51 protein-coding genes (2 of these 51 only partly in view) are annotated in these 57,671 nt (G+C 44.2%); 33 read left to right on the top strand and 18 right to left on the bottom strand.

All coding sequences use genetic code 11. The features are described from left to right. The 3 genes from ACQW03_RS14865 to ACQW03_RS14875 all read left to right on the top strand — a co-directional run. On the top strand, positions 1–1,193 hold the final stretch of the coding sequence (locus ACQW03_RS14865; RefSeq protein WP_441950333.1) for a non-ribosomal peptide synthase/polyketide synthase. It extends 17,620 nt beyond the left edge of the window; only the last 1,193 of its 18,813 coding nucleotides appear in the window; the start codon falls outside the window, past its left edge; the stop codon is at positions 1,191–1,193. Between the two features lie 484 nt (positions 1,194–1,677). Further along, positions 1,678–1,998, top strand: coding sequence for a hypothetical protein (locus ACQW03_RS14870; protein WP_220030258.1), 321 nt, complete (start codon positions 1,678–1,680; stop codon positions 1,996–1,998). Between the two features lie 101 nt (positions 1,999–2,099). Beyond that, entirely contained in the window at positions 2,100–2,297 is a 198-nt protein-coding gene (locus ACQW03_RS14875) for a hypothetical protein (RefSeq protein WP_441950336.1), read from the top strand. A gap of 865 nt (positions 2,298–3,162) precedes the next feature. Here the strand turns inward: ACQW03_RS14875 and ACQW03_RS14880 are convergent. Both ACQW03_RS14880 and ACQW03_RS14885 read right to left on the bottom strand, forming a co-directional pair. After that, positions 3,163–3,735: a DinB family protein gene (locus tag ACQW03_RS14880; protein ID WP_071643157.1), complete on the bottom strand. Its 573-nt coding sequence runs from the start codon at positions 3,733–3,735 to the stop codon at positions 3,163–3,165. A gap of 771 nt (positions 3,736–4,506) precedes the next feature. After that, positions 4,507–5,061: a GNAT family N-acetyltransferase gene (locus ACQW03_RS14885; protein ID WP_076294792.1), complete on the bottom strand. Its 555-nt coding sequence runs from the start codon at positions 5,059–5,061 to the stop codon at positions 4,507–4,509. 691 nt (positions 5,062–5,752) lie between these two features. Here ACQW03_RS14885 and ACQW03_RS14890 point away from each other — a divergent pair. Then, positions 5,753–5,995: a hypothetical protein gene (locus ACQW03_RS14890; RefSeq protein WP_143756843.1), complete on the top strand. Its 243-nt coding sequence runs from the start codon at positions 5,753–5,755 to the stop codon at positions 5,993–5,995. 405 nt (positions 5,996–6,400) lie between these two features. Here ACQW03_RS14890 and bglS read toward each other — a convergent pair whose 3' ends face one another. Next, positions 6,401–7,114, bottom strand: a complete 714-nt coding sequence (gene bglS, locus ACQW03_RS14895; RefSeq protein WP_071643153.1) for a beta-glucanase — start codon at positions 7,112–7,114, stop codon at positions 6,401–6,403. A 491-nt stretch (positions 7,115–7,605) separates the two neighbouring features. On the opposite strand from bglS, the gene ACQW03_RS14900 reads away from it, so the two are divergent. From ACQW03_RS14900 to ACQW03_RS14920, 5 genes are all read left to right on the top strand, one after another. Next, on the top strand, positions 7,606–8,583 hold the full coding sequence (locus ACQW03_RS14900; RefSeq protein WP_441950340.1) for a LacI family DNA-binding transcriptional regulator: 978 nt from the start codon (positions 7,606–7,608) through the stop codon (positions 8,581–8,583). 164 nt (positions 8,584–8,747) lie between these two features. Continuing rightward, on the top strand, positions 8,748–10,073 hold the full coding sequence (locus ACQW03_RS14905; RefSeq protein WP_441950342.1) for an ABC transporter substrate-binding protein: 1,326 nt from the start codon (positions 8,748–8,750) through the stop codon (positions 10,071–10,073). A 59-nt stretch (positions 10,074–10,132) separates the two neighbouring features. Further along, positions 10,133–11,017, top strand: coding sequence for a carbohydrate ABC transporter permease (locus ACQW03_RS14910; protein WP_053326151.1), 885 nt, complete (start codon positions 10,133–10,135; stop codon positions 11,015–11,017). Next, entirely contained in the window at positions 11,017–11,844 is an 828-nt protein-coding gene (locus ACQW03_RS14915; RefSeq protein ID WP_441950345.1) for a carbohydrate ABC transporter permease, read from the top strand. Before ACQW03_RS14910 ends, ACQW03_RS14915 begins: the two co-directional genes overlap by 1 nt. Before the next feature lie 84 nt (positions 11,845–11,928). Beyond that, positions 11,929–13,344 carry a glycoside hydrolase family 32 protein gene (locus ACQW03_RS14920; RefSeq protein WP_441950347.1) on the top strand — a complete coding sequence of 472 codons (1,416 nt, stop codon included), beginning with the start codon at positions 11,929–11,931 and terminating at the stop codon, positions 13,342–13,344. Between the two features lie 76 nt (positions 13,345–13,420). Here ACQW03_RS14920 and ACQW03_RS14925 read toward each other — a convergent pair whose 3' ends face one another. Next, positions 13,421–14,608, bottom strand: coding sequence for a macrolide family glycosyltransferase (locus ACQW03_RS14925; RefSeq protein WP_441950349.1), 1,188 nt, complete (start codon positions 14,606–14,608; stop codon positions 13,421–13,423). A gap of 199 nt (positions 14,609–14,807) precedes the next feature. On the opposite strand from ACQW03_RS14925, the gene ACQW03_RS14930 reads away from it, so the two are divergent. The 8 genes from ACQW03_RS14930 (at position 14,808) to ACQW03_RS14965 (ending at position 23,689) form a co-directional block, all read left to right on the top strand. Further along, on the top strand, positions 14,808–15,002 hold the full coding sequence (locus ACQW03_RS14930) for an H-type small acid-soluble spore protein (RefSeq protein WP_025723179.1): 195 nt from the start codon (positions 14,808–14,810) through the stop codon (positions 15,000–15,002). Positions 15,003–15,021: 19 nt separating this feature from the next. Then, entirely contained in the window at positions 15,022–15,192 is a 171-nt protein-coding gene (locus tag ACQW03_RS14935) for a hypothetical protein (protein WP_179085973.1), read from the top strand. A gap of 253 nt (positions 15,193–15,445) precedes the next feature. Beyond that, the gene (locus ACQW03_RS14940; protein ID WP_441950351.1) at positions 15,446–16,684 is read left to right on the top strand and encodes a sensor histidine kinase; all 1,239 of its coding nucleotides are present in this window, start codon (positions 15,446–15,448) and stop codon (positions 16,682–16,684) included. After that, complete coding sequence (locus ACQW03_RS14945) at positions 16,681–17,331, top strand: response regulator (protein WP_441950353.1); 651 nt, start codon at positions 16,681–16,683, stop codon at positions 17,329–17,331. The genes ACQW03_RS14940 and ACQW03_RS14945 overlap by 4 nt, the downstream gene beginning before the upstream one ends. Positions 17,332–17,532: 201 nt before the next feature. Continuing rightward, complete coding sequence (locus tag ACQW03_RS14950) at positions 17,533–18,924, top strand: efflux RND transporter periplasmic adaptor subunit (protein WP_071643146.1); 1,392 nt, start codon at positions 17,533–17,535, stop codon at positions 18,922–18,924. Next, a complete protein-coding gene (locus tag ACQW03_RS14955) occupies positions 18,921–22,031 on the top strand; it encodes an efflux RND transporter permease subunit (protein WP_071643145.1) in 3,111 nt (1,036 codons plus the stop codon). The genes ACQW03_RS14950 and ACQW03_RS14955 overlap by 4 nt, the downstream gene beginning before the upstream one ends. Before the next feature lie 172 nt (positions 22,032–22,203). Further along, entirely contained in the window at positions 22,204–22,665 is a 462-nt protein-coding gene (locus ACQW03_RS14960; protein ID WP_025718002.1) for a MarR family winged helix-turn-helix transcriptional regulator, read from the top strand. Continuing rightward, the gene (locus tag ACQW03_RS14965) at positions 22,652–23,689 is read left to right on the top strand and encodes a threonine aldolase family protein (RefSeq protein WP_441950356.1); all 1,038 of its coding nucleotides are present in this window, start codon (positions 22,652–22,654) and stop codon (positions 23,687–23,689) included. Before ACQW03_RS14960 ends, ACQW03_RS14965 begins: the two co-directional genes overlap by 14 nt. A 223-nt stretch (positions 23,690–23,912) precedes the next feature. On the opposite strand, the gene ACQW03_RS14970 is transcribed toward ACQW03_RS14965, so the two are convergent. After that, the gene (locus ACQW03_RS14970) at positions 23,913–24,752 is read right to left on the bottom strand and encodes a helix-turn-helix transcriptional regulator (protein ID WP_023990412.1); all 840 of its coding nucleotides are present in this window, start codon (positions 24,750–24,752) and stop codon (positions 23,913–23,915) included. Positions 24,753–24,940: 188 nt separating this feature from the next. Between ACQW03_RS14970 and ACQW03_RS14975 the strand changes: the two genes are divergently transcribed. Together ACQW03_RS14975 and ACQW03_RS14980 are read left to right on the top strand one after the other, a co-directional pair. After that, entirely contained in the window at positions 24,941–28,249 is a 3,309-nt protein-coding gene (locus ACQW03_RS14975; RefSeq protein WP_441950359.1) for a pectinesterase family protein, read from the top strand. Between the two features lie 189 nt (positions 28,250–28,438). Beyond that, a complete protein-coding gene (locus ACQW03_RS14980) occupies positions 28,439–29,656 on the top strand; it encodes a macrolide family glycosyltransferase (protein ID WP_071643133.1) in 1,218 nt (405 codons plus the stop codon). Positions 29,657–29,664: 8 nt separating this feature from the next. On the opposite strand, the gene ACQW03_RS14985 is transcribed toward ACQW03_RS14980, so the two are convergent. Then, complete coding sequence (locus ACQW03_RS14985; protein WP_071643131.1) at positions 29,665–30,891, bottom strand: sugar efflux transporter; 1,227 nt, start codon at positions 30,889–30,891, stop codon at positions 29,665–29,667. Between the two features lie 231 nt (positions 30,892–31,122). On the opposite strand from ACQW03_RS14985, the gene ACQW03_RS14990 reads away from it, so the two are divergent. Further along, positions 31,123–31,248, top strand: coding sequence for a hypothetical protein (locus ACQW03_RS14990; protein WP_257791061.1), 126 nt, complete (start codon positions 31,123–31,125; stop codon positions 31,246–31,248). Here the strand turns inward: ACQW03_RS14990 and ACQW03_RS14995 are convergent. The 3 genes from ACQW03_RS14995 to ACQW03_RS15005 form a co-directional block, all read right to left on the bottom strand. Continuing rightward, positions 31,190–31,342: a helix-turn-helix domain-containing protein gene (locus ACQW03_RS14995; RefSeq protein ID WP_441952405.1), complete on the bottom strand. Its 153-nt coding sequence runs from the start codon at positions 31,340–31,342 to the stop codon at positions 31,190–31,192. The genes ACQW03_RS14990 and ACQW03_RS14995 overlap by 59 nt on opposite strands. Before the next feature lie 105 nt (positions 31,343–31,447). After that, complete coding sequence (locus ACQW03_RS15000) at positions 31,448–32,953, bottom strand: alpha/beta hydrolase family protein (protein WP_441950362.1); 1,506 nt, start codon at positions 32,951–32,953, stop codon at positions 31,448–31,450. 430 nt (positions 32,954–33,383) lie between these two features. Further along, positions 33,384–34,157 carry an alpha/beta fold hydrolase gene (locus ACQW03_RS15005; RefSeq protein WP_076294338.1) on the bottom strand — a complete coding sequence of 258 codons (774 nt, stop codon included), beginning with the start codon at positions 34,155–34,157 and terminating at the stop codon, positions 33,384–33,386. Positions 34,158–34,341: 184 nt separating this feature from the next. Between ACQW03_RS15005 and ACQW03_RS15010 the strand changes: the two genes are divergently transcribed. The 4 genes from ACQW03_RS15010 to arsC all read left to right on the top strand — a co-directional run bounded on the left by ACQW03_RS15010 (position 34,342) and on the right by arsC (position 38,187). Next, on the top strand, positions 34,342–35,934 hold the full coding sequence (locus ACQW03_RS15010; protein WP_441950365.1) for an alkaline phosphatase family protein: 1,593 nt from the start codon (positions 34,342–34,344) through the stop codon (positions 35,932–35,934). A gap of 80 nt (positions 35,935–36,014) precedes the next feature. Next, positions 36,015–36,365, top strand: coding sequence for an ArsR/SmtB family transcription factor (locus ACQW03_RS15015; protein WP_441950367.1), 351 nt, complete (start codon positions 36,015–36,017; stop codon positions 36,363–36,365). A gap of 87 nt (positions 36,366–36,452) precedes the next feature. Further along, positions 36,453–37,742, top strand: a complete 1,290-nt coding sequence (locus ACQW03_RS15020; RefSeq protein WP_441950369.1) for an arsenic transporter — start codon at positions 36,453–36,455, stop codon at positions 37,740–37,742. A 25-nt stretch (positions 37,743–37,767) separates the two neighbouring features. Beyond that, complete coding sequence (arsC, locus tag ACQW03_RS15025; RefSeq protein ID WP_071643118.1) at positions 37,768–38,187, top strand: arsenate reductase (thioredoxin); 420 nt, start codon at positions 37,768–37,770, stop codon at positions 38,185–38,187. A gap of 41 nt (positions 38,188–38,228) precedes the next feature. On the opposite strand, the gene ACQW03_RS15030 is transcribed toward arsC, so the two are convergent. Continuing rightward, the gene (locus ACQW03_RS15030; protein WP_013373192.1) at positions 38,229–38,624 is read right to left on the bottom strand and encodes a winged helix-turn-helix transcriptional regulator; all 396 of its coding nucleotides are present in this window, start codon (positions 38,622–38,624) and stop codon (positions 38,229–38,231) included. A 161-nt stretch (positions 38,625–38,785) separates the two neighbouring features. Between ACQW03_RS15030 and ACQW03_RS15035 the strand changes: the two genes are divergently transcribed. Continuing rightward, a complete protein-coding gene (locus ACQW03_RS15035) occupies positions 38,786–39,346 on the top strand; it encodes an NAD(P)H oxidoreductase (RefSeq protein ID WP_441950371.1) in 561 nt (186 codons plus the stop codon). A gap of 120 nt (positions 39,347–39,466) precedes the next feature. Here ACQW03_RS15035 and ACQW03_RS15040 read toward each other — a convergent pair whose 3' ends face one another. The 4 genes from ACQW03_RS15040 to ACQW03_RS15055 form a co-directional block, all read right to left on the bottom strand. Then, positions 39,467–40,717, bottom strand: a complete 1,251-nt coding sequence (locus ACQW03_RS15040; RefSeq protein WP_441950373.1) for an ABC transporter permease — start codon at positions 40,715–40,717, stop codon at positions 39,467–39,469. Then, positions 40,701–42,020, bottom strand: a complete 1,320-nt coding sequence (locus tag ACQW03_RS15045; RefSeq protein ID WP_441950375.1) for an HlyD family secretion protein — start codon at positions 42,018–42,020, stop codon at positions 40,701–40,703. Before ACQW03_RS15045 ends, ACQW03_RS15040 begins: the two co-directional genes overlap by 17 nt. A 135-nt stretch (positions 42,021–42,155) precedes the next feature. Next, entirely contained in the window at positions 42,156–42,689 is a 534-nt protein-coding gene (locus tag ACQW03_RS15050) for a MarR family winged helix-turn-helix transcriptional regulator (RefSeq protein ID WP_272639157.1), read from the bottom strand. Positions 42,690–42,892: 203 nt separating this feature from the next. Then, the gene (locus ACQW03_RS15055) at positions 42,893–44,053 is read right to left on the bottom strand and encodes an MFS transporter (RefSeq protein ID WP_441950378.1); all 1,161 of its coding nucleotides are present in this window, start codon (positions 44,051–44,053) and stop codon (positions 42,893–42,895) included. Positions 44,054–44,170: 117 nt separating this feature from the next. Between ACQW03_RS15055 and ACQW03_RS15060 the strand changes: the two genes are divergently transcribed. Next, on the top strand, positions 44,171–45,058 hold the full coding sequence (locus ACQW03_RS15060; RefSeq protein ID WP_025722497.1) for a LysR substrate-binding domain-containing protein: 888 nt from the start codon (positions 44,171–44,173) through the stop codon (positions 45,056–45,058). A 10-nt stretch (positions 45,059–45,068) separates the two neighbouring features. Then, positions 45,069–46,244: an alanyl-tRNA editing protein gene (locus tag ACQW03_RS15065; protein ID WP_071643109.1), complete on the top strand. Its 1,176-nt coding sequence runs from the start codon at positions 45,069–45,071 to the stop codon at positions 46,242–46,244. Between the two features lie 12 nt (positions 46,245–46,256). On the opposite strand, the gene ACQW03_RS15070 is transcribed toward ACQW03_RS15065, so the two are convergent. Together ACQW03_RS15070 and ACQW03_RS15075 are read right to left on the bottom strand one after the other, a co-directional pair. Further along, positions 46,257–46,958, bottom strand: a complete 702-nt coding sequence (locus ACQW03_RS15070; protein ID WP_441950381.1) for a YoaK family protein — start codon at positions 46,956–46,958, stop codon at positions 46,257–46,259. A 192-nt stretch (positions 46,959–47,150) separates the two neighbouring features. Continuing rightward, positions 47,151–47,669: a DJ-1/PfpI family protein gene (locus ACQW03_RS15075; protein WP_441950383.1), complete on the bottom strand. Its 519-nt coding sequence runs from the start codon at positions 47,667–47,669 to the stop codon at positions 47,151–47,153. A 148-nt stretch (positions 47,670–47,817) separates the two neighbouring features. On the opposite strand from ACQW03_RS15075, the gene ACQW03_RS15080 reads away from it, so the two are divergent. Continuing rightward, complete coding sequence (locus tag ACQW03_RS15080; RefSeq protein ID WP_441950385.1) at positions 47,818–48,210, top strand: winged helix-turn-helix transcriptional regulator; 393 nt, start codon at positions 47,818–47,820, stop codon at positions 48,208–48,210. 170 nt (positions 48,211–48,380) lie between these two features. Here ACQW03_RS15080 and ACQW03_RS15085 read toward each other — a convergent pair whose 3' ends face one another. Continuing rightward, a complete protein-coding gene (locus ACQW03_RS15085; RefSeq protein WP_023990392.1) occupies positions 48,381–48,716 on the bottom strand; it encodes a winged helix-turn-helix transcriptional regulator in 336 nt (111 codons plus the stop codon). A 252-nt stretch (positions 48,717–48,968) separates the two neighbouring features. Here ACQW03_RS15085 and ACQW03_RS15090 point away from each other — a divergent pair, with 252 nt between their 5' ends. From ACQW03_RS15090 to ACQW03_RS15110, 5 genes are all read left to right on the top strand, one after another. Beyond that, entirely contained in the window at positions 48,969–50,066 is a 1,098-nt protein-coding gene (locus tag ACQW03_RS15090; RefSeq protein ID WP_441950388.1) for an FAD-dependent monooxygenase, read from the top strand. 83 nt (positions 50,067–50,149) lie between these two features. Beyond that, entirely contained in the window at positions 50,150–50,914 is a 765-nt protein-coding gene (locus ACQW03_RS15095; protein ID WP_025722502.1) for a GTP cyclohydrolase II, read from the top strand. Next, on the top strand, positions 50,911–52,011 hold the full coding sequence (gene ribD / locus ACQW03_RS15100) for a bifunctional diaminohydroxyphosphoribosylaminopyrimidine deaminase/5-amino-6-(5-phosphoribosylamino)uracil reductase RibD (RefSeq protein WP_441950390.1): 1,101 nt from the start codon (positions 50,911–50,913) through the stop codon (positions 52,009–52,011). Before ACQW03_RS15095 ends, ribD begins: the two co-directional genes overlap by 4 nt. A 600-nt stretch (positions 52,012–52,611) precedes the next feature. Further along, positions 52,612–55,530 (top strand): glycosyl hydrolase, encoded by a 2,919-nt coding sequence (locus tag ACQW03_RS15105; RefSeq protein ID WP_441950392.1) that lies wholly within the window; start codon positions 52,612–52,614, stop codon positions 55,528–55,530. 706 nt (positions 55,531–56,236) lie between these two features. Beyond that, positions 56,237–57,355: a slipin family protein gene (locus ACQW03_RS15110; protein WP_441950394.1), complete on the top strand. Its 1,119-nt coding sequence runs from the start codon at positions 56,237–56,239 to the stop codon at positions 57,353–57,355. A gap of 60 nt (positions 57,356–57,415) precedes the next feature. On the opposite strand, the gene ACQW03_RS15115 is transcribed toward ACQW03_RS15110, so the two are convergent. Continuing rightward, positions 57,416–57,671: the 3' portion of a chemotaxis protein CheW gene (locus ACQW03_RS15115; RefSeq protein ID WP_029519325.1), read on the bottom strand. Its footprint extends 158 nt past the window's final position; only the last 256 of its 414 coding nucleotides appear in the window; its start codon lies off the right edge, out of view; it ends in the stop codon at positions 57,416–57,418.

The raw sequence follows: 57,671 nt of genomic DNA on the forward strand, positions 1-57,671 counted from the left end.
CGCTCAAAGGATTGATAGCTCGTCACGAAATTTTGCGAACCAGCTTCGAAATGGTCGACGGCGAACCGGTACAATGGATTTATCCGGACTTGAAGTTTGCCGTCGAGTATACGAAAGCGACGGAAAGTGAAACGAAGAGCATCGTAGACGGCTTTGTGCGCGTCTTTGATTTGGAGCGGCCGCCGCTGCTGCGTGTGGGCTTAGTCGAATGGGAAGCGGAACGGCATCTGCTCATGCTGGACATTCATCATATCGTCACGGATGGCATGTCGATGGGCATCTTCGTCGAAGAGCTGCTGCGCCTGTATAACGGCGAGACTCTGGAACCGCTTCGGATTCAATACAAGGAATTCGCCGCTTGGCAGCAGTCCGAACCTGTAAAAGAGCGGCTGAAACGTCAGGAAGCCTACTGGCTGGACGTGCTGGAAGGCGAACTGCCGACGCTTGAACTACCTACGGACTTTGTCAGACCTGCCGCTCGCAGCTTTGAGGGAGATGTGCTGCCTTTCAGCATCGACAAGCAGATGACCGACAGCTTGCAGCGCATCGCCGATGAGAACGGTGCCACCCTTTATATGGTGTTATTGGCGGCCTATTCAATCCTGCTCAGCAAGTACTCGGGACAAGAAGACTTCATTGTAGGTACGCCGGTTTCGGGCCGCACACATGCCGACCTGGAGCCGCTCATCGGAATGTTTGTCAACACTTTGGCGATTCGCCATTATCCGTCCGGGGAGAAGACGTTCCTTGCTTACTTGAACGAAGTCAAAGAAACGATGCTGGGGGCCTACGACCACCAGGATTATCCGTTCGAGGAGCTTGTGAAAAAGCTGCAGGCGCCGCGAGATCAAAGCCGCAATCCTGTATTCGATGTCATGTTTGCTCTGGAAACCAAGGAAGATAACGTTCAAAGCTTCGGGGATATCAAGATCGAATCTTATCCGGAAACTCATACGGTTTCCCAATTTGATCTTACCTTGGTCATTTCGTTGCTGGATGAGGGAATGAACGGACAGTTTGAATATGCCACCAAGTTGTTTACGCGCAATCTGATCGACAATTTCGCTCAGGACCTGCTCGTGATCATCACTCAAATTTGCGAACAGCCTTCGGTGCTGTTGAAGGATATTTCCCTGAACGGGCAATCCGAACAGGAGCAAGATGTGCTAGAGGCCATTGATATTATTTTCTAATCCCTTACCCGGCTTGGGTGTATGCCGTATTTCTCTCGGTATGCATCCTGCCGGGTGTTTTTTTCCAAATGAAAGGTAAAAATCCACCACCGGAATCTGACGTCAAGTGCCGCTGAGTAACGATTTCAATTTATTGGAAAATCGACAAAACACAACAGAAATCGTAGTTTACCTTGGGTATACTAAGAATCAAACCATTTAAACAGAGATAATTCCACCATAAAATCCGAATACCCGAAAAACGAAAAGAAGTAATTCCCGATCGTTGCAGACGAGTTTAATCTTTTGACTATGACACCAGAAGAACAACAAAAGGCACATGAAGACTACAGGAAAAAATACAGATATCTAAAACGTGCGCCGCGGCTACTCGTTTACTACTACCTCATAGGGGAAAAGTTCCGAAATACAATGGCCGAAATAGGATGCAGGAAGTGCTGAGAGAGATAGCCGACGACGTTCTGAGTAAGGAATTTCAACAGGAATGCTAGGCTTGGAATCGATCTCACCGGCACAATTATGCCGCAAGCATAATCAGGTGGATCAGGACCTGCTCCAGCAGGTTTTCGAGCGGCTGGCTATGCAGATTTTGTCTAGGCATGGCTGTTCGATAGCAGACCGCAAAGCACTCCGGATTATCGACTCTACCACCGTTGCTCTTTGCTTGCGGAGGTACAAGTGGGCCGACTTTCGCAAGACCAAGGCTGGTATAAAGCTTCACCTCCGCCTTGCTTTTGCAGATGCTCATGAGGTCCTGCCAGAGAAGGCAACCATTACGACAGCCAAGAAAAATGACCGGACATAGATGGATGACCTTATCGAAGATGCCGGAATCACCTATGTGTTGACCTCGGTTACGTGGACTACAAAGCATACGATCGTTATTGCTCGGACGGGATATACTTCGTGACTCGCTTGAAGGAGAACGCGGTGATCGAACCGCTCCAATCGCTTGAAATTCCAGAGGACAGCAAGGTCACCATGGATGAATGGGTGCTGGTAGGTTCCACGCAAAAGTGGATGATGCACAAGCTTCGCATGATGGAAACAACCGATTCACAGGGCAATTTTTCAAGGGTATCAAGAGATAAAAAGGAAGCGTGAAGCTCTTGGAGAAGACTTTTGGTATTATGCCGAAACGTTTTTTTCAGTATTAGAATCAGGAGGCTGGAATAGTAATCAACCTTCCATAAGTTCACCATTTAAAGAATTAAGTAAAATCAAGCTATCATTCGAACAAAAAAAGAGAATTAATAAACTAGCTAGAGATATAATGGCTTCATTGAAAGAAGTGAATAATGAATTAGTATATTGAGGAAATGGTTATGAAAATTATATTATCGTAATAGTACAAGTTTCCAACTTTCTTTTTATGGTAATTTGTGGTTGTTTCAGACTTTTTATTTTTCGTGTTTATCATGTGCTCTGGCAAACGCAGTAAAATCAACAAAATTGGTTCACGCTTTTTTATCGCCTGACACTAATTGTTCAGAAACACATTAATGTTGGTAACTACGATTTAGTGTTGGTAACTCAAGATTATTAAAAACACGGCTGCTTTGGTTTAAATAATAGAGAGCGATATTATGGTAAAGAAATATTAGAAAAGTTAAAGACAGGAGAACATATTTATAAGGATTTAACGTACATATTTTTGAAATTTTATTAATAAAATACAAAACACAAATATTGGATTTTGGTACACAACTTTATTTTTCGAAGGAAGTGTCATAATTAGTGAGGAAATTTACAGATTGAACGAGAAAAATTATCATAATTGATGTTCGAAGAAAATAAAATTTGTAGACTGGGGTTGCTGATTTTACGCGATTGTCCATTTCAAAGGTCGTCAGCTTTTGAGAAATATGTTTTAGACTGATCCGACAAATGCAACAGCGGCAGATAAGGACGCGAAAATAAAATCCTAGACCGGCCGCTGTTGTGGCCAACATTCAACTATCGTGTCCTGTTAGCCTAGTAACTCTGCAGTTTGTAAGAAAGAGTCCAGCCGCTCCTTTTGAAGAAGATGATGACGGTAATGCATCTCCACCATCGTGAACCATTCGACCGCGTTTAACGCGCCGAAGGCTACGGCCGGATGAGTCGCCTTTCGCTGTAGCCGCTCTGGGTCTATGTTCTGCAGCGACGCCCCAATCTCATGCATGCGGCGCCTTGCTTCCTCTAGCTTGGCGACAAGCTGCTCCTTGCTCTCTGGCTGAGGAGGCGTATATTGCAAGTCGGCCGGTACCTGAATGCGAACCGGTGGGAAGCTCCCTTGCTCAAACACGGCATGGCCGGCCTCCGTCTTCCCGCCGCCCTCCTCGCTGCCGCCACCGAGCGCCATGCACTGCTCCGCAAGACGGAGCTGCAAGTTCAGCGTGGAATGAGGCAGATGTAGGTACATTTGCCCAAGCGACCATTCGTTCTCGCTTGGCTTGCGACACAGTTCCGCCAGACTATACTTGTCCAGCTCCCGAACATAATGCTTCGAAATCTCGTCGAACCTTACCAAAATATCCTTAATCCCTATGTTCTTGTTCATCAAGATCATCTCCTCGAATACTGAATTACTCTCATCATATGAGAGGATTCAAGAAAAAAGCATATTCGTAGTTTATATCTTTAATACTTTATTTTCCAGTATAAGACTATATTTTCTAATTACACCGGCCGCCGTCGCTAGCGCGCTGATCGCAAAGCTGGACTTCATTCCGGAAGAGCTGGGGAGCGCAACTGCAGCCACGCATGCGGGCCACGCGTCGCCAGTCTGTAACTTTATTATCTCAGTCTAGTTCTTTATTGTTTAGTCTAAAACATTATTATTCACTAACAATTGACAATGAAGAAGTAGTACAACTTCTTATTAATTGTATAAATACGTATTTTTAGAGTTGCGTATATTCTCATAAAATTTGAAAAATTAGGGTGGACCGAATAACTTCGAGTCAATGAGTTCTCACTAATTATGAAAATGATCGTTGAATTATCATATATTCAGCTTGTTGTTTTCTCATTAATTATGACACCTCACAATGTTTGTGTGGTGTTGTTGTCTACAGACAATAAAGTTGTGTTCTAACTTATAGCAACTTGTGAGTGACTGGTAGCTTGCGGAAACAACCTGTGAAGCCGTGTAAGGACGAAGATCGATTAAGGTCAGCAGATTGCAAAGCCGTTTTGGGGTAGCTAAACCAGACCCTATATCGAAACTTAAAACCAAACGGCGACTTTTCCCTAGAATCCACTGGAGAGAAGTCGCCGTATTTGTTAGTGACGTTTTTTAGTTTTAAAAATGAGATTAACCTATTGTTCTTTATTTCTGATTAGCACGTTGTGAGAGCCATTCTTTTTTCAGTAATGCATATTGATACGTATTCTCGTATTTCGGCGTGCCGTCTTCATATTTAACAAATGAAACGAATTCCATGAAGCAGCCTTCCTGGCGAAAGCCCAGTTTATCACACAGCTTCTGGGAACGGAAGTTATCGTCCTCGACATAGGCGTACAGTCTTCTTATTTCCTGTTGCGTAAAGAGATATTCTATGAAGGCGTTGGCGCTCTCACTTGCGTACCCTTTCCCTTCAAATCTGGCATTAAAATTCCATCCAATACCATACGTATCCGAATCTCGTTCTTCCTTCATACCAAACAGCTCACCGATCAGTTCGTTGCTGTCTTTCAGGCAGACCGCGATATGGGAGTCGTCACTGCTTCTTTTTTCGACCTCCGCTGTAGCTTCCTCCAACGTCGAAATCTGGTTATCCATAAAGCAGTTAACTCTTGGATTAGCTGTATACTCCAACAATCCGGCAGCGTCAGTTGCGGCAAAATTCCGCAGGATCAATCGGTTGGTTTCAAGTGTTTGCATGGATATACCTCCAGTTGTTATTTAAATAGATGGCTTCGTTCATTCTGTATGATCCTTTTATTCTATCAGAAACCGCTTTTCAATCGTAAACAACTGTCAGCGGACAATAAAGTTGTATACTAAATATTAATAAAACATAGTATAAGAATTACTTTTAGTAAAATCAAAAGCCTATGACACTTGTTCATCGGCTTTTGTTAAAATCAGGGGACGACTGCTTTGGTTTAAATAGATAGCGGTATTATGGTAAGGAAATATTAGGAAAGTTAAAAACAGGAGAACATATTGATAAGGATTAATTTGGAGAGACCATATATTACTTGTCACATGCTAACATCACTAGATGGCAAAATTGTTGGAGATTTTTAGAAGAGAATTTTAACGGCATATTTTACCAAAAAATACAAGGAGATTCATGATCGTTACGAATGCCAAGCATGGATTTGCGGCAGGATTACCATGGAGAAACACTTCACTTTTGGAAAAAAATAAATTTAGATCAAGACAATACTCCGACGATCCCTAGAACAGATTACGTAGCGAATCCCAATGCTAAAACCTATGCAGTTGCAGTAGATCTTTTTGGGAAATTAGATGGACAAAAAACATCATTTCTAATGATGATGATCGATTCGGTCATCATATTATAGAAGTACTTTCCGAACAAGCATCGGATGCTTATTTAGCTCATTTGAAAAAGCTGGGTATATCTTATATTTTTGAAGGAAAAGAAAGTTTGAATTTCACTGTTGAAGGTTTAATTGATGAGATTAGTTTAGTTTTAGTCCCGATAGTAGATGGTGCTTCTAACTCTTTGACGCTATTTGAAACGAGTGCTCATCTTCAAAAAACTAAGCCAGTAAATTTCTTTTTGAAGAGTGTAGAAAAACTGGACGATGGTGGGCTATGGATGAAGTATGTAATAAATCCTTAAATAGGATTTGAGGCCATCAACTGCCCTCTTATTTGCTATGCTCAAGTTGGAGTGGAAGCCCTGATAGGCTGCCATTATTTTTCGTCCTGTCGTAGGTAACTGCCCGAAGGAGCTACGTGTTGTAGCGCAAGAATAATATCGATTACGCTAACGAGAGACGTTAGCTCAATAAAATAGCGACAGTCTAGGACTTTATTTTCTCGTCCTTGGCTGTCGCTGTTATAACCCTTTGTTTTCAAAAATGCCGACTTCACGGTAACCCATTTTTCGATACAGCATCTGACCGTTTTCAAACTAAAAGGCATGAGCCCGGTACAATACCGAGCTCATGCCCAACTGATTGCATAAAAATATTTGTCTAACTTTAAGGGGGCACTTCATACAGGGCTACTTTTGTACTACGGGCTAATTGCTCGTGTATTTTACCCAATCATATTCGGCGTATAGCGGATTCGCTCCATTATACGAACCTAGCCAGTCGTCAACGCCAGTGCCATTCCATAAATTCATCATAATCTTGCCTGGCGTGCTTGGTATGTTCGTGGTTGCCGTATGCTTTAGAACCCCGTCAACATACCACTTAATGTACCCTGGCTGCCAATCGAAAGCATAGGTGTGGAAGCCTCTTGATGCATCAAAGCCCAGATCAACAATCTTCTCGTGACCACCGACCCCGTTTGTATAATAGTTGAATTGCACTTTTGTTGTGTCTTTGCCTAAAAATTCAATATCTATTTCATCCCATTGCGTGCCATCAGTAGGTCCCGTATACGTAAAAAAGGAAGATACGATCCCTGTGTTTTTAGCAGGCTTCATGCTGACCTCGTATAAGCCGTATCTGTAAGTGTTCGTCGATCGATACTCTCCGCAGTCAAATTTATTGTACGCAGAACTCGTTAAGCCAAGCTTCATTTTGCCATCGTTTGTAAAATTGACATTATTGGCACGCCAAGTGCAATTAAACATGTTCCCATTGGAATATCCATCCGCTTTTTGCCATGCACCAGAATTGAAACCATTAAGTGGTTCCCAAAAAACATTCCCCGCATAAACGCTTACCGAAACAAACAGAGAGAGAATTCCAGTTGCCAGTAGAGTAAACCAAGATTTCTTTTTCATTTTACACCTCCATAAAAGATTGACCAAACATGAAAGCAATGGCTGACAATGATACATTATTTCAAGTATTGACCAGCTTACCGGGAAAAATATAAAACGCTTCCATATTTGGTATCTTCATTGTAGTTTGAAATTGAGTCGTCCACAATAGAAAACTTAACGCTTGAGGCATAATTTTAAAAAACCTAAATTTTATCAAGTTGTGGTTTAAAAATGCTCCGCTGGATCGCTACTCACCCCGATAACTAGAGCCCCTACGTCAGGGAAGTTGAATCAAAGAAGGATGGTTAAAGAAAAGAAAGCAAGACCTTTTTAAGGGGGTCTTGCTATCATTATGGTTTAGAGCAATTGTGACCTCTAATTTGGGATTCGCAAAGTTCAGTCACCTAACATTTACGGCCATTTTGAGGCCTTCCGTTATGTAAGGTTGTTGAAATGATGAGGAGAGAGTATAGTTTGTATGTATTTATTTTGTGCGGGAAGAGGTTAATATGGCGACAATTCATGATGTAGCATTAAAAGCGGGCGTGTCAGTCACTACAGTATCCCGTGTAATGAATAACCGAGGATATATCAGCGAAACTACACGCAAAAAAGTGTTTGACGCAATGGAGGAGCTTAATTATCAACCGAATGAAATAGCACGATCTCTGCTACGTAAACAGTCCAATATTATTGGGCTTATTATTCCCAATGTCTCGCATCCTTTCTTCGGTGAGCTTGCCAATCAGGTCGAGTATTATGCCTATCAGCATGACTGCAAGGTCCTGCTGTGCAATTCACATATGGATCCCGTGAAGGAAAAAGTGTATATCGATATGTTGAAGCGGAACCGGGTGGATGGCATCATTATGGGTAGCCATACATTAGAAGTAGAAGAGTACCGACATTTGAATTCACCGATCGTGACGTTTGATAGGCAGATTGACCCGTATATTCCTTACATATCCTCGGATAATTATCGCGGAGGCGAGCTGGCTACGGAGCTGCTCATTCGCAAAGGCTGCCAGAAAATTGCGCATATATGCGGAAATCTGGAGCTGAACATGCTGTCCAATGAGCGGACCAAAGCATTCCGGGATGTCGTGGGCAGGGATGGTGTCCAGCATGTGATCGTTCAAACAGACTTGAATGTGTTCGATCAGAAGGAGTACGAGCGAATCATTTCAAAACTCGTTCATGAACATCCAGATGTGGATGGAGTGTTCGCAACAAGTGATATTATTGCTGCTTTTGCGCTGAAAGAATATATTCGCGCTGGAAGGCATGTGCCAGAGAATGTGCGCATTGTTGGCTTCGATGATGTAAGCGTTGCTTCCTGGCTGACGCCGGAACTTACATCGGTAAGACAGCCGATTGCAGACATCGGCAGACTGGCGGTCGAGCTGATCCGCAGGCAGGCGGAAGGGGAGCAGGTACAACCTGTCAATCTGCTGCCTGTTGAACTAATTGAGCGGGCAACGACCTGAATGAAAATCTGTTCCTCTAACAAGGGGAACAGATTTTTTTTAGTACATGTTAAAATTTCGACATGTCAAACGATTGACACAAGTTAAACCTTTAACATATAATCCGTTTGTAAGCGTTTTATTTAAGTGTTCAGAGCCATTATATAAATAAGGGGATGACAACAGTGAGGAAATTCAAAAGAGTTCAATGGATGGTAATGCTGCTTCTTTTGGTTATGGTGATGTCTGCATGCGGTGGCTCCGGAGGAGAAGGTAATTCGGCTTCTGGAGGGGGATCAGGGGATTCGAAAAATGTTAAAATTACGCTTTTGAACTCCAAAGGCGAAATCCTTCCACAGCTGGAGGAAGCCGCGAAGGCGTTCCAGAAAGACAATCCGGACATTACTGTTGAAATCCAGCCGGTTCCGACTGGTGGATCTCCTTTTGAGCGTGCCTCTGCATTGTATGCATCAGGAAACCCGCCGACCATGACCATGCTAGATACAGGTGATGTTGAGAAATTCAAGGACCGTATCCTCGATCTAAGTGGGGAAAAGTGGAATGCGGACACTGTTGAAAATGCTACCACTGCTACGACATTTGATGGTAAAAATTACGCGTTTCCGTTGGCTGTTGAAGGCTACGGATTCATTTACAACAAAGCCGTTGTAGATAAAGCGGTAGGCGGAAGCTTTGATCCCACCACAATTAAAACCCGAAATGACCTTGAAAAACTGTTTCAGCAAATCGAGGCATCTGGTAAGAAAGCATTGGTGATTTCACCAATGGACTGGTCTCTGGGCGCTCATTATTTGCCTCTTGCTTATGCAGGCCAGAACAAAGACATGGCTGAAGTGGACAAATTCATGGCGTCACTAAAAGCGGGCCAGGCTAGCTTGGCTAATAATCCTGTATTTAACGGACTTATGGATACATTCGACCTCATGATGAAATACAACATCGATCAGGCTTCTCCGCTAGCAGGAGCTTATGAACGCGGACCGGAGCTGCTCGGCAAAGGTGAAGTTGGCATTTGGTTCATGGGCAACTGGGCATGGCCGCAAATCAACAGTTTTGATACCGCTAATAAAGAATATGGTTTCTTGCCTGTACCCATCAGTAACAATGCCGATGACTACGGCAATCAGGAGATTTCGTCCGCTGTATCCAAGCGCATTGTTATTGACAAGGAGAAGACTACTCCGGAACAGCAAGAGGCGGCTAAGAAGTTCCTGAACTGGATCGTATATGATGCGAAAGGCCAGGATTTCCTCGTGAACCAAGCGAACATTATCCCGGCGTTCAAAAATATTACACTGCCTGCGGCCGACCCGCTTGGCAAGTCCATCCAGGATTATATTGCAAAAGGCAAGTCAGAGCAGTCGATGAGCATGCTGCCTGCCGACCACTGGTCCAAGACAGGATCTTCCATGCAAAAGTATCTGGCGAAACAGGGCGATCGTGCAACACTGGTTAAAGAAATCGAAAACTACTGGAAAACGGTTAAATAAGGTTATTTTCAAATTACCTGGAATAGAGAGAGAAACCCGGAACAAAGGGAGGGATCATCATGATTACGGAAAAAGGAGTATGGAACCGGCTGCGGACGCGGCTACTGTTTACCGGCCCAACCTTGTTTGCCTTCATAACGGTAATGATTATTCCATTTTTGTATGGCATCTATCTGACGTTCACAAACTGGGATGGTATTTCCACCACACTATCGCTGGTAGGCATCCAAAACTATCTGGCTGTTTTTAGAGATATTGAGTTTTGGAAATCGTTCAGCTTGACGCTCAAGTATGTGTTTTATACCGTTGTTCTTATTAATGTGATCGCTTTTATGCTGGCTTATGTGCTGACTAAAGGGTTAAAAGGACAGAGTGTTTTCCGGGCGGGATTTTTCCTGCCCAACCTTGTCGGCGGCATTGTACTCGGTTTTATATGGCAGTTTATATTCAACAACGTGCTTGTCTATTTGGGACAACATGCCAGCATACAGTCGCTCAGCACGACTTGGCTGGCTGATCCCGACAAAGCGTTCTGGGCACTCGTGATTGTAACCGTGTGGCAGAACGCGGGTTACATGATGGTCATTTACATCGCGGGATTGACGGGTGTGCCGAATGATATTATGGAGGCCGCAAGCATTGATGGGGCGAACAGCTGGACCAGACTGCGGAAAATGGTGCTGCCCTTGATGGTTCCTTCTTTCATCGTATGTATATTTTTGTCCTTGCAGCGCGGTTTTATGGTCTATGACGTGAACCTTGCGCTCACGAAAGGTGGGCCGTTCAGCAGTACTCAAATGGTGTCGATGCATGTGTATGAAAAGGCATTCCTTTCCCGTGATTATGGTGTGGGGCAGGCAGAAGCATTCGTGTTGTTCCTGATGGTTGCTCTCATCACTCTGCTTCAGGTTTATTTTAGTAAGAAGTTGGAGGTGGAGGCGTAATGACAAGAAAAAGAATTGCTTCCTCCGTAATCAAATTCATTGTGCTGACAGTCATACTCATATTGTTCATCGTACCTTTCGTCTTTCTGCTGATCAATTCGTTCAAGGAAAACATGGCCATCACCTCAAATCCGTTATCGCTTCCAGAGAGCTTCAGTATGGTCAATTATATGAATGCATTTGATAAAATGAATTACATCGCTGCCTTCACCAACTCATTGGTCATAACGGTGTTAAGTGTTCTGTTTATCTCACTGTTCGCGGCGATGGCGGCTCATTATTTTGTCAGAAACAACACCAAGTTCAACCAATATACATTTATGCTGATGGTTGCATCCATGATCATTCCATTTCAGGCTATCATGATTCCATTGGTGAAAATCTACGGGTCACTTGATCTGCTGAACAGTAAGTGGTCGCTGATTTACATGTATATCGGTTTTGGCAGCTCGCTGGCCGTTTTCATTTATCATGGTTTTGTAAAGAGTATTCCAAAGGAACTGGAGGAAGCGGCGCTAATTGACGGCTGCACGCGGTTTCAGACATTCTTCCGTATCGTGTTTCCGGTACTGATGCCCACGACTGCCACCATTTCCATTCTCAATGTGCTGTGGATCTGGAATGATTTTCTGCTGCCTTCCCTCATTCTGGTCGATCCTGAGCAAAGGACACTTCCGTTGTCCACGTACAACTTTTATGGAACCTATACAGTGGATTATGGTCCATTGATGGCAAGTTTGGTACTGACGATATTTCCGATCATTATCATCTATCTGTTCGCCCAGAAGTATATTATTCAGGGTGTTATGCAAGGTTCGATTAAATAACTGCAGGGGGGAGGATGCTTTATCAAGCAGACTAGAACGTATACGAGAGAATGTGCAGATCAATTTATTTCCCAATCAAAGCATATGCTTCGGCCAGATTATCGGCTGCACTACCATTTAATGGCTGAATTCGGCTGGATGAATGATCCGAACGGCTTCATTCAATATAACGGGCAGTATCACCTGTTCTATCAACATTACCCGTATAAATCAGTATGGGGACCGATGCACTGGGGACATGCAGTCAGCCGCGATCTTATGAAGTGGGATTATCTGCCGATCGCTTTGGCACCGGACGGTGAGTTCGACCAGGATGGCTGCTTCTCCGGCAGTGCGATTGAGCAGGACGGGAAGCTTGTCCTGATGTATACCGGACATGTTGTAACCGGGCCTGACAAAGATCAGGATTACAAGCAGTCACAGGGAATTGCAGTATCAGAAGACGGAGTAACGTTCGAAAAGTGGGAGGGCAACCCGGTCATCGGTTATGACGCCGTACCAGATACGATCAGTCGTAAAGACTTCCGTGACCCTAAGGTGTTCAGGCACGAAGATCATTATTACGTCGTTCTCGGTTCTAATGATGCCAAAGGGAACGGACTTGTACTGCTTTACCGTTCTGAAGACCTGAAAAGCTGGACGTATGTCAATGTACTAGCTGCGAGTGACGGACGCTTCGGCGATAATTGGGAGTGCCCGGATCTGTTCTCGCTCGGTGGTCGACACGTATTTATGCTTTCCCCGCAGCGCATGCCTGCGCAGGGGGAGGCTTACCGCAATCTGCATTCCACTATGTACGGTATAGGTGATTTCAATTCCGCTGCCGGAACATTTACGGCAGAGCGGTATGCTCAGGTGGATCACGGATTCGATTTCTATGCCCCACAGTCCACCTTGGATGATAAAGGGCGGCGTATCGTCATCGGATGGATGGATATGTGGGAGTCGGAGATGCCGACCCAGCAGGGGCACCATTGGGCTGGTGCGATGAGTCTTCCGCGGGAAGTGGTTATCGACGGCGCCAGGCTGCTGTTCCGTCCACTTGAAGAGGTAAAGAATTACCGATGCAATCAGTTTGAGCAGCGAGATATCTTACTGACAGGTGAGCAGATTATGGACACGCGCGGAGATAGCTACGAACTCAAGGTCGTATTTGAGTTTGAGGCCAATAACACCGATGAATTCGGTTTGAAACTGCGGGTGGGTAGCGAAGAGGAGACTGTACTGTCGTACCGTCCCGATGATAGTCTGTTCCGTTTCAACCGAGAACGTGCCGGTATAGGCCCGGGTGGAGAGAGAAGAGTGCCTGTTGACTTACACGAGGGCCGTCTAGAGCTTCGGGTTTTTGTCGATAAAAGCTCGGTGGAAATATTCATCGGCGACGGTGAATACGTCCTCACAGGAAGAGTGTATCCGGGAGTGGAATCTACGGGCATTCGAGCGTTCGCGAGCGGAAAGTGTACGATGGCTTCGTTTCAGAAGTGGGATATATCCACATAGAAATGCATGACAAACAGGCACCCGACCAATGATGGTCAGGGCTCCTGTTTTTTTTGTAGAATTGTAATCGTGTGATTTACACAAGCTTATCTTGAAGATAGGCATCAATTTTTGCGAGGGCTTCTTCTGTACCGCCGGACTGCTGGAAGCTATCATTTATTTTTTGTACGCCCTCTTTATACGCCGCGTTCGACATTACCTCATGTACGGCATCTCTTAACGATTGTACATTGATTTGGTCTTTGGTTATACGATAGCCAGCTTGAAGTTCTGTTAACCGCTGTGCGACCATGGGCTGATCCTTGTCCTGAGGCAGTACGACCAAGGGTACATTAAAGTGAATCCCTTCATTCACACTGTTCATTCCACCATGAGTAATAAATACATCTGAATGACGTAATACCTCCAATTGGGGAACATAGGGCGAGATCATAAAGTGCTCTGGGGCTGGATTGATTTTCGTAAAGTCAGCTTTCTCACCAGCAGCAATCACGACGATGCCTTCAAAATCAGAGAATGCTTCAATACAGGTGTTAAAAAAGTCTTCAGTATGATCCAATACTGTTCCCATCGAAATATACAGAACTTTTTTATCTTGTAGTGCATCCAAAGGAAAAGAATGTTCCCCTTTGCGCTCAGGGAAGCTGGGACCAATAAAGAGATTCTCTTCACCAAAGCTGTCAGCGTCTGGTTGGAAATATCGGCTGGTGTATACAACGTTTAGAGCCCCTGTATTGTTCATAAATTGAACTATATCTTTGGGAGCAACACCGAATCTTTCTTTCATAAGATGTAGTGAGGTCGTGGCATGTTCATCAAGTTGAAATGGCACTTTTTCATTAAAGCGAAAGAGATTGGTAGCCATCCGATTCTGTGAAATCAGAAAAGATGGGGATGAAGCAATACCAGGGATTTTCAAATAGTCTCTAACTAACTCGCCAGCTCCGAATCTATCATAGAATACAAAGTCAAAATCAATGCTTTCAGACAGCTGCTTAGTGATTGCTAATATGTCCATCGAAGTCTGGATATGAATATTCATAAATGCGTTTAACCCAGGCGGAGTATGGGTATGAATAGAAGCAGTCCTGATCAGATCGGGATGCAGGTGAACCGTTGCTCCAACGGCTTCGAGTCTGTCCTTGTATTTCTCAGTTGTAATGTAATGTACTTGGTCCCCTCGTGCTGCAAAGGCTTGCGTCATCCCGATCGTAGGGTTCACATGTCCTTCTGCCGGAAAGTTAACCATTAATATGTTTAACATTCATCATTACTCCTTTTCTCTACAATTAAGATTGCAGTTTTCACTGAATCTCTCAATCCATAATAACAATAATATTTATATTTTCAAATGATATCCTTTCATGATCATAAAACACATGTTGGCATGAAATGTGTATAACAAATATTTACCTCGTGCATAGTAAGGGGGAACTCTACTTAGCAAGGGAGGTTTTTTCTAAGTGAATGTTCAAAGAGCGCAAGAAATAGCGTCCTCTTCCATAATGGCGAATGTGTTGTGTGATGGGTTACCCATTTATATTCAGCATGTGAACGAGCAGAGTGAGACGGCACGCATTTATGCGCTGAACCATCCAGAAGAGGAACGGGAAGTACCTTTGTACACGTTAACGGAACGAGATCAGGCACTGGAATAAGAAAGGAGCGATATGAAAAATGAAACCAAATCAACAGAAAGTAGTCGAGGCAGACCGTTTGAATTTTCGTGACCAGACGGATGATGTGGTTAGAGAAGTACCGGCCACGACGGATGCCAGCGAAGCAGTTGCAGCAATAACCTCGCATATCAATAAATACGATATACCGGATGAGTTGGAGGAGAAATAGAGAATGACCGAGCGCGCACAGGGTAACCTGTTGCGTGCTTTTTATATGACACATATTGGGCTGGAATCGAACAAATAGTATTTAATGCCCAAACGTACAAATGATATTGCCCATGTGTACGTTTTTTTCTTTTTGTTTTTTTGTAAAATAATATATAAATGATTTCTGTTCAAACTAAATGGACCAGGTGCTCTCATAGCGGCGTTGTCTCTAATAAGTTGAAAAGCCGAATTCAGAATTGTAGGAGGGAATTATGATTGATGTATTCAATGAACAGATTCAAAATCTAGATCCAGAAATAAGTGAAAGTGAAGGTGAATTTGAGAAGAAAGATATTTCAAAAGTGTTAACTATAATATGGATTTTTATAATTTATAGTGAGTCTGTCATTCTTCAACATTTGTCCAGCGGTCTAAATCTGCCGCAAAGTGTCTTATTCACTGTAATCATCCTATTGCACATCCTCTTGTACTTGCATGCTCAAAGAGTTGCAAAATATTTTTCATGGGCTTATTTTGTTGTGCAAGGGGGATTGATCTTTTCAAGTGCATTTCTTCTACCTGAAAGTTTCTCCATTGTACTGGTTGGGTTAATGCCAGTTTTGGTGGGTCAGAGTATAGGCATTTATTACAAGCCGCTTAAGGTTATGCTTGTATTTTTGATCTCCTATGTACTTTTTTGTGTGGCTGTGGTCTGGCATAATGATGGCAAGCAATTTGTGTTGTTCATCCCGCTGTTTTTTCTAATTGCAGTTGTTATAGTGGCTTATGCCGTTCTTTTTCTCAAACAAGTCAAAGCACGAATCCGAACGCAAAATGTTCTTAAAGAACTTGAAATCGCACATCAAAAGGTCGAAGAACTTACAATTGCTAACGAACGACAACGTATGGCCCGTGATCTTCATGATACGCTGGCTCAAGGGCTTGCTGGGCTAATCATGCAACTTGAAGCCATTGATGCCCATCTGACAAAAGGAAGTACGCAAAGAGCTCAGGAGATCGTCCAACAATCGATGTCACAAGTGCGAAGAACATTGTCTGATTCAAGGCGAGCTATAGACAATCTGCGTTCGAAAACCATCTCGGAAGTTGATTTTGCAGAAGCAGTGGAGGAAGAAATACAGCGATTTACAATGGCTACGAGCATTCGTGTAATACGCAACATCAAAATTAAAGCTTCAGTCCCCAGACTGTTATTCGAACATGGATTGTTTATTATAAGCGAGTGTTTAACCAACGTAGCGAAGCATTCACATGCTAATACCGTATGGATTAATATTTTAGATAACGAAGGTAAGATTGAAATCGAGATTCGCGATGATGGAAAAGGATTTGATACGGATATTATTGCCAAGCAAACAGGGCATTACGGAATAATAGGTATACATGAACGTGTGCGGATGCTGGGTGGAAAAATCAATATCAGCAGTATATTTCAAGAAGGTACAGCTATAAAAATAGAGGCGCCTCTTACTAAAGGAGACCTATCATGAAATACAAGATTTTAATCGTCGACGATCATTGGGTAGTTAGAGAAGGATTAAAGCTGGTGCTGGAGACCAATGACAGTTATGAAGTTATTGGTGAAGCCGAAGAAGGTGCAACGGCTCTTAAATTGATCGAAGAACTTCAGCCGCATGTCATATTGTTGGATTTATATATGCCACAAATGAGTGGTTTGGAAACCATGAAAGCCCTCAGAGAAAAACAAAATGAAACACCAGTCATTATCCTGACGACCTATAACGAAGATGATTTAATGATTAAAGGACTCTCTCTGGGAGCAAAAGGATATTTATTAAAAGATACCAGTCGGGAAAACCTATTTCGCACTATTGAGTCTGCGCTAAGGGGTGAAACGCTGCTTCAGCCAGAAATAACAGCAAGGGTATTCGCTGCCACGAATAAGAGAGAAGCTGAGATAGAGTCACACGAAAGAAACTTAGTTCTGACTGATAAGGAAAAGCACATATTAAAGTCTGTTGCACATGGTTATAAAAGTAAGGAAATTGCGTTTGATATGGGGATTTCCGAGCGTACCGTAAAGGCACATTTAACGAATATTTATAACAAGCTTGGTGTTGATTCCAGATCCGAAGCTGTTGCCGTTTCGTTGGAACGTGGTATTTTACAGCTTTAGAAATAAAAACTGAAAATATGTTATTTATTTGCCCAGTCGTACATAAGGTGCTTGCCCCTTTGTACGATTTTTTTGTTTGTTCATTGTTATAACATGAAAAAAGGATGAAAAAGTTTACTTGACCCACAGGTTGCTGATAGCACCTTTAGAAGAGAGAATCAGAGAGGATGACATTAGTTGAAGAGAAAAGAAATCAGGATAATGATTGCAGGGGTTGCATTAGCCTTAGTAGCTTCCGGTTGCTCCAGTGTATCGGAGAACACTGTAACAGAAGCCAGTCACCCGGTAAAAATTGAGAAACTTGCAATGAAACCTTTGGCCAATGATTTTAATTTGGCGGGAACATTGCAGGCAAGTAATGAGGCCAATGTTTCCTTTGAAGCGGATGGACGTATATTGAACACTATGGTCGAGGTTGGAGATTCAGTAGAAAAAGGAAGTGTCCTTGCGAAGTTAGATACATCTGCTTACCAGTTACAGCTGGATCGGGCAAAGGCAACCATGGAAAAGGCAAAGGCTGGTGTTAGCCAAGCGGAGGCTTCTGTCCAATCGGCCCAGGCGGGCATTCATAGTTCACAATCCCAGGTCAACGCGGCCCAATCCAAATTGCAGGAATTGAACAATGGCGCCAAAAAGCAGGAGATTGCACAGTCTCAAAATGCGGTTACTGCAGCAACCAATACTTACAATAAGAAAAAGGCAGATGCAGCCCGGACGCAAAGTCTGTTCCAGGCAGGTGCAGCATCATTGACAGAAAATGAGAGTGCACAGCTAGAATTAACAAATGCGCAAAAAAGTTTAAGCGACGCACAAGAGCAATTGTCCCTTTTGCTTGCGGGAGCCTCTCAGGAACAGCGTGCCCAAGCTTCGGCCGGCGTAGATCAGGCCAGGGCAGGGCTGGAGTCAGCTAGGGCTACTAGGCAACAAGGGCTAGCCAGTAAAGCTCAGGCGCAGGCTACCTATGAGGATGCACTGGCTGCTTATGAACAGTCATCCTTGTCACTGAAAAAAGCTACTTTAACCTCCCCGATCACAGGTGTTGTGATTGAAAAAAAGATATCTGATGGTCAACTGGGCTCCAGCGGGAGTGAGGCATTTGTTGTCGGGAATATCAAGACTTTAAAAGTACTCCTCCCCGTACCGGACAGTGAAATCTTATCGTGGAAGAAAAACCAAAAAGTAAATATGTCTCTCTATGATGAAATTAGAACAGGGACTGTTACCCAGATCTATCCATCGACTAACTCCAAAACGGGAAGCATCAATGTGGAAGTTAGCATTCCCAATCCTGAACTGAATTGGAAGCCTGGTCAAGTCATTAGTGCTTCTAAAAGCATGAATCAAAACGAAGCGCTTTTAGTACCCGTAGAGGCTGTAATTAGTACGGAAAATGACCCGTATGTCTTTAAAGTTGTGAATGGAAAGGCCGTAAAAGCCGCGATTAAACTGGGGAAAGTGACTAATAATCAACTCGAAGTGGTCTCTGGGCTACAGGCAGGCGATCAAATCGTTACGCAAGGAGCAGGAACCTTATTTAATGGTGATTTAATTGGGAATGATGTACTTGGGAAATCGGAGGAGTCGTCCGAATGATTAAATATATCGTTAAAAAGCAGAAAATCACACTTATTTTCTTTGGCATGTGTATTTTGCTAGGGATTTACAACTTTGCATCGTTACCTAAACAGGAGATGCCCGACGTTATTCCTATGTCAGCCAGTGTCACAACTGTGTATCCAGGGGCCTCACCTGAAAGAATCGAACAAACCATTACGAAGATATTGGAACAGAAAATTAAAGAAGTGGAGGGTGTCAAAACTATTTCTTCCACTTCATCTAAGGGCCAATCTAGTATAAGTATAGAAGCTTTGGATGAGGCAAATCCGACAAAAGTGTGGGCCGATCTTCGTACAAAGGTACAGGATGCGCAGTCTGAACTTCCGGACGATGCGATGCAGCCCATTATCAATGATAGTATGGCAGGCTCCTTCATCGGGTCATACGCAATCACTTCTGATAAAGTTGAAAATTTGTATGCGTTAAATGAATTGATGAATAAATGGAAAGATCAATTAAAAACGGTCTCAGGAATTTCAAAAGTTAATATTCAAGGAATTCCAGAACAAGAAGTACGGATAAGCCTGAACACTCAAAAAATGCAGCAATATGACATCTCCTGGGAACAGGTCGTTCAAGCCATTAAAAATGAAAACGATAGAGTGCCTACAGGAAGTCTGGATTTCAATCAGCGTACGTATCAGTTGACAGTAGATGCTTCAACTGATCCCAATGTTTTAAATAATGTTCAGATTTCAAGCAACGAAGAAGGGTTCCCTATATCCTTGAAGGATATAGGTTCAGCCTCGCTTGTTTTAAAAAAAACGGGGAGTTATACGTATGTGAATACCAAGCCTGCTATTTCAATCAGTTTGAGTGGAGATAAAGGCACAGACGTACCAACGGTATCCAAAGCGGCAACAGCCAAAATCAACGAACTTGCGAGTAGTTTACCTAAGGATGTACATTTTGAACTACTTTTCGCTCAAAATGACCGTGTAAGTGAAATATTTGGTAATCTCTCCAAAGAGATGATTATTGCTATTGCATCGGTTATTGTGATTTGTACATTAGGTTTGAACTTGCTGACCTCTGCATTTGTGGCCTTGGCTATCCCTGTTTCTATTGCCATCGGTTTTATTGTCTTGCCGATGACAGGAACGACGCTGAATCAAATTTCAGTCATCGGATTAATCATCGTACTGGGGATACTGGTTGATGATGCCGTTGTGGTAAACGACAACATTGAACGCCGACGCTCTGAATTTGGGGAAGATGCTACGGAGGCGGCAATTAAAGGAACGAAAGAAGTATCCTTATCGATCATTACAGCCACGCTGGCTACGGTTGCAGCATTTGCCCCGCTTTTATTTCTACCGGGCAATATGGGAGACTTTATTAAACCGATCCCTACCGTTATTTCGTTAACGATGCTGGCCTCCATGATTATGTCGCTTACGATCATTCCTATTTTCCGTCAATGGTACGATAACCGTCATAAAGGTAAAGAACGTAGCAAACCGACCAAGCCTCCAGGGCTTCTTGGCAATCAAATTCAGTCCCTCTCTAATGTATACGCTAAAAACTGGATGCCGAGAATACTGCGTCGACCACTTTTCACTGCGCTTATTGGTCTTATGATTGGTACGGCAGCTTATGGACTGCTTGCTATTGTGCCCATTCAATTATTTCCTGAATCGGACCAACCGGATGCCACAATCAACGTAACGATGCCAGAAGGAACGTCGTTGCAGGCAACCAATCAGGTTATAACCGAGATTGAGAACTGGGTTAAAAAGCAGCCAGAAACCGAACATTTGGCAGCAACGGCAGGTGGTGGAGCACCTCAAATGTACAGCGATATAGTAGCTGGTAGTGGCTCCGTGGGAGCGGTACACGGACAACTTACTGTTGTTGGTAAAGAGGGAGTCTTTGATATCAAAAAAACAGTGGACAGCTGGACAAGTACGCTGCAAGCCAAATATCCAGCAGCATTAATAAGTATACGTGTTCCTCAATTAGGCATCCCAGTCGGTAGTGCAGTATCTGTCCGTATTAAAGGAGAAGACCTTGGAAAGTTGCAAACGATGACCACAAAAATAAAAGAAATTGTTGCGGGAACTTCTGGAGCTGTAGATGTGACCGATAATATGGGGATGCAAAGCTATAATTTGAATTTTCAAGTCAACCAGCAGGCCTTGGATAAATATCAGGTCAATTATTCCAACTTAACCCGCACTTTGTTGCTAATGGGTGACGGAGTGAAGGTCACGGACTTTGACACGGGTAAGGAACTGCTGGATATCAATATGTACATGGATAAACCTAACCATGATCCTGAGGTGTTATTCCAACAGCTAAGTGTCACTAATGCGGGAGGAGAGCAGATCCCGTTATCCCAGTTAGCCACGATGAAACCGGACTTTTCCATTCAGCAAATCCACCGCTATGATTTGGAACGGACGGTAACGATCTCCGCCAATGCAAAAGGGCGTACGGCTACGGAGCTCACCCAGGACATCCGTAGCAAGCTTACAAGTACACATTTCGATTCGGGGTACACTTGGGAAATGGACGGGGAAACATCTACGCAGTCCGATTTGTTTAAGGATTTAGGCAAATTAGCCGTTATCGTTGTTTTTCTCATTCTGCTCTTGATCACCATGCAGTTTTACTCGGTTTCCACACCGATCATTATAATGACGACTGTGTACCTGGCAGCAGCAGGAGGAGTGCTTGGTAGCTTTATTACAGGTATGCCAATCGGTTTTATGAGTATTATGGGTATCATTTCACTTGCCGGTATCGTCGTGCGCAATGGTATTGTATTGATCGAGTTTATTGAAGATGCACGGCGTGAAGGCGCAGAATTAACAGAAGCCATCTTAATGGCATGCTCTGCCCGTTTCCGTCCGATCTTGCTCACCTCGCTAACTGCGATCGTCGGAATGATACCGATTGCTACGATGGGAGAAATTCTATTCAAGCCATTGGCAGCGACCATTATATTCGGACTGATTTTTTCAACCATTTTAACGTTGTTTGTAGTTCCGACTCTTTATATGGTCGTAGCTCATCTGAAGCTGAAACGGAAGCATAAAAAGGAAAAGGCTATAAATAGCGATAGCTCATTGACCTTGTAGGTAAATATAGAAAAGAATATACTCCATTTTTCCTTTAATAATGCGGGATCGTACATTAGACGAGTGTCTTAATGTACGATTTTTTCTTTTGTCGATATTGATTATTTCATTGACATAGTCCACAAAAATCATTACTATAATTGTTGCAAAAGTCCACTAAATTGGGGGAGTTATGATCAATATAGATGCTAATATGATAGCGGATATGAGGCGTTTTAATCGGTTCTATACGAATATACTGGGTGTTTTAGATAGACATGTGCTGGATAGCGGATATTCCTTTACCGAGGCCCGTGTCATTATAGAGATCGGGTTGATCGAGCCATGTATTGCGAATACTCTAGTCGAATCTCTTAAAATTGATCGCAGCTATATGAGTAGGATCATTGCTAAATTTTGCAAAGAGGGCTTTCTTGTTAAGGAAAATTCAACGTTGGATAATAGAACAAATCTGATTCGTTTGACTCCTAAAGGAAAGGAGTTCTATAACCAACTGAATGAAAGGTCTGATGAACAAATTCTAAAATTAGTTCAAGGACTTTCAGAAGAAGAGATAAAGGAATTACATGCTTCTATGTTGTTAATTCAGAAGAAATTGGATAATTTGGAGAGGATACAGAATGATACGATTTGAATGCGACTATACCGAAGGTGCCCATGAGCGCATATTAAAGCGACTACTGGAGACTAATGATGAACAAACTCCAGGTTATGGTGTGGACGATCATTGTGAAAAAGCCAGAGCATATATTAAAGAAGCATGTGACTCCCCAAATGCGGATGTACACTTTTTGGTTGGAGGTACACAGACCAATACCACCGTCATTTCTTCTATTCTGCGTCCACATCAAGGCGTCGTTGCGGCAGTTTCTGGACATGTTGCGGTTCATGAAACCGGAGCGATTGAAGCTACTGGACATAAAATACTTACTTTGCCAAGCGGGGATGGGAAGATCCGGGCCGAGCAGGTACAAGATTTGTATGACGCTCACTGGAATGATGCCGCTCCTGAGCATAGTGTACAGCCAGGTATGGTTTATATTTCCCAACCTACTGAGAATGGAACGATCTATAGTAAATCAGAGCTGGAAGCATTAAGGAGAGTCTGTCAAGAGTGTGGTTTACCACTGTTTATAGATGGAGCCCGATTAGGTTATGGCTTGGTGGCCGAAGATAGCGATGTATCTTTAGCAGATATAGCAAAGCTTTGCGATGTATTTTATATTGGCGGGACCAAAATTGGAGCATTGATGGGAGAAGCAGTAGTCATTCTAAATGATACATTGAAAAAAGATTTTCGATATATGATCAAGCAAAAAGGAGGACTGCTGGCTAAGGGAAGAATGTTGGGCATTCAATTCGAAACTTTGTTTGAAGACGGTTTATACGTTGAAATTTCCAAACACGCTATAGATATGGCCATGCTGCTTCAAAACGGATTATCTGAGCAAGGTTTTTCTTTTCAATACCGTTCTACAACCAATCAGCAGTTTCCGATTTTACCAGATCGTATACTAAAGGCATTGAGTGAAAAATATACTTACTCCTTTTGGGAAAAGGTTGATGATTCACATAGTGCTGTTCGATTCTGTACCAGTTGGGCTACAAAGAAAGAAAATGTTGAAATGCTGATTCAGGATATTAAAGCATTGCGATAAAGGTCATAGAAAGAGTAATTTATAATTTTAAAGATGTAGAATGACTATGTAATAGCCATACTTCGTTGCATGCATTGCAGCGAAGTATGGTTTTTTTTGTGCATTTTACTTATTCCAAAGCGGCTTGTCTTTAGTTCCATGAAAGAGCAAGTGGATATAAAAATGGAAAAACAAGACAAGAGCGGAGGTATAAAATCGGCGTCTAATTCTTTACACTGAATATCTACCGAACCTGCTTGCGGTACTGAAGAGGGGAGAGCCCAGTTATTTTTTTAAAGATTTTATTAAAGTGGGAAGCATGACCGAACCCGACATCCTCTGCAATATGCTGGATTTTGTCTTTGGTGGTTCGAAGTCTTGTTTGGGCCGCCCTGACCCTCACTACGCGGATGTATTCGCTGAAATGAAAACCAGTCAACTTTAGAAAGATACGGCTTAGGTAAGCTGGACTAATGAAAAAGCAGGCGGCCACTTGTTCGAGAGTTAACGGTTCATTGTAATGATCCTGAATAAAAGAAGAAATTTCCGTGATTTTCTGATGCATGGGATGAGAGGAAACAGGTTCACTACGCTCAATCGCTTCCGATCGGTGCACCAGGATCAGCATTTCCAGCAGTAGATGCTGTACGCAACGGTCATGCAGAGGCTGCTTATTCCTGCATTCGGTATTCATCTGTAGGAATAAACGTTCAACCTCCACTTGCTCTCTCGCAGGTAAGCGAAGCAACGCGGATTGCTGATACGGCGGCAGGTCAAGAATGTCATGATCCTGCTGTGGGAGAAACGTCGGAGAAAAATGAATCAAGATGCGCTCTGTTTCCTGCAATTGCGTACTGGCGGTAGAGTGCAAGTCATGAGGAAGGATGAATATCAGATCCCCCTTGCGAGCGGTGTATACCTTGCCATTCATAAAATAGATGCGTTCGCCTCGTAGTAAGAGATACAGCTCATAGTTTTCGTGGACATGAGGCCGGGGCATAACTGTGAAACCGGTACGATAGATGTGATGAATGGAAAATTGTTGTTCGCCAATGACATATTTATCTTCTTTCATTTCATTCATGTGCTTCTTCCTTTACAAATTAAGATAAGTAAGCGCATTCATATACCAACAGTATATATGACAACCTGCCAATGATAAAAGCAGAAAAGATTGATGAAAGGAGGTGAAGGCGCTTCTGAATGTCTCGAATCGTGTTTTTATAAAAATATGCGCTGATGTGGAAGAAAATCTTAGGGAGGAAACAGAATATGAGCAAGCAGCGTACATGGAAAAAGGTGCTATGTAATGTGGTTGTGGGTTCATTGTTGTTGACCTTGTGCCCACCACTAATCCAAGCGGAGACTGCGGTAGGAACAGAGAATGCAAAGGTGTCGAAAGTGGCGACGGATATTCCGGCGTTTCCGGGGGCTGAGGGTGGCGGTAAATATGTTACCGGTGGACGCGGAGGTGAAGTGTATGAGGTTACCACGCTGGCAGACTACGGCAAAGGGGAACAGATAATACCCGGATCTCTTCGCGCAGCGGTCAGCTCCGATAATCGGACGGTCGTATTCCGGGTGGGTGGAACGATTCATCTCAAGGAGCCACTTAAAATCTTGGGAAACAACCTGACGGTTGCTGGTCAGACAGCTCCTGGCGACGGTATAACTGTAAGCGATTACACAACAGGGATTGATGCAGATAACGTCATTCTCCGTTACCTGCGTTTCCGATTGACCGACCGTTACCCCAGTGAGGATGACGCGTTAGGAGCCAGATACCATAAAAACATAATGATTGATCACTGTTCCTTTAGCTGGTCGGTGGATGAGGTACTGAGCCTGTATGACAACGTCAATACAACGGTACAATGGTCCATTGCGTCAGAAAGTATGCTAATGACTACGCACCAGAAAGGTCGCCACGGCTATGGCGGCATATGGGGCGGACGAAATTCCACCTATCATCATAACTTGTTGGCTCACAATGCAAGCCGTAATCCGCGTTTTCCAACCGATAAAAAACAAATCGACGCTGTGGAAATGACCAATAATGTCATTTATAACTGGGGATTTTTCTCTTCATACGGCGGCGGTGAAGGATCGTATAATGTGCTAAATAACTATTATAAGTATGGCCCCAACACATATCAGGACGTTCGCGGTCAAATCTTTGTGGACGTGGGTAGTAAAAAATATAAAACACGCATCTTTATTGGTGGTAACTACATGTACGGCAATGACTCGGTTACAAAAGACAACTGGCAGCTTGGAACATCCATTGGGTCAATTATTGATCCTTCCACCCGTTTGGCGGAGCCGATTGAAGTCAGAGGGGAATACGACAACGGAATCTCACCAGATGCGTATGGTCCATATCAAGCGACAGATGCACAAACCGCATATACTGAGGTACTTGCCGGCTCAGGAGCCACGCTGCCAAGAAGAGATGCGGTAGACGCCCGAATTATGAATGATGTGAAGAATGGAACGGGTGCGTTTATTAACTCTCCGCGTGAAGCAGGGTGGATTTATGACGATTATAACGTAACGACGACGGAGCTTTCTGACAGTGACCATGATGGAATGCCGGATGAATGGGAACGTGCTCATGGGCTGGACCCCAATAATGCAGATGACCGTAACGGTCAGGGGCTTGCCGGCACAGGGGCGTATGCTCATTTTGCCAAGGGGTATACCAATCTGGAGGTCTATTTAAATGATCTTATTGAGAAGCTGTCGAATGGAAATGAGGTGGATAATCCAGAGGCCGTCGTTAAGGTGTCGGATGCAGACGGACGTCCACTAAAGCATAACGATATTTTGGAAGCAGGCCGGGATGCGACCATAACAGCAACAGCCAAGGACAAAGATGGTATTGCTCACGTTGAATTTATCATTGACGGCAAACTTGTTGGTAAAGTAGAGACTGCACCTTATCATCTCGATTGGAATCATGTAACAGACGGTACCCACAATATTATTGTACGGGTGACCGACCGCAAGGGGACTGCTGTATTTTCCAATCCTGTTACCATTCACGTCAATACGACTGCGCCATCGGGAAGTTGGCTCAGCGAAGAGATTGGCTCTGAGGGCAACGATGGTTATATAAAAGGGCATACTCAGGTCTTAAAAGAAGATGCAAGCGGCAGCAGCATACGACTGAAGTCAGCGGGAGACGTGGACGGTAAGGCAGATATTTTCCATTATGCTTATCAAAAATGGGAAGGCGACACTGAAATTACAGCCCGTGTGGAACAAATTACCCCGGTGGATGATAATGCTGAAGCGGGTGTAATGATTCGTGAATCGCTGAAGCCTGGATCAAAAATGGCTTTTATGTCTTTAGCATTTGTTAAATATGGAAAACAGGGTATTCTTATCAGTCGTGATCAAACGGATGGCACGACGAAACGTGCGTCAATGGAGACTTTTATTGCAACGCCATATTCGGTTCGTCTTGTACGACAAGGACAAAAGGTTACCGGCTGGGTATCCGCAGATGGTGTGACGAACTGGGAGAAGGTTGGCGAAACTGTTATAGATGTGCCGAATAATCAGCCGCTATTGATCGGGTTGGCTACCGATGCATCCAAACAACAAAACGATGTATGGAATTACAATACGTCGGAATTCAGCAATGTCACCATCCGCAACCTGACAGACTCAGGAGGAACTCATCCCACTAGTGTGGTGGTGGCGACCTATGGCCCTGCTGACTTTAGATCTCTTCAGGCAGCTATTGACGCAGTCCCTGACGACAGCAACACAAGGATAGTTATCCATCTCAAAAACGGTACGTATCGTGAAAAAATAAAGGTGAATTCCTCCAAAAAAAATCTGAGCATTATCGGAGAAGATCGCGACAAAACGATCATTTCTTTTGACGATACGGCCAAAACCGTGGTGGACGGAAAAGAATTAGGAACAAGCAACAGCTATACAATGCGTGTGCAAAGTCCCGAATTTGTGTTGGACAATGTCACGGTTGCCAATACAGAAGGAACCGGGCAGGTGCAGGCTGTAGCGTTATATGCCGAAGGCGATCGTGGTAAGTATCACAATGTCAAAATTACTGGCCTACAGGATACGTTGCTTGTGAACCGTGGCAGACAGTATTTCAAGGACAGCTACATCAGTGGCAGTGTAGATTTTATATTTGGCAATGCACCTGCCGTGTTTGATAATTCGATCATACACAGCCTGCGTGCTGGATATGTGACAGCAGCTTCAACAGAAGAGAATAAGCCGGGCTTTGTATTTATTCAATGTCGTCTGACAACAGAAAATGGCTTGACAGGCAAGGTGGATCTCGGACGGCCATGGCGCCCTAACGCTCATGTTACTTTTTTGAAGACCTATATGGATGACCATATCAAGCCGGGCGGCTGGAACAATTGGGGCAAGGAATCCAATGAGCAGACCGCAAGATTTGGAGAGTTTGACAACTTTGGGCCAGGTGCAGAAAGTAGCGGGCGTGTACCTTGGGCCAAACAGCTTACCGCCGATGAAGCAAGCCAGTACACCGTTGAAGCTGTTCTGAGCGGGACAGATCATTGGGATTGGCGTCTTTAAATTTGATGTTCAATGGTTGTGCGGGGCAAGCGCTTCTAGCGTTCAGCCTCGCTTATTTTTATAGTTTGAGTAGAGGATACATACTTAATTTTCGATGTTGAAAATACTTGTTTATATGGTAAATGTTTGCTATGTTAAAAGTGCATTTATTTCAAATTGTAATTTATTATTGATTTGGAGGTGTAAGGTATGGCACGTGTATTAGTAGTGATCACGCCTGCTGAAGGCCATGTTAATCCGACACTAGGATTAGTGAAAAGGTTGGTAGACAGTGGGGAGGATGTTGACTATGTGTGTACGGAAGAATACCGTACGAGAATTCAACAGACAGGAGCACAGATGATAACCTACCCTTTTGTTGATGATGCTTTTTCTAAAGACTCTGATTTAAAGCCAGCAGAATACAAACATCATTATCAATTTGTGTACATGATGGTAAAAGGTATGATTCTTCCGATTATTCCAGAGGTTTTGAGAGTTATTGAAAACAGAACCTATGATTATTTAATCTATGATTCTTTGATGGGTTGGGGAGGCACGATTATTGCAGAGAGGCTGGGAATCCCTGCTGTGTGCTCTATCGCTTCTTTTGCTTTTGTAGAGCCATTGGGATCGGGGCAAGGCATGAATGACAATGATCCGGAGGTAAAAAAGATGTACACGGCTACGATGCAAATAACGCATCAACTAGCTAAGGAGCTTCAGGTTGACGCTCCGGCTATAGAAGAGATTGCTCCTCATGGCGGGCGCTTAAGAATAGTTTATACAAGCCGCTATTTTCAACCGCAAGCCGAAAAACTGGATCACAGTTTTATTTTTACAGGTCCTTCTATTGTACCGCGTAAAGATGCTCCATCTTTCCCGTTCGAACAACTTCGTGTTCTGCATCCACAGGCGGTTTACATTTCAATGGGTACTATTTTGAATAAAGACTTGGAATTTTATAAGCTTTGTTTTGCAGCATTTCGCGATTTGCCTGTGCAGTTTGTGCTGTCTTCAGGCAATTATACAGACATGGAGCCATTGGCCCCGTATATCCCTGACAATTTTATAATCAAGCCTTATATTCCGCAATTGGAAATGCTTCAGCATGTGGACGCTTTTGTTACACATGCGGGGATGAACAGTACAAGTGAAGCCCTGTATTACAATGTGCCGCAGGTCATGATTCCTTTAACATCGGATCAGCCGATCGTAGCCAGTCGGGTGCAGGAACTGGGAGCGGGTGTTGTTGTGGATAAAAATGAGCTTACACCCGCTAGTTTGAGAGCTGCCTTATTAGAGGTATTGAGTCATCCAACCTATAAAGAACAGGCTCACGTGATCGGCGAATCATTACGCCAGGCTGGTGGGTATAGACATGCGGCAGATACAATTATGAGTCATTTCTCCACCATAGAAAAATAAGGCGCAGTCTATATACTGTGATTCCTTTCTTTTAAAGCAGCAGATTTTTCAAACTCTAATTTCTTTGAAATCGCCAGAAGACCAAGGGAGCAGATGATTAGGGCCAAACATACCCAATAGGTGTTTCGGTAACCAATCCATTGAGCGGTTAATCCGCCCATCAAGCTCCCCACCAGTCTTCCAATGGTTGTCGCATTGGAATATAGTGTCGATGCGTACCCTGGAAGAGAGGGCAATAAATCCTGCATGTAACTAATGCCAATGGCAGAAATCACTGCAACAAAGAAGGCTAGAAGAAGCTGCCCCACGAATAGCTGCCACATCTCCGTAGACATAAGGACAAGGATATAATAGGCAACTCCTGTTAATGCCCCTAAAAATACAAGCAAACGGTTGGAGTATTTAGCTGCTAATACGCCTAGCATGAGCATCAAGGGTATTTCTAAAATTGCGCAAATACTGGATACTAGAGCAACGTCACTCGTGTCACCTTTTAAATTGTGAATGATGAACAAGGAAATATTTAAACTGTTCATCCAGTGAGACGTATAGAGCAGAGTAAGAACTAAAAAGGGGATCAGAATCTCAACATTTTTATGTAAAGTAATGTGATGAAGTGAAAGTTGATTCTTATGTTTAAGCTGAGCGGGAGGCTGCTTGATAAAAAAGAATAAAAGAACAGCAATGAGAACAAAAATAGAGGTCGTTCCCATAAAGATACCCTTAAAGCCCGTATGTGCAATCAAAAAGGAACCAAAAAGCGGCCCGGTAATAAAGCCAAGAGAAAACATAGACCGAAGCGTTGAATTAGCAAAGGCGTGATCCGCAGATTTACTGCGATCTACTGCTTCACGTGCACTGGCAAATAACTGCGGCATCCCAGGAGCACCAATGGCCGTAAAGATCGTCATATAAACAAAAAGTACATAAAAATTTTGGATTACAAGATATCCTGCAAAGGCTGTGGCATTAAATAACGTACAAATTACCAAAATTTGTTTACGATCTAATCCGGTATCAGAGCGTTTGGCAATCAGAGAGCTTATCCATATGCCACAAATCAAAGTCACAGCTGTAAATACACCAAAGGTTCCCACAGATACGCCAAGTGTACTTGTAAAATATACAGCTAAAAAAGGTGCGCTGATGGATATAGCCATACCTTGCAATAACATGCAGATCATGAACAATGGGTAGTTAGGGATAACAAAAAGATTCTGAATACGCTTTAGCATTTCATTTTTACACTCCTTCCGAATACATATCAATCCCAACCAAACTATATATGACTTTAGCATAATTTGTATATTTACACGTTGTAAAATATTATATATTATTTTTCACTTTGATGAGCAGGTCAATACAGGCAAAGATACAGTAACAGGCAAAGCGTCAAACTCTCCACACCTTCAACTACTAACCTAGCTATGAGATCATGAGATTAACCTGAATACGGAGGGGAACTCATGAATGCCAAAGAACAACGCAGACAAGATTGGCACACACGTATCGCAGCCTATCGGGCAAGTGGTCTCACGATGAAAGCTTTGTGCTTCGCAAATCATCTGGACCGTGCTCCTTATACTTCTTGACCCATTGGTATACTTGATGATAGGAAACCTGATACTGTTCCGCTGTCTTCCGGTAGTCATGATCGTGGGCAAGACAGTGAAGAACAACGTCTATTCGTTCTTCTTAGACAAAGGAAAGCTCCCCTTCAAGTAGCGGTTTATTTATTAAACCTGTCTACTTGAAGGGGAGCATATCAAAATCGGGAGCCTGTTCCGTAATTTATAATAGCGAGGTTACGAACTTCACCTCCGGAAAGCGGTTATCCGGTCCTTTCATTAAGATTCCGCCTTGATTTTTCAGATACCTATCGAAGAAATCCAGCATATAGGCATTGATAACGGAGTTCGCTCTTTCGGGCGCAATCTTTCCTGTAATGCCCAGCATTTCGAAAATCGGAGAAATGAACTGTACGTCGGCAAAATTCAAATGCTCCGTATTTTCGATATAGAGGACTTGTCCCCCTTCGTCGACCGTTTCGCGCATCCGTTCAAGCTCCAACTTTTTATCTTCCGTTACTTGATCCTCCCACTCTCTTGTTGAGCCCATACGGTTAAGCTCTGCATCCGTGTAGACCCGGTTATCCATCACCATTTTTAATTTTTCGAAATAGCTTTCCGAGTTGATGAACAAAAACGGCTTTCGCAGACCCTCTCTGTCACGCAGTCGATAAAGCCCTCCATCAAGGTCTATTCCAACCGCGATTCGCGGATCGTAAGAAGCGTCATAGGCCGTCGCTCCGCCGATGGAATGACCGAACACCCCGACATGACCGAGATCAATCCTCCCTTTTAGATGACTTGGAATCTGCCCCGATTGGATGAGCTCGAATTGGTCCAGCGCAAACGCCACATCGCCGGTTAAAACTTGTCCCAACTTGTCGCGATTTCCTCTACTCGTCTGATAATCATAGGCGGGCGAGAATAAGTCGTTGGTTGTGCTGGTCGTGATTCGCCCGTCCGGAAACTCGGTTGCAAATGTATTGTAGGTGTGGTCGATCACTGCCACGATATATCCATGACTCGCGAGATTTTCGGCTTGCGACGTGTGGAGGAACCTGGAAGAGCCGTTGCCGGGATTCGCAAGGATCAGCGGGTATGAAGTCTGTGCCGAAGAGACTTCGGCCTTCGAATAAGCATGACTGGATACGTACTTCAGGTGTTGAAAAGTAAACCCGGGAAGGCCATAGTCCGCGGCCATATAACGTAAAATCTGGGTATCGGGAATAAAGGGAGCGTACTTGTCGGTGCCAGCTTGAGCCGGATACCATACCTGAACCATCAATTCCCTTTTGCCTGTCGCGGTTTTGCCAAATGTCTCCTCCCGGCTTGGATCGATGAAATGAAAGACTTGCGTGCCTACCTTCAACTCGCCGGTTGGCGCCGGAAAGTCGAATACGGGAAACACATAGAGGAAGCACCCCGTTGCGATTAGCCCAATCACGATAAAAAGGCGGCCCAGCACCCTACGGATTCGCGAGGCAGTCCGAACGACTTTCAGCGTTATGAAAACGTCTATAAGCGAAAGCATAAGCATCAGGATCGTAAATCCGTATAAAAATAAAAGCTGAACCCTGTATCCTTCGACAAGCAAATGTATCACTAAAAAAATGGAGCCTGCTCCGCTTGTCAGGAGCAAAGCTGGTCTTCGGATACGTTGATTGAAAATGAACAGCAGTGCCAACAAACAAGCACTTGAAAAGAATAGCAGCATTTCAAAAAACCTCACGCCAACTCCCCCTTAAAAATAATCCTATCAATGGATTAGTATAGAGAAGCAGCTAGGTTGATACCATTGATCTAGATGACAATGGCCTTACACTCTTGTAAGGTTGCGCGAAGATGGCACAGAAAACGGCATGTAATGTGCTGATTCCTGCCTTTCGGCCGGGGTTGTTTGTTTCACAATTGTGAAGACAGCTCAATCTCCAATCTCCGATACAATGATTTTCAGAACTCGGCTTCTTGCTTCGTTTATGGAAGGGTTCAAAGGCGAGATTGACCGAAACACCTCGGTCAGCTTCACTTCCGCTAACTTGTTAAATCATAATTCAGCATAACTTAGCCCTCATCTAGTTGAACAGGTGGGGGCTATTTGACGCTTACGTAACAGGAGTGGGGTGTAGATATGTATGTGAAATTTTCCTGTAGGATTTGCCTTAAAGACTGAAGCGATCTACGAACTGCTTGATCAGTTCATTCAACAATCCGGCGGCCTTCGTAGGAAGGCGATGATCAGCTTTCTTAAGGAAAACCAGCTCACTATTTGGTAATTGTTGATGCAATATTTTGGCATAGGGATGAAAGTGCTTATCTTCTTCACCATAAACGAGCAGGACAGGAAGATGGATTTCCCCGAGCCGTGAGGTGCAGTTGTACTTCAAGCTGTAACGGTAATATTGTTCGACATTCCTGGGATTTCCCTGCTTCGCATCGTTGAATAACTTACGGAACAAAGATAGTTGTTTCGTTTGTGACCAAGCAATAGAAAGGGCAAGCGTACCGACTGCGCTGATTTTGGAAAGAGCAATGCCCAAAGAAATTTTGTTTCTTAGTCGCCATTCGTTTACTTCCGACATTCCACTGATAACAATGCCTCCCCATGCCCGATCTGGATAAGTCAAGAGGAACTCAAGTACTATCGAGCCTCCGGTAGAATAGCCACACAAAAATACTTTATCTAAGCTCATCCGGTCCATCAAATGTTTAATATCCAGGGCGATGAGAGGATAAGTAACTGTTTGTTCGGAAGGCTGACTTTTACCGTGTCCTCTGATATCAAAAGCTATAGTTCGAAAATCGGATGATAATCTTTGGAATTGGTATGTAAAATTTAAGCTTGTGAGTACTGGAGGGTGAATGAATAGGATGGCCATTCCTTCCCCGGAATCCATGTAATACATAGAGTATTCGTTTATGTTTGTAGTAGTCATGGTTATGCTCCCTCCCTGAATGGTTTGATCTTAAATTTGGCTTATTAGATCCAAAAAATTCATGGAGGTGTAACTTTAATTGCTTGTATGAGATACCTTTGTCCCGATGATCCAATGCAGGAATAATATTTTTAGTACAAGAAAAAATAAGAGGATCAAGTTTTTCTAAGAAAGGGACGCATACATGGGCATGAAAAATAAGGTTACCATAGCACTAGTGCTGAGTTTATTGTTGATGATCTTGGGCTGTAGAGCAGACTCCAGTCAACAGCTAAAACAACAGAGTGTGAAGCCACCTATCACAGTAAATCAAATGGGCAAAAAACCTGTCATTGTGATCTTAATTGATTCTTTAATGGATAAACCTTTGCAAGATGCGATTCAAGAAGGCCGCGCACCGGCAATGCAATATCTCCTTAATCAAGGGCAATATTTCCCGCATGTAGTGAGTTCATTTCCCACGATGTCTGTGACAATCGACAGTACATTATTAACGGGAACGTATGCAGACCAACATCATGTACCCGAACTCGTTTGGTACAGCGACCCAAAGAAACGCATGATTCTCTACGGCAATGGTGTTAAAGAAGCCTTGAAGATAGACCAACTGCAAGTATTCTTAGACGCAATTTACCAATTAAACCAAGTTCATTTGAATAAAAAAACGAAAACCATACATGAGGAATTGGCCGACAAAGGAAAAGAATCCGCGTCCATCAATGCTATTGTCTTTAGAGGGAAAACGAAACATGCCTTAAAAGTGCCTGACTTCATAGCGAATAGCAACAGGGTGCCAGAAAAAATGATAGTAACAGGGCCTAAATGGTTATCTTATGCAGCTCTGGCACAATTGAATCCGAAAAATAGCTGGAATACTCCTTTGTGGAAAAAATTTGGGATGAACGACGAATTTTCCGCAAAAGATACCGCTTTTCTAATAAGCCAGAAAAAACTTCCAGACGTAACCATCACATACTTTCCAGAGAATGATAATTTGGCGCATAGAAAGGGCCCGACTCAACTGGAGGGAATCGAAAAAGCGGATCAAGCACTGCAAACTGTGTTGAATGCATATGGTTCGTGGGAACAGGCTGTAAACAATGCGATATGGATTGTCATGGGTGACAGTGCGCAAAGCGCTATTTATGATGATCGACAGGTAGCAACGGTTGATTTAAAGTCGCTTTTGAATCATTACCGCATTGTAAAATTAAATCAACCAGTAAGAGACGAGGACCAAATTGTGATTGCCGCTAATGAACGGATGGCTTATATCTATGCGATAAACGATAACGTAGAGCTGTCCAACGTGGTGAAGCTTTTACAAAATGAGGACAAGCTCGATATTATCGCTATGAAAGATGGTAAAAACAATATTCATGTTACAAAGGGGAAAAAGGGTAAGCTGTTTTCTTATCATCCCGGTGGAAAATTCATCGATGAATATGGGCAATCGTGGACCTTGTCGGGCGAAGAGGACCTTGTGGATATTACGGTGAATAACAACCAGATCAAATATGGAAAATATCCAGACGTGTTGGCGAGGCTACACGGGGCAATGAATTCACATAAAGGAAGATATGTTGTCGTCACGGTCCAACCTGGATATGAACTCGTCGGCGAAAGTTCTCCTACCCACATCGGAGGGGGAGCTCATGGATCGCTGCATGAAAAAGATTCCCTTGTCCCATTAATTATTTCCGGAACGAATACACTCCCCAAAACACTGCGAATCGTTGATATAAAAGACTGGATTATGCAATTGGTGAACGAATAAGTATTATTCGTGCTTGATATTAAAACTGTACTCCATTAGTATATAAGCATATAGTTATATGAGTGGAAAGGGGGCACACCTTGGATCAACTTGGTTATGTAGCCGATCATTTAAAGCTATTGGGGGATAAAACTCGGCTGGCTATGCTTTCCCTGCTAAGAGAGAGAGAATGGTGTGTTTGCGAATTTGTAGATATCTTTGATATGTCTCAGCCAGCCGTTAGCCAACATTTGAGAAAATTAAAGTCGCAAGGAATTGTAAAAGAAGAACGGCGAAGTCAGTGGGTGTACTATTCCTTAAATGTAGACGACAAGCCGCATATTCAAGCTGTTCTTGAGAGAATGCCAGACTGCAAGCAGATTTTAAAATGGCTGAATAAAGAGGAGCCGATCGCATTTTGTGGACCGGATTCCTCAGCTTGTTCATCCTAAAGTCTACTCCGTTTATATCCTTGGGGATAAACGGTGTTTTTAATATAAGTGTATGTTTATATGGTAATGTAATGGAGGTTTAAAACATTGATTTTGTTGGCATGCATTATATTTTTAGCCACTTTAGTGTTGGTGATCTGGCAGCCTAAAAATCTGTCCATCGGATGGTCTGCCTGCGGCGGTGCCATACTCGCCTTGTTAGTGGGTGTAGTCGATTTACATGATGTTTGGGAAGTTACTCATATTGTCTGGAATGCGACACTGGCTTTTGTAGCCATTATTCTGATTTCGTTGGTGCTTGATAAAATCGGCTTCTTCGAATGGGCGGCGCTTCACATGGCACGAGCTGCGCGAGGAAGCGGAACCCGGATGTTTGTTTATGTGACCATTCTTGGCGCCGTTGTTGCTGCTTTTTTTGCGAATGACGGTGCGGCCTTAATACTAACACCGATTGTACTGGCGATGGTTCGGGCACTTAAATTGGATGAGAAAATGGTTTTTCCTTTTATCATAGCGAGCGGTTTTATTTCAGACACGACGTCGCTTCCGCTTGTGGTCAGCAACTTGGTTAATATTGTGTCAGCCGATTTCTTTGGGATCACCTTTATGGAATATGCGAGTCGCATGATTATACCTAATTTATTTTCTTTAGCTGCCAGTATAGGAGTACTGTATCTCTTTTTCCGCAAAAGAATTCCGAAAACGTTTGATGCGACACAATTAATCACGCCTGCGGAAGCGATTAAAGATCCAAAGATGTTCCGTATGTCCTGGATCGTCCTCGCGGTTTTGTTCGTTGGCTACTTTGCATGCGAATTTTTTAATATTCCCGTTTCGGTGGTGGCCGGTATTATTGCTATCTTTTTCTTATTGATGGCGCGTAGAAGCCCTGCAGTGCCGATGAAAGAAGTCATCAAGGGCGCTCCATGGGCTATCGTATTTTTCTCCATCGGAATGTATGTTGTGGTGTATGGTCTACGTAATGCCGGTTTGACGGATCTGCTGGCCCATGTGATTCAAGCGGCTGCCGATCAAGGTATGTTTGTGGCCACCATGGGCATGGGTTTTATTGCGGCGATTATCTCGTCGGTCATGAATAACATGCCTACGGTCATGATTAATGCGCTTGCCATTGATGCCACCCATGCAACCGGTATAGTCAAAGAGGCGCTGATTTATGCTAACGTCATTGGGTCGGATCTCGGGCCGAAGATAACCCCAATCGGTTCGTTAGCCACATTATTGTGGCTGCATGTGCTTCGTTCGAAAAACGTGAAAATTTCTTGGGGGACTTATTTTAAAACGGGCATTGTCTTAACTATTCCTACACTTTTTATTACCCTACTGGGCCTATATCTGTGGTTAATCATTTCATAATTGAACATTGAAGGAGACGGTAATGATGGAAAAGAAGACAATTTACTTTTTGTGCACTGGTAATTCTTGTCGCAGTCAAATGGCAGAAGGCTGGGCCAAAAAATACTTGGGAGACCATTGGAATGTATACAGTGCGGGCATTGAAGCACACGGCCTTAACCCTAAAGCGGTGCAAGCGATGAATGAAATAGGGATCGATATTTCCGGTCAAACTTCAGATATTATTGACTCTTTTTTGCTGAATGGTGCTGATTTAGTTGTGACCTTGTGCGGAGATGCTGCTGATAAATGTCCTATCACACCTCCGCACGTTCGTCGTGAACATTGGGGGTTTGATGATCCGGCTAAAGCACAAGGAACAGAAGAAGAGAAATGGAGCGTATTCCAGCGTGTACGGGATGAAGTAGGGACTCGTATTCGGAAATTTGCGGAGACTGGTGAATAAACAAGGTGCATAGCTATAGTATTTCAAACAAGCACGCCTCCTTAAAGAGGCGGTGCTTGTTTGGCGTTTTTTTCCTTTACAGAATACTCTTCCAGTACCTTTGTTTTATCTCCATAGATCCTATCCAAATGATCTTCTCCCCATAAGCAAAAACGATCAAGCAGATCTTTAAAATCCCATCCATATTCACTAAGCTCATATTCCACTTTGGGGGGAACTTGGTTATAAATAATACGGTGGATGATTCCATCCTTTTCAAGCTCTCTAAGCTGTTGGGTGAGCACTTTTTGGGTGATTTTCGGAATGAGTTGACGAAGTTCGTATGTACGTTTTCTGCCGCTGGTTAAATGGTGTAGGATAATGCCTTTCCACTTTCCACTGATGACCTCCAAAGTTGCCTCGATCCCGAGCATATAGGTTTTGGCTTTGTCTTCCATAGACTTTCCCCCTCTCCGATCTGTAGTACAAAAGGCACTAAGGAACCTTAAAGTACCTACAGTACATTGAAGTGCGTACTTCACACTTTAATGTATAACATCCATAATAGCATCTGTAGACAGGGTTCAACAATTATGAGGAGAAAGAAGGTTACGGATACATGAAAGTTCTATTGGTCGTCACGCATCCTAGAGAAGATTCACTTACCCTTGCGGTCATGAATCGTTTTGTAGAGGGATTGAAAGAGAATAAGCACGAGGTAGATATTTTGGACTTGGATCGGGATGGATACAATCCGGTGTACAGTGCTGCAGATGAGCTGGATTGGAATACGACCCATAAACAATATGCTCCTGAAACGCGGAAAGAGATGGATAGAATTGCAGCTGCGGATGCTCTGGTCTTTGTGTTTCCACTATGGTGGTACAGTGTGCCTTCCATGCTAAAAGGGTACCTGGATAAAGTCTGGAACAAAGGTTTACTTCAGGAATTTACGACGAAGCAGGTTTTGTGGATGTGCTTGGCGGGAGGGACGAAAGAACATCTGATCAAGTATGAATATCACGATTTGGTTACTCATTATTTGAATAAAGCCATTGCTGGTTACGCAAGAGTAAGAGAGTCCAAGGTAGAGTTCTTCTATGATACTTTGTCCGAATCGAAAGAATACATTGAAGGTTTACTGGAGCACGCTTATCAATTAGGTCGGGCATATAAGTGAATTTTATTCTGATAACAATGAGAATTTAATATTATTGAGGTTTTTTCAAAATCCTATTATTGAAAAAGGGTTAAGGCTCGTTAGACGGCACTTAACCTTTTTTATTTTATAGACGAGACTCTATCCTTTTATAGGCTCGTGCATAGGTGCTGACGGTGCTCCTTGCATAGATAACCCGCCGCCAGTTGTGCTTGCTGGAATAACGGGATGTGGTGAGCCCTTTTCAGAAGCAGAACCCGCAGTTTGCTTGGCCAGCTTTTGTTTTTCCCACAGGGCTCTGGCGATAACCAGCATGGAGAGTACACCCACATATAGTAACAGAGAACCGAGTTCGGGAAGCATCTCCTGCAAAGGTGCACCACGCAGACCCATGGTGCGCAGGAATTTATACATCCATACAAAGGGGAAGAAATCACCGATTTGAATCGCTAAAGGTGGAAACAGTGATCTGGAAAGAACAGCCCCTGATAAAACAAAAGCAGGCATGAGTATCATCACCATTCTGCCAATGGCTATTCCCGGATGTGCAGCGCCCCATGCAACCAGGACATTGATACAAACGGTACCGAATACATACAGGACAACCGGAATTATAAAGAGAATCGGATTGGCCTCGAAACGGCCTCCTCCAAACACTTTAAGCATCCCGAGAGAGAAGATTAAGCCAGCCGTCGAAAACAGCGTATAAGGAAGCATACGCAGTAGTATGTTGAACGGATTTTGCAGCTCAGCAGCCAGCCTCTTGGAAACCTGGAGTCTAGCGACCAGAGGTAAGCTATTTATGTTTAGTATCATAAAAGAGAACATACAAGTGAATGCAAGTATCGTCGTATTCTGATAGTCATTGGTTGGATTAAACAGGGAACGCACCTCCAAGGCGATACCATTGAGGGCCCCTTGGGCCTGTTCTGCGTTCATCCCGGTTTTCAACATAGCTGGGACAGACAGTTCCATATTCTCGGAAACGCTAATTTCCTGCATAGCTGTACGAATCGAAGTAATAGATTGTACATTGGTATTATCGAGAATGAGACCCACGCGGCTGGAAAGGGAGCGATTGTGATTATCCTCTAAACCATGCGGCAAGGAAATAACAGCCAAATATTGCTCATGATAAAAATATTGTTCAGGGTTGTCCGTATACGACACAATCTCAGCTACGTTCATATACGGAGAAGCATCTATTTTCTGAATGAACTCACGGCTGTAAGCTGTGTTATCTTGATCCACCACTACCACGTTAGCGTCGTTAATCTGGCTGCTTGGGAGCAACAGTGAATACCCCAGTACGGCAATCAACGGGAAGATGATTGCTATGATCGGATACTTGGAGTGAACCAGATACGACCATTCATCACGAAGAGATTTCATTTGTATTCACCTCAACTGTCATGCCTGGTAGCAAAGTTGCTTCTCTTGTTACATATACACGTACCTGGAATGTAGCGGTATCTGCTTCTCCTTTTTCACGGGACATCTTCACATTAGCGAATTGTGGTGCAGCAGTTACATAGCGTACAGTACCTTTCAAATCCTTATTGAGACCAGAGATATGAGTTTTAATTTCTTGGTTGGCCTTGAATTTACCCGCTTGTTCTTCATTCACATAGAGATCGTAATATAAATCGTTGGTTTCCAGGGTAATCACAGGAGCCCCTTGCGCCACATTTTCGCCGACTTTGGTACTAATCGAAGTAACCTTGCCATCCTGTGGTGCTTTTAACACCAGGCGTTCCTTTTTGAGCAGCAACGTTTTAAGCTGAACTTCCTGTGTGTCTTTTTGTTGCTTTAAGAGGTCAATAGCCAGCTTCTGGTCAGCCAACTGTTGACGGCTCTGCTGAATGGTTTCCAGTTGGGTCTTGGAACGATCGACGGACAATTGGGCACCGCGAATTTCCTCCTCGGCTTGTTTTACCGAAACGGCTGCTTGTGTCGTCTGTTCACTGGCCTGCATACGTTCTTCAGAAGTGGCGCCATGAAGTAGCTTTTGAAGAGACTCTTTTTGCTGACTCAACTGATTTGTCGCTAAAGTCAAGGAGGATTCGGCATCATCCAACGCTGCTTTGGATGCACTTCCTGCATCATAGAGTGCTTTATTACGCTTATAGTTGGTCTGCGCTGTCTGAACGTTTTTGGTAGCTGAGGCTACGGCAATTCGTTGCTGCTGAACATCTTCATCCCGAGCCCCGTTATTGACCTGTTGTTCCGCAGCAGTGGCTTGACGCTCAGCCGCTTGTGCCCGCTGCAATGCGGCCTGACTTTTACTCTCAGTCACTTGAGCTTGCGCGATATCTAGCTGTGCCTGTTTTTCCTGAGTTGTTGCTCGTGTATACCCTAAATGGATGGATTGTTGTTGTTGGCTGATTTGCGTATTGAACTGGGCAATTTGTGTCCGCAGTTGCTCAATTTGCAAATCCACATCTTTAGAATCCAAAGTCATAAGGACAGTTCCTTTTTTTACCTTAGTTTCTTCTATTACCGGGATGTTCAGGACTTTGCCGCCTACTTGTTCAAACGATACATGAATGCTATCCGAATTTAGCGTTGTTCCTTTAACGGATCGAGAAGCATTGACTTGATCTTGTCCGTTGGTCTGAAGCAGGAACCCCCCGCCGATAAGGCAGGCAATAGAAATGACAGGGATGATGAGGCTGGCGACTTGTGTGCGATTCATAAGTAATACGCTCCTTAAATTCCTAAAATGAGTTAAACATAGACTCGAATAAATATCCTGATATGTACATTTTATTTATTCTTTTATTTAATAATTAAAAAAGTTAGCCGACTAACTAAAATACAAAATTAAAACTTATTCTGGCTTTGCTGCTTTATATATCTCTTTTGCTTGAGGGATGCCGCTTTCTATTTTTTTCAGTAACATCAGGAGCAGCTCTTTTTCATCGGTGGATAGGTGGCTCATCAGTGTGGAAGTGCTTGTAAAATGTGTAGGCAGCAGTCTTTCCATCATTTCTGTTCCTTGTTCGGTCAGTTTAACAATGCTCATACGGCGGTCGGAAGGGTGTACGGATCTCATAGTAAGCCCATCGCGTTCCAGGCGATCAAGTAGACCGGTAACGGTAGGCTTGCTAACCCCTACTTTCTCCGCAAGCTCTGTAGCCAGCAATCCTGTATGGATGTTGCGGTACAGAAGAATTAGTATTGAAAATTTTCCATGAGATATACCGAATTTCTCAAAGCCCTCAAAACTGACTTTAAAAACACTGGAAGATACTCGCATAAAAAATAGCATAGCTTCTGTCGCTCTTACATCAATCTCGGGGATACGCTTAGAAAATTCTTGCAGCGCCTCACGAGTGGGCAAGTCCCGTAAATCAAAATCCATAGGGTTCTCCTTTCTTCTTACAGTATGTTCCAATCGACAAATTAGTTAGCCGACTAATATTAATCTATAAAGAATTAAATTTCAAGCTAAATTTTGTTGAGAAAGCCACCTCGATTTGCAGTAAGTGCTTGCCCACTGAGGACTCAATACGAGGTGGTTAAATTGTTGGATTGTATCCATGGTCAGATGAACAAGAGGGAACATTAGTAGTTTAACTTTTTAGTTTTGTTCCCGATCTTTAAGCCCACCCCAATCATCGTACATATGATCATAGCCAGTAAGAACAAGGTTGGAATAGATGTTTCAAAAAGGTCGAGACTCAACCCGATTAAAGTAGGACCGAGAGAGCCCAACAAATAGCCACCAAATTGCATCATCGCAGACCATGAGGTGGCCTCTTCTGCATGAGCGGCCTCCTCAATCGGAATGAGTAGCGCTAAAGGAAACAGTCCACCAGCTCCCATGCCCAGAAAAATAGCAGCTACCCAAGGAGAAAAGTGTAACATAAGCAGAATGATGCCAAAAAATTCAGATAAACTACATAGTAGTAGCCACATTCTTCTGTTACCTGATTTACCAACCAGGAGAGGAATTAAAAAGCTTACCGGAATTTGAACCAATGTAAATAGGGTAAGGGTCATACCAGATTGAGAACGGTCTAAGCCAGTAGCTTGTACGATGGGAGCCAACCAAGCGGTTATAGCGTAAAAAATAGCCGCCATACATCCAAAAAATAAAGTAAATAAATGTACCCTTTTGTTTTTAATAAAAAAAGCTGAAATTTGCAGGTTTTTTTTAGGAACTTCTTTAGGAACTTCTCTTTTTTGGAGCAGGGGGAGAAGGAGTACCACAGCGGGAACCGCTAAAATACTCCAAAAGCTTAGAGCGTGCTGCCAGGAGTCCATTTGTTGAAATAGGGGTACTGAAAAGCTGGATGCAACGGCTGCCCCGATCACCATAGAAACGGAATATAGCCCGGTTAAACCCGGTTTTTCAGGAAAATATTTTTTGATAAATCCCGCAATTAGAGGCCCGGCGATTCCTATGCCCACTCCCGAGCATAAGGCGGTAGCGAGCAAAAAGAATGTATGATGAACGAACATACGTAGAAACGTGGCAAGAAGGATCAAAAGCATGGCTACTAGCAAAGATCTTTCAACCCCTAAACGATGTTGGAGCCAGATAGATGACAGAGAGAAGAGACCCATACAAAAAATGGGGAGCGCCGTGATTAAACTGGAGGTCACCCCGGATAGTCCCAAATTATCTTGAATGACATCCAGTAAAGGCCCGACGGAAGTAATGGAGGGTCTTAAATTTAACGAGATAAAAAATATAATCATGATGAGATACAACAAGCGCATTCGAGACACCTCTTTTCTTTAACATTGAACTCATTGTAGAGTTCGCTTTATAATAGATCAATACTATTTATTCTATATAAACAATAGCTATAGACTATTGTTTGGAGGCGAGATTCCATGGAAGTTCGACAATTGCAATATTTTCTTCGATTGTGTAAAGAGCTGCATTTTTCTGAAGCTGCCTACAAACTGGGGATTTCGCAACCCACGCTAAGCCAGCAAATACGCGTATTGGAAGATGAATTGGGAGTCCCATTGTTCGACCGTATTGGCAAGAAAACAGTGAAGACGGAAGCGGGCGAGCTTCTGGAGCACTACGCCTCACAAGTCATTCAGCAGTTGGAAAATGCGAAAAACGCCATATCTGATCTGACCAACCTCAATAACGGTCACTTGCGCGTAGCGGTTCTTCCCTCGGATCTGGATTATCGGTTAACCCCCATTCTAATTAGTTTTCATAAGGAGTTTCCTAATACAAAAGTTCAAGTTATTCCCTCCATTGATATTTACAATCAAGTGCTCGATAATAAAGTTGATATTGGAGTAGGTTTGGAGATTCATTCGGATCACCGTTTGCACCGGATTCCTTTTTATACAGAAACCCATAGCTTGTATGTGAATATAGAGCATCATTTAGCAGACAAAGATATGATTGTACCGGGAGACTTGGCAGACATACCTTTAGTGATGTATCCCAAAGGATTTGTTGGACGTGATTTGGTGGATCGTTGGTGTGAAGAAGAAGGTATTTCTATCCATCCTTTGATGGAAACAGGATCAGCAACATCTGTGTTTCAAATGGTGAAAGAGGGGATTGGAGCTACGATTCAGCCGAGTCAACTGATTGACAGCTTTGGATCAATAGGAATTCGAGCCATTCCCATCAAGCATGCACCTACCCGACATTTAGAAATGTTTTATCGTGTAGATAAATATTTAAGTCCAGCCGCGAAAGCTTTCATCAAAAGAATGGAGACATATTTTAAATTTGATACACAAAAGTGAGGGATCTGGAATGACGACAAAATTATACTACACTGCTCCAAATCTTACGGAGTGGGACACTCATATTACACAGAGCATGGAAAGGGACGGAAAATATTTGGTTATGCTGGAGGAAACGGCCTTTTATCCGCATGGCGGAGGCCAGCCTTGTGATACAGGAACAATTCAGGGCGTCCGTGTATTAGATGTTGTCCTCGAAGATGGGGACATTTGGCATCAGGTAGAGCGTTTGCCGGAGGATCGAAAAGTGGCCTGCCAATTGGATTGGGAGCGCAGATTTGATCATATGCAGCAGCATAGCGGGCAGCATTTGCTGTCAGCGGTTTGTCTGGAACTGTTGGGTGCGCGTACTGAAAGCTTTCATCTGGGACAAGAATATGCCACGATTGATGTGAACTGTTCGGATGTAACACCTGCGCAGCTATCAGCAATCGAACAGGAAGTAAATGAGCAAATCTATAGTAATCGTAGCATAAAAAGTTTTTTTGTAACCAGTGAGCAATTGAAGGATATTCCGCTTGTGAAAACGCCCAAAGTGACGGAAAATATTCGGATTGTCGAGATCGAGGGCATTGAATATAATGCTTGCGGCGGTACTCATGTAGCTCAGACCGGGGAAATTGGGATTATTAAATGCTTAAAATGGGAGAAGCAGAAGGGGATGGCAAGAATCCATTTCAAATGTGGCGTTCGCGCACTCCAGGACTTTAACGATAGTGTTCAGATACTGGATGTGTTATCTACGAAGTTTAATACCGGGCGAAAGGATATTTTGACCCGATTCGAAAAGTGGGAGCAGGAGCACAAGCAGCTCAAGGCGCAAGTGGAGCTCCTACAAGAGGAAAATGCTTCGTACCAGGCGAAAGAGTTACTATCTGCTGTACAGGGGCATGTTCTTGCTCATGTATTCGAACAAAAATCCCTTCAGGACATGCAGCAATTGGCTACCAAGCTGACAGCTGAGCATGATCTACTTGTTTTATTTGCCACAACAGCAGAAAACAAAATTATTCTGGCACATAACGGCACCCAATCTGTTGCCTGCGGAGCATTTTTGAAAGAGAATCTGGGCGCGTTTCACGGTAAGGGGGGCGGTAGCAACCAATCTGCTCAGGCTGCATTCTCGTCCCGCGAAGACCTTTTGAATTTCTTTGAAACGGCCCAGCGGCAGTTCATTCAGGGTTGATGTAATGGAGGATTAGTGGCGGAGGGGAAGCTTCCACTTTTCCTTTTCTGTAAATAAAATAAAAGAAAAAATAAGTGCAATAACAGCGCCCCAAATGGCCTTATCTCCAATCGTCAAAGTCAGAAATCCCCCCAGCAAAGCCCCGACCAAAAAGGCGGCCAGGATGACACCATAACGCATTGCTCGAATGGCAGCGTTCGTGTCCTTGGTCGTTATGGCGACATACAGCGCCTCTGTAGCAGATCGGAGGTTGCCGGTGCTGACAGTAGAGGTGTATGGCACATCAATGAGCTTGCGGAAGGAAGTCATTTGTACAGAAGCGACAAACGAGACGATCACCACCACTACCGTATTGGGAACTCCCTGTGGAATCAATCCCACGATGAAAAAAATTGCAATTTCCAGTAAAAGAATAGCGCGGGTCCAGTCCGGAGTTAGACGGTGGGTTGATTTTCGTTTAATCCCTTCAGCAACAAAAACGCCTAGTGAAAAGGCGATCAGGGGCGGGATATAGGCTAACGCCTGAATCCAGTGCCCTTGAATGGCTTTGACAGCCAGCAGCACGATATTGCCTGTCTGTGCGTTGGCGAACACACCGCCTCTCCCAACATAGGTATATGTGTCCAAAAAGCCCCCTACTAATGATAGTAAGGCGCCCAGTCGTAACGATTCGGACGTTACCTGATGTAAATGGATTTTGCCTTTCATAATCACGGCATATAAGCCTCCTATGCTAAACGTCGATTCTTTAAAGCTAACATGAAAATCCAGGACCATACAATTAAATTAGTCACTTTAGCATGAAAATGACACAAAGAAGCCACATCAGGTCCATACAGTAGAAAGGACCTGATGCGGCTTGTTGCAGTGTTGTTTAAAGTGCCACCTGGAACTTCGAGAATGTGCTTATTGCAGAGCTTGAACGAGGGCTTTACCATACTCCTGAGCACCATCTGGACCGTCGGCTGTAATAATGTCGCTATGCGCAACGACATGCTGTGCCACATATTCGGCTTGATGCGATTGGAGCTGGTCCTTTTGTACATCCACAGGATAGCATGTAGCTGTTCTACCAGAGAGTAGTCCGGTTTGAGCCACGGCCACAGAGCCTGCGCAGATGCCAGCCAATAGTTTCTTTTGCTCATGCGTTTGTTTCAGTAGAGCTTGGAGATCCCCGTTATTCCAAAGATGATCATTCGTTCCTGATCCGCCGATCACAGATACCACATCATAATCAGCCAGCACAGCGTCAGTAAAAACAAGATCAGCTGTCGCTTTACCGTTGTAGTCACCCGTGATTTCGCCGGTTTTTGTACTAGCTAGCGTAACAGTAACGCCTGCTTGCTCCAGCGCTTCCTTCGGTTTAAACAATTCATCCTCATTAAAGCGCTCTGGGGGTATAATAAAAAGAGCTTTTTTACTCATACTTCATTCCTCCTTGAATGTGAAACGATATCTACTATTGTAGGATGGCTTCGTCAGGCTGTGAAGAATGCACTTTCAAGTACGGAGGTTACCTGCAGGTTACTATTAGAGTGCAAACCATGATGATTTAGAAGGGGTTAATTGATATATGTCCGATACGCTAAGAGAAGAAATACGGGAGAAGATCGTTAACGGAGACTATAACTGCGAAAAGGAACTGACCCTTTCGGTCTTAAGCGGAAAGTGGAAGGTCGTCATTTTATGGCATCTGGGTGCAGAAGGGGCGCACCGTTTCAGTGACCTGCAAAGGCTATTTCCGAAGCTGTCGCATAAAGTGCTGACCAATCAGCTGCGGGAGTTGATGGAGGACGGCATTGTGCACCGGGAAGTGTATCCCGAGGTACCTCCAAAGGTGGAGTATTCGATGACCGAGCTGGGGATGACGATTTTACCCATTGTGGAGATGATGTATGACTGGGGGAAAAAACGGGTGCAATCCATTCGTGAGGCAATGCAACGCAGCGGTGAGGGAAACGTTTAAATAATGGAATCGATATGTAGGTGAATCAATAAAGTTCCTTCATATGAAAAATAGAACGCCTTGCACTATGAGTACAAATTGTACTTAGAGCAAAGGCGTTCTTTGGCATGTTAGCAGTCTGTGTGTTTTTATCATGTTAGTTTAAGAAAAATAGCTGTAGCCCATATGGATCATTGCTTTTCAAGTGCTGGTAGAACCTCAATCCAACGTGTAGCCCAAGTACCGATATGGTCAAACAAAGGAGCTAAATCGCGTCCCTTATCTGTAAGAGAGTATTCAATCCGTACGGGCTTCTCGGGATAGACCATACGTTGTATGATTCCTTCTTCCTCCAGCTCTTTCAGACGGTCGGAAAGGACCTTTCCACTTAAATTAGGGATTGAATTCTCAATAGCGACGAAACGTTGCGGACCATTGGTTAGTTGAAATACGATCAACACCGTCCAACGCTTACTCAGTAGCTCCATAGCTTTTTCAAACCGTGGGCACATCTGCGGAATGTTCATGTGATCACCTCATGCTCCTATTATTAACGATTCACTGTTAAAAGTAAATGATTTTACTTTACATAAATTTATTACTTGACGAAATTGAATGATATAAATATACTTTGTTACATAAAGTAACTCATTGGATTGGACACGGAGATTTATATATGAAGATTTAACAAGATGAATATGTATTACGGCTTATAAAAAATAGTTTTGTAGGTATGGGCTATCAGTTGAGGCCATGGTTCGGGCGTAGGGGGAAGTCAGATGAAGTTGGAATGTGAAGTGTGCGTAGTTGGAGGAGGACCCGCAGGGACTTTGTTGTCCTGTCTACTGGCAGAGCAGGGTGTATCCACGATATTGATTGAGCGGCAGAGCATAGCGGGAAAGGCCTTTCGCGGTGAAATTTTAAATGATGAGGGTCAGGAAGTGATCCAAAAGCATAAGCTGCTCGAACAAATTCATGAGGACTATGTTCTCGCCTCCACTAGAATCGAATACTGGGAGCATCAGCAGCAAGTGAAGACGGTCAAGCCAGCATCAGTAGATGGTAATGTGGGGGTTCATATTCCACAGCCTCGATTTTTGGAGTCTCGGCTCAAACAGGCGTCAACTTACGAGTCCTTCCGTTACCTGGCGGGTACAACTGTGACTGCGTTGGAAGGTAACAGCGAGCAGGGGTACACAGGCTTGATCGCCCGCGATAAGAACGGTCATGATATCACGATTGACAGTTCGTTGATTGTAGGGGCAGACGGCCGCTATTCGACTGTGCGCAAGCTGGCGCAGATGCCTGTGACAAACATTCGGCACGGCTATGATCTGCTATGGGCGAAAATCACGGCACCTGCTGGGTGGGAGCCCGTCACTCGTCTGGCACGGGTCAACGGAGGGCAGTTGGCTTTATTCTCGCAGGCTGAGGGCTATATTCAAATTGGCTGGAATGTGGAGCAAGGTAGCTTTCCAACCCTGTTTAAGCAATCTTTTGAACCATTTATACAACGGTTTACCGAGGCTTTTCCAGATTTGAAGCATAGTGTGCATGATCACATTCGTTCATGGAAGGACTTTGTACCGTTGGATATTTTCAGCAGCCGCAGTGACACCTGGGCGCAGAACGGACTGGTCCTTATTGGAGATGCGGCGCATACCATGACACCTACCGGAGCTTTTGGCTTGAATGCAGCTTTGAAGGATGCCGATGTGCTAGCCAGTGAGCTTCTTCGTTTACGACAGAAGAGCTATACCGCAGGAGACCTAAAGGCGTTCGAAGACGGACGACGACAGGCTGTCACCGAGCTTCAGGAACGGCAGCTGACGATGGAATCCACGTTTCATGAACATTTCTTACACATAGTTCAATGATTTATGATCCTGACAATAACGATTAGCCTCTGAAAAATTAGGCATTTTCTATATAGAGCTCATATAAAGGATGGTGCAGAGAGATGAACCAAAAGGATGTAGCTACGCTACTTAACGATAAAATTCAAACCGTTCGCGGAGAGCAATCTTCGACGATTTTGGTAGGACCGATCAAGCTGCCAGTTAATATGGAAGGAGAAACGGTTGTTTTTCAGTGGTACTGCTGGTTGCCCGTACGGGATGAGGAAGATCGTCAGGACTTACTGAATGCCACCGCTGAGACGATTGTGAAGCGATTGTCCACACTGGATTTGGCAGAGGGACAACAGTCAAGCGTTTTGGTGTACGGTGATCTTCAACAGTCGGAAAATGCATTAGTTCGCATGCATAGTATTTGCCATACTGGAGATATTTTTGGTAGCAAGCGTTGTGATTGCGGATTTCAACTCCACCAATCCATGAAAATGATTGTGGAACATGGAACGGGTGCATTGTTCTATCTGGCTAACCATGAAGGCCGGGGAATCGGTTTGTTTAGTAAAGCAATGGCTTATATTCTGCAGGAAGAAGGTATGGATACTGTAGAAGCCAATCATCAATTGGGTTTTGAAGATGATACACGCAACTATGCGGATGCCATTAGTGTGCTTCGTCACCTGAGACAAAAACCAGTAACCCTGATCACAAATAATCCCAAAAAACTGGATGCCTTGAAGAAATCGGGTATGAATGTGGCGGGTCGCATGCCGCTCTGGGGCGATGTGTCGCAATATAATGAACGGTATTTGAATACAAAAGTGGAACGATCCGGCCATTTGCGGGATTCCGATCTCAGGGAGGTTCTATGACCACTCACGAAAAATATATGCGCCTGGCACTGGAAAATGCCAGAAGTGCTAAAGGGCAAACCGAACCGAATCCGCTCGTCGGATCAGTCATTGTCAACAAAGGTCGTATCGTTGGGATCGGCGCTCATTTGAAGCCCGGCGAGCCACATGCCGAGATTCATGCGTTGCGTATGGCGGGTGAACACGCTCAGGGAGCGACAATTTACGTAACGCTGGAGCCGTGTTCCCATCACGGTCGGACAGGCCCGTGCGCGGAAGCCATTGTGAAGGCAGGCATTCGTCGGGTGGTGGTTGCAGCGCTGGACCCGAACCCGCTGGTTTCCGGCAGAGGGGTACAGATTTTGAAAGATGCGGGCATTGAGGTCATTGTCGGAGTATGTGAGCAGGAATCCATCCGCATGAATGAAGTGTTCAATCAATATATCGTGAGCAAGCGTCCTTTTATTACGATCAAATCGGCAGTAACACTGGACGGTAAAATTGCAACCCGGACCTCGGAAAGCAAATGGATTACATCTGAGGCTGCACGGGAGGATGTGCATCGTCTTCGTAACGAGCATGTGGGAATCCTGGTCGGTGTACAGACGGTGATTCACGATAATCCTCAGCTTACGACTCGTCTACCGGAAGGACGGAATCCGATTCGCATCATTTTGGATAGCAAGCTTCGTATTCCATTGGATGCCCGTGTCATTACAGATGGGGAGGCGCCTACCTGGATATTCACAGGACGCGTTTATGATAAAGGCAAGCGTAGCCAGTTGGAACAGCTGGGTGTGAAGGTATATCCGACACAGGATGAAAACAGCGATCGGGTTAACCTGCCGCAAATGCTGGATATTCTGGGTGCGGCGGAGGTGTCATCGGTGTTCGTGGAAGGCGGAGCCGAGGTGAACGCTTCGTTCGTACAGCAAGGGCTGGCAGACAAGCTGGTGCTGTACATTGCACCAAAGCTGGTTGGAGGACGCGCAGCCCCAGGATTTCTCGGGGGAGAGGGCGTGTCTGCGATGAGCGATGCGGTGGCATTGCATGATTTGAGCGTGACACAGGTTGGTGTAGACTGGAAACTAGAAGGGTATTTTGAGCGGGAAAAATGAGTGAATTGAGGGTGGAGGAGGCTCCGCGAAGGGGTTGATCTTCCGATCGCTGTTGCAGTGGGATTCTTCGGATTGTATAAGACATTTAAAGGTAAGAATCCCACTGCAAAGGCGAACGCTTACGCTTCTCCAGATTCAACCCCTTCGCTCCGCTACTGCCCGCCGCAAAGTCACTCTTTTTCCGAAATGGTGTGGAGCATGGGAAGGGCAAAAGGACTTAAATACTCAAAAGCTCAAAAGCTCAAAAGCTCAAAAGCTTTATACTTAAAAGAACTCAGAATCTGAAGGGCTAAAAGGCCTGGAGGATTCTTTTTTTATATACTAAACGTTTATTGAGGTGAATGGTTAATGGGATGAATAACTCATAGAGTGAATGTCTAATGGGTTGAATTTGAGATAACATAAATACGCATGCTTAGGTTTTTCGTCCTGGTTTCTTATGTATTTTTAGAGACTTTCGCCTCGTTTAGTTAGAATATAGAAATAAAAGGATTGACCTGGAAATTGAGATCAAGCACAATGAAGTTGAATTCAACTTGGAAGAGAAGGGGAAAGCCTTGCAGTGAAAGGGATTATAGAATTCAAAGGAGGATGTAGGTTGTGAAAAAAACGATATTATGCTTGTTAAGTGCTAGTCTGATATTTTTAGCTGCACCGGTTTCTACTAAAGCCTTTTCGGGTGAGATCACACAAGGCGCTGGCTCATATTCAACCACACTACCTGCCGGAGCAGCAACACCGCAAAACGAGATTTACAAAACAGCGAATGTAACCAGCCCAATGCCTACCAATGACTGGTGGAGCAGCCTCGCCTGGGTACCGTACTCCGAGGCTCAATATCCGCATCCTCTTGCCTTGAAAAATCAGCAAAACGGTTTACGCATCTTTAACCCTAGTGGGAAAATTACGGTAAATCCGGGATATATCGCAGGCTGGATGGATGACGTGAACGATTTTTCCGTTGGCCATTCTGTAAGCGCTTCATTTCCTGATGCCAAGGTGGACGGTTTCAGCGACTGGTTTGTCAAATCATTATTTCAAAGCGGCAGCAATAAAATGAGTGCTACCTATGGACACGGCTCCCCCTATGTTTTTTTTGAGTTTGGCGGTGGCAATCCCAAGCTTTCATTTAGCGGGGTGCCAGAGGTTTGGTCTGGGTCAGCTAGTTCCCCTGTGCTTGGCATTACGGTTAATGGCTCACACTATGGTCTGTTTGGTCCTTCCGGCAGCACCTGGTCTGGCCTCGGAACGAGTACACTGATCAATCAATTGAACGGGAAAAACTATTTTACAGTGGCGGCTTTGCCTGACAAAACAACCGCGACATTGGAGAAATTTCAGCAGTACGCCTATTCTTTCGTTACAAACTCCAAAGCACAGTACAGCTATAACGAAGCCTCTTCCGAGGTGACGACCACCTTTACTGTTGCAACAACAGCGAAAGAAGGCACACAAAGCGGCACTATTTTTGCCTTATACCCACATCAGTGGAAAAATTCATCACAACCCCTGCTAGGCTATACGTACAATTCGGTACGCGGTCTGATGAAAACAGCAGAGGGGGCTTCTTTTCAAACGAAAATGAATTTTACAGGGGTACTGCCTTCCCTGCCCGACTTGGGGTCCTACGATAAAAATACGCTCAACAGTTATATAGACGAAGCGAAAGCGGAAGTCTACTCCGGCGATAGAGACACGTACTGGATTGGAAAACGTCTGGGCAAGCTAGCAGCGCTGGCGCCGATTGCCGACCAGGCTGGCAATACCGCAGCAGCGACCCAGTTCCGCAATGAGATCAAAAGCCGGCTGCAGGACTGGTTTAAGGCCAGTGACAGCTCGGGTAATCTGAAAAGCTCCAGTCTATTTGTGTATAACAACAATTGGGGGACGTTGATCGGTTATCCCGACAGCTTTGGCAGTGCGGTAGAATTAAATGACCATCACTTCCATTATGGATACTTTATCAAGGCCGCAGCCGAAATTGCACGTGTGGACAAGAGCTGGGCATCCAATTCCCAATGGGGGCACATGGTACAGCTGCTCATTCGTGACATCGCCAATACCGACAGGTCTGATTCGAAATTTCCATATTTGCGTAATTTTGATCCCTATGCCGGGCATACCTGGGCTTCCGGCCATGCCAAATTTGGCGATGGCAACAACAATGAATCCTCCTCGGAAGCGATGAATGCCTGGGCTGGTCTTATTTTATGGGGCGAGGCGACGGGAAATACTCAAACTCGTGATCTGGGCATTTATCTATATACAACTGAAATGAATGCGATTAACGAATACTGGTTTGATGTGCATGGCACAAACACCCCAGCAGGGATGCAAAGCGCGACGGCAAGCATGATCTGGGGCGGTAAAACGGTAGGGAATGCAACATGGTGGACCAATAATGCCGCAGAGGTGCATGGTATCAACTGGCTGCCAATTACCTCGGCCTCCTTGTATCTGACGCAATATTCGGAGTATGCGGCTAAAAATTATAACGATCTGCTGCGAAAAAGCGGTGGGAATTTCAGTCCATGGGAAGATATTGTGTATATGTACAGAGCGATCTCGGACCCGTCCGATGCCAAGGCCAAATTCAGTGCACGCGTAGCGGCCATGACACCGGAAGCGGGGAATTCCAAGGCGAATGCCTACCACTGGATCTACAATTTGGATGCTTTAGGCAACATCGACCGCAGCATCACCGCTAATTCACCTATTTATGCCGTATTTCATAAAAGTGGTGTAAAAACTTATGTGGCCTACAATTTTACAAACCAGGTCAAAACGGTAACCTTCTCAGATGGGCACAGTATTACCGTGCAGCCGAATAGCTTTAATACCGGAAATGGAAGCGGCGGTGGCAATCCGCAACCTGATACGGAGGCTCCATCCATCCCGGCGAATGTTCGAGCTACGACCAAAACGGCTTCGGCGGTCACTCTGGAGTGGGATGCAGCTACAGACAATGTTGGCGTTACGGGTTATATCGTTTATAAGGATGGGGCTCAGGCAGCAGAGATAAGCGGTACTTCCGCTTCAATTACAGGGCTGAATGCAGCTTCCACTTACAGCTTTACCGTTAAGGCTCGAGATGCAGCTGGTAACCTATCTGCAGCAAGCAATGCGGTAGGGGTAACGACAGAGCCGGCATCTGGTGGTAATGAGGGTGGCGGGGAAACGGAGGACTATAAAGTAGGAGCTCGCTTTGTCAGCGATCATGAAGCATTGCTTCAATTTACACCCAAAACAGCCTCGGCCTATGTTGACGTGCATTATACTTTAACTGGTGGACAACAGCTCAATTACCGAATGACAAACAACGGCGGTGTCTGGGAGCAGCGGGTTACAAACCTCAATATCGGGAAGGCTGTCAGCTATTGGTTTACCTATGAAAAGGCGGGATTGCAATACGAGACCCCTTCATTCAGCTATACACACCAGCAGACTGCTTCTACAACGACAGACGTTCCACAACTTCCACTACCGAGCGTTGATCCCGTTTTCGAAAAAACATCCTAGGTGGATCAGGCTTAAGATACGAACGCGACAGTTAACTATAGAAAGAAAGGCACAAGGGAAGCACATACGCTTCTCCTGTGTCTTTTTTTTGTTTTTTTATAGGGTCGTAATACTTTCGCCATGTTCGTGAGTTCCAGGTTGCGCAATAATGATAAAGGCTGATACAGGAAGATATTACCGAGGCGTGGATTTCCAAAGGTCCCGCAGTGCCTGCCCTGATGGGGTCAGGTATCCTGTAATTCTGATGTATCCACCAACATTAGGGTTCAATTCCCAATCGCCTTCCACGCGACTTCTGGTAGAGTATTCGAATGATCGAATAAAAACAATGAAAAGACCCGGATAAGAGCATCCCATGTCTGGTCTCAATGACAGGTACCGGGGCGATGGCTATGCGGCCAGCGGATACCGGAGAGAGCAAGCGCCGACAGGGTTCGAGGCTTCGGGGATACAGATTCACAGCCGATGTTGGGCTGATGAATCCCATCCCTAGAACACGGAAACAGGCGGTATCTTTCTTTTTCCTTAAGCTTGACCCCGCCGTCCACACCGAAGGGATGCTCTGCAAGGGTCACTAATCCTACTACAACAAATAAAAATAAAAAATCCTCATTTTAAAAATGTGTGTTTACTATAACATGCGAAGCCGCTACACGCGGAAATCTACATTTTTAAGTTGAGGATTTTAAATACTAGGAGTGATACGATGTTTAAGAAGATAACGATTAAATCTAATGAGCGCGGGCTGCTGTTCAAAAAAGGAAGCTACCACAAGTTGTTGCACCCAGGAACTTACCTATTGAAGACATTTCAGCAGGAAGCAGTTGAAATTTTGAATGTAGCCGAACCTTTTTTTGTACCTGATCATGACATTCGTTTGTTTTTAACAGATCCCCTATTGCTTGAGCAATTGAATGTCATTGATGTAGAGGACCATGAATATGTGTTGCATTATGAGGATAATCGATTTGTGGAGCTGCTAACGGCTGGAAAATATGCTTTTTGGAACATGCTCAAGGAGCATCGTTTTGTTCGTGCAGACACTCGGCAGCCTGCAATTGATAAGGCATTGGGCCAAGCATTCTTGTCCAAGACACCGGGCTTCTGGAAGGCACTTCAGGTGGGCAACTTTGAATTGGGATTTTTATATTACGATAATGTGTTGCAGGGTGAGCTGAAACCGGGCAAATATTATTTCTGGATGTCCACAGTGAATACAGAGATCAAAACGATAGATATGCGACAACAGCAGATGGACCTGATGGGACAGGAAATCATGACAGAGGACAAAATCACACTGCGCCTCAACTTCGTCTGTCAGTACCGTATCATCGACCCGTTGCGGGCGTTGGAATTCCGGGCATACGAGGAGCAAATGTACATTATGCTTCAACTGTTGTTGCGCGAATACGTTGGCACGATGAAGCTGGATGATTTGCTGAAAATGAAGCAGGAGATTGCGGAATATGTTTTGACTCGACTGAATGAGCAGAGTGGCGAATATGGAGTGATTTTTACGTCAGCTGGGGTGAAGGATATTATTTTGCCGGGGGATATCAAGGATATTCTGAATACCGTGCTGTTGGCAGAGAAGAAGGCACAGGCCAACCTCATCACACGACGTGAAGAGACGGCATCTACTCGCAGTCTGCTCAATACGGCTAAGCTGATGGACGAGAATGCCACCCTCTATCGTCTTAAAGAACTGGAATTCATGGAAAAAATTTGCGAGAAGATTGGCACGATTTCGCTGACTGGCGGAAATACGTTGCTGGAGCAGCTGAACACGCTGGTTCACATGAAAGAGGGGCAGGGACTCCAATAACTGAAAATACTCCCCAACGATGAGTGTAAGCATGCTCAAGGTTTGGGAGTATTTTGCGTTTTAGTTCGTCTTGGTGGATGCAAGAAAAGCGTCCATATCGATCACCGGAATGAGGGTACCCTGATGCTCCATCACGGTAGGGAACAACTCGCGCTGCCACTCTTCCTCATTGCTTTGTAGCTGACTGTCCTCGGCAGAAGCCGTGTCCTCCACCTGATCGACAAGCAGAGCAATCTTCGCACGGCTGAGCAAAATCATTTTGTCCTCGGAGGAATCGCTTGATGCAGGAAGAAGCAGCTTTTTGCGTAAATTAAGG

Origin of the sequence: Paenibacillus sp. DRB1-1 (assembly GCF_052119485.1) — a bacterium.
Lineage (GTDB): Bacteria > Bacillota > Bacilli > Paenibacillales > Paenibacillaceae > Paenibacillus > Paenibacillus polymyxa_B.

Bases quoted from the DNA above. Each gene is read 5' to 3' on its own strand.
- ACQW03_RS14915 (WP_441950345.1), top strand. From the start codon at position 11,017: ATGACAAGAAAAAGAATTGCTTCCTCCGTAATCAAATTCATTGTGCTG.
- ACQW03_RS15055 (WP_441950378.1), bottom strand. From the start codon at position 44,053: ATGCGCTTGTTGTATCTCATCATGATTATATTTTTTATCTCGTTAAAT.
- ACQW03_RS15005 (WP_076294338.1), bottom strand. From the start codon at position 34,157: ATGACTACTACAAACATAAACGAATACTCTATGTATTACATGGATTCC.
- ACQW03_RS15035 (WP_441950371.1), top strand. From the start codon at position 38,786: ATGAAAGTTCTATTGGTCGTCACGCATCCTAGAGAAGATTCACTTACC.
- ACQW03_RS14960 (WP_025718002.1), top strand. From the start codon at position 22,204: ATGATCAATATAGATGCTAATATGATAGCGGATATGAGGCGTTTTAAT.
- arsC (WP_071643118.1), top strand. From the start codon at position 37,768: ATGGAAAAGAAGACAATTTACTTTTTGTGCACTGGTAATTCTTGTCGC.
- ACQW03_RS14945 (WP_441950353.1), top strand. From the start codon at position 16,681: ATGAAATACAAGATTTTAATCGTCGACGATCATTGGGTAGTTAGAGAA.
- ACQW03_RS14900 (WP_441950340.1), top strand. From the start codon at position 7,606: ATGGCGACAATTCATGATGTAGCATTAAAAGCGGGCGTGTCAGTCACT.
- ACQW03_RS15080 (WP_441950385.1), top strand. From the start codon at position 47,818: ATGTCCGATACGCTAAGAGAAGAAATACGGGAGAAGATCGTTAACGGA.
- ACQW03_RS15065 (WP_071643109.1), top strand. From the start codon at position 45,069: ATGACGACAAAATTATACTACACTGCTCCAAATCTTACGGAGTGGGAC.
- ACQW03_RS15060 (WP_025722497.1), top strand. From the start codon at position 44,171: ATGGAAGTTCGACAATTGCAATATTTTCTTCGATTGTGTAAAGAGCTG.
- ACQW03_RS14935 (WP_179085973.1), top strand. From the start codon at position 15,022: ATGAAACCAAATCAACAGAAAGTAGTCGAGGCAGACCGTTTGAATTTT.
- ACQW03_RS15040 (WP_441950373.1), bottom strand. From the start codon at position 40,717: ATGAAATCTCTTCGTGATGAATGGTCGTATCTGGTTCACTCCAAGTAT.
- ribD (WP_441950390.1), top strand. From the start codon at position 50,911: ATGACCACTCACGAAAAATATATGCGCCTGGCACTGGAAAATGCCAGA.
- ACQW03_RS14880 (WP_071643157.1), bottom strand. From the start codon at position 3,735: ATGAACAAGAACATAGGGATTAAGGATATTTTGGTAAGGTTCGACGAG.
- ACQW03_RS15075 (WP_441950383.1), bottom strand. From the start codon at position 47,669: ATGAGTAAAAAAGCTCTTTTTATTATACCCCCAGAGCGCTTTAATGAG.
- ACQW03_RS15090 (WP_441950388.1), top strand. From the start codon at position 48,969: ATGAAGTTGGAATGTGAAGTGTGCGTAGTTGGAGGAGGACCCGCAGGG.
- ACQW03_RS14980 (WP_071643133.1), top strand. From the start codon at position 28,439: ATGGCACGTGTATTAGTAGTGATCACGCCTGCTGAAGGCCATGTTAAT.
- ACQW03_RS15010 (WP_441950365.1), top strand. From the start codon at position 34,342: ATGGGCATGAAAAATAAGGTTACCATAGCACTAGTGCTGAGTTTATTG.
- ACQW03_RS14955 (WP_071643145.1), top strand. From the start codon at position 18,921: ATGATTAAATATATCGTTAAAAAGCAGAAAATCACACTTATTTTCTTT.
- ACQW03_RS14990 (WP_257791061.1), top strand. From the start codon at position 31,123: ATGAATGCCAAAGAACAACGCAGACAAGATTGGCACACACGTATCGCA.
- ACQW03_RS14885 (WP_076294792.1), bottom strand. From the start codon at position 5,061: ATGCAAACACTTGAAACCAACCGATTGATCCTGCGGAATTTTGCCGCA.
- ACQW03_RS15050 (WP_272639157.1), bottom strand. From the start codon at position 42,689: ATGGATTTTGATTTACGGGACTTGCCCACTCGTGAGGCGCTGCAAGAA.
- ACQW03_RS15085 (WP_023990392.1), bottom strand. From the start codon at position 48,716: ATGAACATTCCGCAGATGTGCCCACGGTTTGAAAAAGCTATGGAGCTA.
- ACQW03_RS14970 (WP_023990412.1), bottom strand. From the start codon at position 24,752: ATGAATGAAATGAAAGAAGATAAATATGTCATTGGCGAACAACAATTT.
- ACQW03_RS14965 (WP_441950356.1), top strand. From the start codon at position 22,652: ATGATACGATTTGAATGCGACTATACCGAAGGTGCCCATGAGCGCATA.
- ACQW03_RS14940 (WP_441950351.1), top strand. From the start codon at position 15,446: ATGATTGATGTATTCAATGAACAGATTCAAAATCTAGATCCAGAAATA.
- ACQW03_RS15030 (WP_013373192.1), bottom strand. From the start codon at position 38,624: ATGGAAGACAAAGCCAAAACCTATATGCTCGGGATCGAGGCAACTTTG.
- ACQW03_RS14925 (WP_441950349.1), bottom strand. From the start codon at position 14,608: ATGTTAAACATATTAATGGTTAACTTTCCGGCAGAAGGACATGTGAAC.
- ACQW03_RS15045 (WP_441950375.1), bottom strand. From the start codon at position 42,020: ATGAATCGCACACAAGTCGCCAGCCTCATCATCCCTGTCATTTCTATT.
- bglS (WP_071643153.1), bottom strand. From the start codon at position 7,114: ATGAAAAAGAAATCTTGGTTTACTCTACTGGCAACTGGAATTCTCTCT.
- ACQW03_RS14985 (WP_071643131.1), bottom strand. From the start codon at position 30,891: ATGCTAAAGCGTATTCAGAATCTTTTTGTTATCCCTAACTACCCATTG.
- ACQW03_RS14920 (WP_441950347.1), top strand. From the start codon at position 11,929: ATGCTTCGGCCAGATTATCGGCTGCACTACCATTTAATGGCTGAATTC.
- ACQW03_RS15110 (WP_441950394.1), top strand. From the start codon at position 56,237: ATGTTTAAGAAGATAACGATTAAATCTAATGAGCGCGGGCTGCTGTTC.
- ACQW03_RS15095 (WP_025722502.1), top strand. From the start codon at position 50,150: ATGAACCAAAAGGATGTAGCTACGCTACTTAACGATAAAATTCAAACC.
- ACQW03_RS14950 (WP_071643146.1), top strand. From the start codon at position 17,533: ATGATTGCAGGGGTTGCATTAGCCTTAGTAGCTTCCGGTTGCTCCAGT.
- ACQW03_RS14910 (WP_053326151.1), top strand. From the start codon at position 10,133: ATGATTACGGAAAAAGGAGTATGGAACCGGCTGCGGACGCGGCTACTG.
- ACQW03_RS14975 (WP_441950359.1), top strand. From the start codon at position 24,941: ATGAGCAAGCAGCGTACATGGAAAAAGGTGCTATGTAATGTGGTTGTG.
- ACQW03_RS14870 (WP_220030258.1), top strand. From the start codon at position 1,678: ATGCTAGGCTTGGAATCGATCTCACCGGCACAATTATGCCGCAAGCAT.